Origin of the sequence: Streptomyces sp. WMMB303, assembly GCF_029351045.1 — a bacterium.
Taxonomy (GTDB): domain Bacteria; phylum Actinomycetota; class Actinomycetes; order Streptomycetales; family Streptomycetaceae; genus Streptomyces.
Genome location: NZ_JARKIN010000001.1, coordinates 2,725,344 through 2,783,014 on the forward strand (window position 1 = coordinate 2,725,344; position 57,671 = coordinate 2,783,014).

The window sequence follows — 57,671 nt, forward strand, 5'->3', positions numbered from 1 at the left end:
GGTCGAGTGCGCCGCGCGCCTCGGCGACGGGGTCGGTGTTCAGCAGTTCGCGGAGTCCGGCCAGATGCTCACCGGCGCGCACCAGAGCCGGGCCGTGTCCTTCCGGGGCGCTCTCCAGCCGGCGGCGCACCTGCTCCCGCAGCGGGGCTTCGGCGAGTTTGCCGTGGTCGCGGAGCCAGCTCTCGACGTCGGCGAGGGAGAAGGCCGGGCTGGTCTCGGTGCCGCCGACGGGGCGGGGGAAGTCGGTGTAGCGCCGCCGCCAGTTGCTGACCGCGGCTCTGCCGACGCCGGCGAGCCGGGCGATGGCCGCTGCTGTCACTTCCGCGCCGTCCGACACCGGATTCCTCCCGTTCACTGTTCGGCCGCCCCGTTCACATGCCGCCGTGGGCCGTGGCGGTCCGCACGAGCATACCCACCGAACCGGCAACCCTTTCTGTTCACGACGTGAATTTTCACGAGCCACGGTATTCATGTTGACTCGGTTCACAAGCAATGCTGTGATTACTCCATCGGTTCACAGCACGGCGAACCGGTCCCGCTCACACTTCACTACCGGAGGTCGCGTCATGCCCGCACGCGCACTGCCCCGCAAGCACCCGCTGTTCACCGCCGCCGTCTCCGCCACGACGGTGCTCGCGCTCGGCGCACTCGGCGCCTGCTCCCTGGAGGAACCCACCACCGGCAAGTCCCGGGCTGCCAAGACCACCGGGAAGAGCAAGCACGGGAAAGGGACGGACAAGCAGGCGGGCACCTCGGGCGGCTCCGGCGGCGAGTCCGGTCCGCGCGCCGCCGGCGAGTCCGCCGTCTACCGCGACAAGGGCCTCGAAGTGACCGTCGCGGCACCCGCACGGTTCACACCCTCCGCGTACGCGGCGGGCCACAAGTCCGGAAAGCAGGCGTACAAGGTGCGCGTGACGCTGGAGAACACCGGCGACACCAAGATCGACACCGCGCTGGTCACGGTCGGCGCCCGCGAGGGCGAGGACGGCGAGACGACCGCGGGGATCTTCGACGGCGAGACCGTCGGCAACGGCTTCACCGGACAACTGCTGCCCGGCAAGCGCGCCACCGCCACCTACGGCTTCGACGCGGCACCCGCCGCCAAGACGCTCGACATCGAGGTCAGTGTGAACGACTTCGAGACCGAGCCCGCGCAGTGGAGCCTCTCGCTCTGACCGCGCACCGGCACCCGCCGCGCCTCACCCCACCAACCCATCCGACACCACCGCTCCCTGGGGGGACACCCATGTCGCACGCACACCACGCCTCCGGCCACCCCGCCCCGCCCGCCGCCGCGCCCCGCAACGGACTCGGCCTCACCGCACTCGTCCTCGGCCTGGTCGGAGCACTCTCCGGACTGGTGCCCATCCTCTTCTGGCTCTCGGGCACCCTCGGGCTGATCGGCCTCATCCTGGGCCTGGTCGGCCGCTCCCGCGCCAAGAAGGGGCTGGCGAGCAACGGGAAGACGGCGCTGGCCGGAGTGCTGCTCTCACTCGCGGCGTTCGCGCTCGGCATCTGGGGGCTGATCACCGTCGTCACCGCGTTCGGCGACGCCGCCGACGAGATCGACAAGGAACTCGACCAGGGCGCCCCGCCCGCCGTGGTGTCGGTCCACTGACACCGGCCCCGTGGGGCCACGGCCCGCGACCGCCGCACAGGGCGGACGCCGAGGCCCCCCGGGGGCGCCGGAGTCCGGCCCGGGGCCGGGAGGCCCCGAGCCCCCCGAGCCGTCAGGAAGCCGGCACGGTGGTGAGGAACTCGCCCGCCCAGGCCAGGAGATCACGGCCCGCGAGGGGCTTGGCACCGATGGTGCCGGGCTTGGGGCGCGGCACCAGCACCTGCTTGGTGGCCGGCTTGATGACCGAGCCCGGGTAGACCCGCTTGAGCCGCAGCTCCTGCGACTCCCGCAGCTCGATGGGTCCGAACCGCACCTTGTCGCCCTGGAGGGTGATGTCGGTGACGCCCGCCGCCCGGGCCAGCATCCGCAGCCCGGCGACGAGCAGCAGGTTCTCCACCGGCTCGGGCAGCGGCCCGTAGCGGTCGGTCAGCTCCTCGCGGACGGCGGCGATGTCCTCCTCGGTGTTCGCCGACGCGATCGAACGGTACGCCTGCAGCCGCAGCCGCTCCCCCGGCGCGTAGTCGTGCGGGACGTGCGCGTCGACCGGCAGCTCGATCTTGACCTCCAGCGGCGCCTCCTCGACCGGGCCCGCCTCCCCGGCCTCCAGCGCCGCGCGGTAGTCGGCCACCGCCTCGCCGACCATCCGCACGTACAGGTCGAAGCCGACGCCCGCGATGTGCCCGGACTGCTCCCCGCCGAGCAGGTTGCCCGCGCCGCGGATCTCCAGGTCCTTCATCGCCACGTACATGCCCGCGCCCATCTCGGTGTGCTGGGCGATGGTGGCCAGCCGCTCGTGCGCCGTCTCCGTCATCGGCTTCTCCGGCGGATAGAGGAAGTAGGCGTAGCCGCGGTCGCGCCCGCGGCCCACCCGGCCACGCAGCTGGTGGAGCTGGCTGAGCCCGAAGGTGTCGCCGCGTTCGACGATGAGGGTGTTGGCGTTGGAGATGTCGATGCCGTTCTCCACGATGGTGGTGGAGACGAGCACGTCGAACTTCTTCTCCCAGAAGTCGACGACCACCTGCTCCAGCGCCTGTTCGGTCATCTGACCGTGCGCGGTGGCGATCCGGGCCTCCGGGACGATCTGCCGCAGCCGCGCCGCGGCGCGGTCGATGGACTCGACCCGGTTGTGGATGTAGAAGACCTGCCCCTCGCGCAGCAGCTCCCGGCGGATCGCCGCACCGATCTGCTTCTCCTCGAACGGGCCGACGAAGGTGAGCACCGGGTGCCGCTCCTCGGGCGGCGTGGTGATGGTGGACATCTCGCGGATGCCGGTGACCGCCATCTCCAGGGTGCGCGGGATCGGCGTCGCGGACATCGTCAGCACGTCCACGTTGGCCCGCAGCTTCTTCAACTGCTCCTTGTGCTCCACACCGAACCGCTGCTCCTCGTCGACGATGACCAGGCCCAGCTCCTTGAACTTCGTCTCCGAGGAGAAGAGCCGGTGGGTGCCGATGACCACGTCGATGGTGCCGTCCCGCAGCCCGTCCAGCGTGGCCCGCGCCTCGGTGTCGGTCTGGAACCGGGAGAGCGCGCGCACGTTGACCGGGAACTGGCCGTAGCGCTCGGAGAACGTGGAGAAGTGCTGCTGCACCAGCAGCGTCGTCGGCACCAGGACCGCCACCTGCTTGCCGTCCTGCACCGCCTTGAACGCGGCCCGCACCGCGATCTCCGTCTTGCCGTACCCGACGTCGCCGCAGATCAGCCGGTCCATCGGGACCGACTTCTCCATGTCCTCCTTGACCTCGCCGATGGTGGTGAGCTGGTCCGGCGTCTCCGCGTACGGGAACGCGTCCTCCAGCTCCCGCTGCCACGGCGAGTCCGTGCCGAACGCGTGCCCCGGCGCCGCCATCCGCGCGCTGTAGAGCTTGATCAGATCGGCGGCGATCTCCTTGACCGCCTTCTTGGCCCGCGCCTTGGTCTTCGTCCAGTCGGCGCCGCCCAGCCGGTGCAGGGTGGGCTGCTCGCCGCCCACGTACTTGGTGATCTGCTCCAGCTGGTCGGTCGGCACGAACAGCCGGTCGCCGGGCTGGCCGCGCTTGGCCGGCGCGTACTCCACCAGCAGATACTCACGAGTGGCGCCCTGCACCGTGCGCTGCACCATCTCGATGTAGCGGCCCACCCCGTGCTGCTCGTGCACGATGAAGTCGCCCGGCTGCAGCGTCAGCGGGTCGATCTGCTTGCGGCGGCGGGCCGGCATCCGGGTGCCGTCCTTGCCCGCGGCCTTCTGTCCGGACAGGTCGGTCTCGGTCAGCACCGCCAGCTTGAGCTCCGGGGCGACGAAACCGTTGTCGAGGGACCCGCACGCCACGGTCACCACCGACGGGGCGGGCGCCGGCTCGGCTCCCGCCTGCCGCGCCGGAACGCCCTCGGCGCCCAGCACCTCGACGGTGCGGGCCGCCGGGCCGTGCGCCTCGGTGACGTACACGCACTGCCAGCCCCGCGAGAGCCAGTCCTTGGTGTCGGCGAGCGCCCGTGCGGTGTCCCCCCGGTAGGTCTCCGGAGCATGCATGCCGAGCTGGAGCACGTCCCCGTCGTCCGCGTCCGCGCCGGTCAGCTCGGTGTCCGCAGCGAACTGGCTGACCGTCCACCACATCATGCCCAGCTCGCGGGCGTGCTCCCGCACCTCGGCGATCCCGCGCAGCGAGGCGGCCCCGACGTCGATGGGGGCCCGCGCGCCGTCGCCGTCCCCCGCACCGGCGGTGGCCGCCCAGGACGCCTGCAGGAACTCCTGACTGGTCGCCACCAGGTCGGCGGCCCGGGTGCGCACCCGCTCCGGGTCGCACACCACCGTCATGCTGCCCGCGGGCAGCACGTCCAGCAGCAGCTCCATCTCGTCCACCAGGACCGGCGCCAGGGACTCCATGCCGTCCACCGCGATCCCCTCGGCGATCTTGCCGAGGAGTTCGTGCAGCTCCGGATGGTCCTCGGCCAGCTCGGCCGCGCGACGCCGCACCTCGGGGGTCAGCAGCAGCTCGCGGCACGGCGGGGCCCACAGCCCGTGCTCCGCGATCTCCAGCGAGCGCTGGTCGGCGACCTTGAAGTAGCGGACCTCCTCCACCTCGTCGCCCCAGAACTCCACCCGGAGCGGGTGCTCCTCGGTGGGCGGGAAGACGTCCAGGATGCCGCCGCGGACCGCGAAGTCGCCGCGCTTCTCCACCAGCTCCACGCGCGCGTACGCGGCGGCCGACAGCGCGTCCACGACCTCGTCCAGATCGGCGCTCTCCCCCTGCCTGAGCGCCACGGGCACCAACTCGCCCAACCCCTTGACCTGGGGTTGCAGCACCGAGCGGATCGGCGCGACGACGACCGAGACCGGCCCGGTGGCCGGATCGCCCGGATCCGGGTGCGCCAGCCGGCGCAGCACCGCGAGGCGCCGCCCCACGGTGTCCGACCGGGGGCTGAGCCGCTCGTGCGGCAGCGTCTCCCAGGAGGGGTACTCGACCACGCCCTCCTCCGGGAGGAGGGAGCGCAGCGCGGCCCCCAGGTCCTCCGCCTCCCGGCCGGTCGCCGTGACCGCGAGCACCGGCCGCCCGGCGGACCGGGCCAGCGCCGCCACGGCGAAGGGGCGGGCCGCCGCCGGGCCGACGAGGTCGACGTGGTGCCGGTTGCCGTCGGCGGCGGCAGCGACAGCCTCCTCCAGCGCGGGGTCCTTGGTGACGGCGTCGAGCAGACCGTGCAGGCTCATGAGGGCTTCGCTTTCGGCTTTCCGTCCGGGGGCGCGGGGTCCTCGTACGCGGCCCCTCCGCGGGGCGCGCACGACGAAGTGCCCGGCTCGCAAGCGAACCGGGACTCCCAGCGTACGCCGCACCGGTGACACCCCCGCGCTGTCGCGCTGCCGCACACCGCCGCCCCGGGGCACGCGCCGGTGCGGCAGGAGGCCGGAACGCCCGGCTCCCCGCCGCCCCGGAACGCGGCTCAGTCGGCGGCAGGGGCCGACTGCTGCGCCGGAAGCGCCGGGTCGTCCGGGGCCCGGCCGGTCAGCGTCGCGAGCGAGGAGCGGACGTGCGCCATGTGCTCCCGCAGCTCCTCGGACCGCTCGGCGTGCTCCCGCAGCACCCGCTCGGTCTCCCGCTCGATCCCCTCCGCCCGCACCCGCGCCTCCGCGACCAGCTCGGCGCCGCGCGCCTCCGCGTCCTCCTGCCGGTGCCGCGCCGCCTCCTCCGCCTCAGCGTGCTCCCGCCGGGCGTCGGCGAGCGCCCGCTCCCCACGTTCCTCCAGGTCCGCCGCCCACGCCTGGAACTCGGCCTCCCGCTCGGCCAGCTCCCGGTCGAAGGCGTCCGCCCGGGCCGCGTGCTCCTTCTCCTGCTCCGTGAGGAGCGCCGCGCACCTGCGGGACATCTCCTGCAGTGCCTCGGACGCGTCCTGGCCGATCTTCTCGGCCTGCGTCCGGGCCTCGGAGCGCAGCTCGTCGGCACGGTCCTGGGCGGCGTCCAGCGTTCTGGCGGCGGCGGCCTCGGCGTCCGCGCGGCGGCGCGCTGCCGCCTCGCGGGCGGTGTCCCGCACCGAGCGGGCCTCCTCCTCGGCGCGTTCGGTCAGCTGCTGCGCCGCGCTGTCGGCCGCCGCCCTGAGGTCGGCCGCCTCCGATTCGGTGGTGGCGAGGATGCCCTGGGCGCGGGCGCCCAGCGCCTCGAAGGTCTGCGGTGGCAGCGCGGCGGCGACACCGCGGAGCCGCTCCGCCTCCTCGGCCAGCTCCTGGGCGAGCTGGGTGAGCTGCGCGGTGCGGTGCCAGGCGGCCTCGCGTTCCGCGTTCAGCTCGGTCACGCGGCCGTCGACCTGTTCGGACCGGTACCCGCGGCCCCGGACAACAGTGAAGCCGTGCGGCGACGACGCACTCATATCGAGCCCCTTATCTCGGCTGTCCCGTCACTCTCTGGCGATCCGACGATCCCGACAGTCACGTACGAGACCGGCCCGGCCCAGGATGCGCTACTTCACCGCGGTTGCCGTAATCGGCACATCCTGCCGCAACTGATGAAAAAGAGAACGTGACCCGGATGGCTCCCACACGACCACGCTTCCGGTACCAGGCACGCTGAGCCCGGGGTTCGCCACCGGCACCGTCGTCGTCCCCCCGTCGCCCTCCGTCAGCCGTCTGATCCTCCAGCCCATTCGTGTGAGTGACAGGACGGAGCTGCCCTCGTCGACGGTGACCGCCTCCAGCGCCGAACCGAGGAACGGATAGAACCGGAACGGGTTCCCCACCGTGGCCGGCCCCGTCCCCTCCCGGACGAACGCGCTCAGCAGCCGGCGCTGCCGCTTGACCCGCCCCAGATCCCCCTCCGGATCGCTGTAGCGCGCCCGTACGTAGGCCAGCGCCTGCCTGCCGTCGAGGTTCCGGCAGCCGGCGGGCAGCCGGGCGCCCGCCTTCTCGTCGCGCAGCGGCTTCCTCAGACACACCCGCACCCCGTCGAGCGCGTCGACGACGCGGGTGAAGCCGAGGAAGTCGATCTCGGCGTAGTGGTCCAGACGCAGCCCCGTCGCCTGCTCGACGGTGCGGGTGAGCAGCCGGGGACCACCCCGCGCGTACGCCGAGTTGATCTTGTCGCGGCCGTGGCCGGGAACCTTCACATACGAGTCGCGCGGAATACTCACCAGATACGGGCCCGCCGCGCCGTAGTGCAGCACCATCACCGTATCCGTGTTGCGCTGGCCGCCACCGCCCACATGCAGCTCCGCGCGCTGCTCGCGGGTGAGATCGGCCCGGGTGTCGGTGCCGATGATCAGCCAGTTGGTGCCCCGGCCCGGCGGCGGGCGGCCCGGATAGTCGGCCAGCGCCGCAGTCTGCCGCACCCGGCCGTCCGCCCACACCCAGGTCCCGGCGAGCCCCGCCGCGCAGGCCAGCACCAGCACCAGCAGCACCAGCAGGACAACCCGCCACCAGCGGCGCGGGCCGCCGCCGCGGCCCCCGCCGTGCGGGTCACCCGCGCGGTAGAGGGTGCTGCTCTCCCCGTACATGAGCCGAGCGTCCCGCACTCCGCGGGGCGGCGCCCGCCGCGCTGGGCCGACGGAGCGAGCGCCTCCCCGCGGGGCGCGCCAGTCGTTCGGGCTGCGCGATTGCGGCTGCCGCCGGTGGGGTGGTGGGTTCCCGCGTGGTGGGGGCACGCCCCCTCTGCGTTTCGGCTGCCGCCGGTGGGCCCCCCTTGGTGGGGGCACGCCCCCTCTGCTCTCGGCTGCCGCCGGTGGGGGGGTTCCCGGGTGGTGGGGGCACGCCCCCTGGCGTTCTCGGCCGCCGCCGACAGGCCGTGTCGGGGGGCTCCGCCCCCCAACGCCCCCCGCCAGGTGGCTTCGCCCCCTAGAACCCCCGGCCGCGAAACGGAGCCGTCCTCAACTCCCGTCCGCGGCGTGCGGCACCGGGCCCTTGGTACCCCAGGTGACAACCCCGCGGGCCGCTCCCACAAAAGACGAGTTCGCTTTCCTTCTGACGCGACCCGCAGGGTTGTCACCGGCCGCAACCCGAGGCGGAGGCACCTCGCCCGGTGCCCGGAGCCGGACGGTGCCGCAGATGCGGACGGGGGTCCTAGGGGGCGGAGCCCACTAGCGGGGGGCCGGAAAACAAAGGGGGCGTGCCCCCACCACACGGCAACCCCCCCACCGGCGGCAGCCGAAACGCGAGGGCACCCCGCAGGGGTCAGCTCAGAAGAGGCCGTCCCACATCTGTTCGAGCAGCACGGACCACCAGTTCTCCGGGGAGGCGAGTGCCGCGGCGTCCAGGGCGGCGAGCTGGGCCTGGAAGTCGACCGTCCAGCGACCGGCCTGGTCCGGCGTCAGGCCGAACCGCAGCCGCCACATCCGCCCCAGCATGGCCATGCACCGGACGAACTCCGGCAGGCCCGTGTTCACGAACTGCGGGGGCGCGGGCTGCCCACCGGGGCCTGCCTCCAGCGGCACGGCCACGATGTTCGCCGAGCCGTACTGCACGCACAGCTGCCGTCCGAAGTCGGTCCCCATCACCAGGTACGAGCCCGCGTCGGGGGCCGGCTGCACCCCGCGCTCCTGGGCCAGCTCGGCCAGCGTCGGCACCGGGCGGCCGGGCTGGGCCTGGCCCCAGAAGAACGGGCCCATGTCGATGGGCACGCCCGCCCACACCAGGGTCTGCGCCACGATGTCGGGCACGCCCTGGCGGGAGACGGCCCGCTGGTCGAAGCGGAAGACGCCCTGGGGTCCGAACGCCTGCATGAGTTCCTGCCCGATGGCGTCGGGCGGGATGGGCGGCGCGGGCGGGATCTGGCCGGGCGGCGGGAGCGGTACCCGCTGCGGGGCGGGCCGCGCGGGCCCGTCGGCGACCTGGTGCAGCTCGCCCTGGTGCTCGACGAGGTGCCGCATGCCCTGTTGCCGCGAGGCGTGGTCGGTGCCGTAGGAGGCGGTGTGGCTGATCCGCACCTGCGGCCAGGTCTCGCGGACCATGCGGGCGCAGTAGCCGCCGGGCAGGTCGCAGGACTCCAGTTCGGTATGGAGCTCGACGACCTGCTGCGGTGGCACGTTCATGGCCCGCAGCTCGTGCAGCAGTTGCCATTCCGGGTGCGGGGTCCCCGGCGCGGAGTGGCGGATGAGCTGCTGCTCGGAGCCGTCGGGAGCGCGGTAGCGGAGCACGGCCATGTAGCCGGGGCCGACCGTGGGGGTGCCCGGCTGGGGCTGCGGGGCACCGGGCTGCGGTCCGCCGGGGCCGGGCCCCATGGCGGGGCCGCCGGGAGGCGCACCGGGGGCCGGTGCTCCGGGAGGGCCGGGCGGTGTGGGGCCGCCGGGGGCGGGGCCGGCCAGCATCGTCGCCGCCTGGTGCACCCCGCCGCCCGGGCCGCCGCCGGGCGGCGGCGTCGGCTCATCGGGCGTGTCGGCCGTCGGCTGCTGCCCGCTCTGGTTGATCTGCTCGGCCAGCGCGTCGGACGAGACCATCTGGGTGGGCACATAGCCGCCGCCGGAGCCGCCCGGAGGACCGGGCGGGGAGGGCGGCGGCGGAGTCGCGGGGCCGCCGGAGCGGCCGCCGGGTGCGCCCGGAGCGCCCGGCGGCGGGGGCACCGACGGTCCCGTGTGGCGTGAGTGCTTGCCGGGGACGGCGCCCTGCGGGGCGCGGCTCGTGGCGGCGTCCGCGATGTCGCCCGCTCCGGACGCGTCCGGAGCGCCTGGCATCGCGAGGCCGCCCTGGGAGGGGTCGGCCAGCATGGTCGCGGCGTGGTGCGCACCGCCGCCGCTGTCGGCGCCCGCGTCGTTCCCGGCGCCGTCGGGCGCACCGCCCTGCTGAGCCTGGTCCGGATAGGGGCCCGCCGGAGCCTGCGGCGGCTCCGGCCGGGGCCCGCCCGGAGCGGAGTGCTGGTCGGCGGGCCCGTGACCGGGCTGCGGGGCGTACGGGTCCTCCAGCGCGGGGGACACCGTGGTCCTGGGCAGCGCGCTGCCCTCCGGCAGCAGCGCGGTTCGCGCCTCCGAGCCGGACGGCGGCGGCGGGGTGTCCTCCTCGTCGCTGCCCATCAGCGGCGGCGCGAACACGGTCGCCGGCGGCGCCTGCGCCTCGCCGCTGCCCGCACCGCCGGTGTCGGCACCGTCCCAGGGGCTGGGCCCGGAGGGGGCGCCGCCCGAGGTGTCGCCGAAGGGGGCCGCGGGTGCTGCGGGCGGTGGTGTGTGCGGCACGGAGGTTCCCGGCGTCCCCGGTGCGGGGGCGGGCTCCGCGTGCGCGGGGGTGCCGTCGGCGCGCCGGTCGGGGATGCCCATCTTGTCGGCCGCCTGCTGGAGCCACTCGGGAGGCGTCAGCAGGAACGAGGTCGCCTCGAGGTCGAGCCGCTGCTGCGGCGGCGCGGCCGGGGCGGCGGGTTCCTCGCCGTACTCCTCCTCGTAGCGGCGGATGACCTCGCCCACCGGCAGCGCGGGCCACAGCGTGGTCTCTCCGCTGTCGCGGGCGATGACCAGCCGGACGTTGCCGCTGTCCGAGGCCGGTGCCCCCGGGCGGTCCTCGGCCCAGGCGACGAAGCCCAGGTCGAACTCGCGGACCCGCACCTCGCGCTGCTCGTAGGCGGGTACCTCACCGTTGACCCAGCGCTCGGCGCGCTCCTGGGCTTGCGCCAAGGTCACCATCGCGCTCTCACCTCTCCACCGGGACGGCGCGGGCGAAGCCGCCGTCCACCATCAGGTTGGCCACCGTCTCCAACTCCGGCGGGTTGCCCGCCAGCCGCAGCAGGAACTCGTCGAAGTCCGCGCCGCACGGCCGCAGCAGCCGCTCCACCCGCTCGTGGACCTGCAAGCCGTCGGTGTCCCGGGCGTCGTCGTAGGCGCAGAACCACACCGAACCGGGTGCCTCGCCCTTGACCTTCACCGCGACCAGACCGCCCTGCACGAACCCCACCCCCAGGTAGTCCTTGGTGAGGTGGTCGCGCAGGCACTTGTTGACGTAGACGAGGTCGTTGACGGCGGCGTCGTCGCGCACCGTGAAGAACGGCTGGTCCACCAGCAGACCCAGTTCCGCGTCGAGCGCGACGCCCTGCGGGGCGCAGCCGCCCGCGACCTTCAGGAACGTCCGGTAGGCGCCGGGCAGCCGGTAGCCCAGCCGCTCCTCGACGTCCGCGACCTGCCGCTCGCTCACCGCCGGTTCCGCGCCGTGCGGAACGGCGAAGTGCGCGGGCCGGGTCTCCTGCAGGGGGCGGGTACCGGTCTTGGCGTGGTCGACGGCGGCCGTCGCCAGCCCGCCGTGGTGCCGCAGCAGCGCCTTGACCTCGACGGGGACGAGTTCCATCCGGCGGCTGTGGGGCACGTGGTGCCACGTCCAGCCGTGCGGGGTCGCGACGGACGGCAGGTCCGCCCAGAGTTCGTGCTGCTCGCCGTGGAGCGCGGCGTTGGCCGACACGTAGTCCGTCAGCCGCAGTTCGTCGCCGCCGAAGCCCTCCGGGGGCTCCGCGATCTCCGCCGCGGCACGCGCGTACGGGGAGAAGTCCGGAAATCCGCCGTGGTCGACGCGCACCCCCTGGGGGTAGCGGGCCGCTCTGACCGGATCCGGGAAGTACACGACCTGCCCGGCGTACGCCCGGTTCGGCGGTGCGGCGGCGTTCCCCTGGCCCTCGGGGCCGGTAGGCGCCCCCGCCCCGAGCCGACCTGTCGTCATCGCGTTGGCTCCCTGCTGCTTCCGACTGGTACCGAACAGCCTATGCGGTACGCCGCCGGGCAGACACCGCCCCCTGCGGGCCCCGGCGGACGGCGGCGGACCGGCCCTCGGCGGCGGCTCGTTCGCCGGACCCGCTCCCCCGCCGTGCCCCGCACACCGCCCGGGTACCGCTCGGCCCCGCCCGCCCCTTCTTCACGCTGTCGCCACCACCGCCACAATTCCATGACATCGCCGCGGAATGATCGACTCGTACGCCACACTGCATACTTGGGCGAGCCCCGGCACAGAGGGGACACTCTGGGAGGAAGCTCCATTGCACACGGCACCACAGGCGCACACACCGCAGCAGCCGGAAGCGCCGCAGGCGCAGCACGGCTCGTACAGCGGCGGCGACCCGCGCATCGGCTGGATAGCCGCTGTCGACTCCCTCAGCGCCACCGCACCGGTCCTGCTCCAGCGCCGTGACGGCATCCTGCCCGCCGTCGCCGCCGCACTGTCGATCCGGGGCGAGACCCTCACCTGCACCGGCAGCAAGGCAGAACGCGCGCCCGCCCACCACCCGCTCGTGCAGGACTTCCTCGACACCCTCACCACGGAACGGCGCTCCCGCCAGACCGGCCGCTGTCCTGAAGCGGTCCTGCTGTCGCGCTATCTGACCGCCACCGAGGCGGCCCGCGCGGACAAGCGCCGCCGCCCCGCCAAGAGCAGCCGGACCGGCAGGGGCACCGCGGGCAAGGGCTCCCGCATGTCCAAGGCACCCAAGCCGCTCACGCTCGGCGAGGCCAAGCGCGCGCTCAAGCAGGCCAAACTCACCGCGCGCCGCATCCGCGAGGACGGCGACCCGCTGCACGGCAGCTATGCGCCCCCCTGCCGGTCCTGCGGGGCGCTGCTGGCCCACTTCGGAGTGCGGGCCGTCGACCCGGCGCGGGAGAGCCCGCAGTGACCACGCGTTTCCCCGTCGCCGTCGACGATCCGCTGCGCAACGCCGGGTGGCAGCCGGGCCGGTGGGACATCCGGCAGGCCGAGCTGTGGGCCGACGCGCTGCGCGGCCACGTCTCACCCGGCGGCCACCGGCACGCGGTCTTCCCCGCGGCCGTCGAGGTGTGGGCCGAGTTCGGCACGCTCCGCATCGACCCCACCGGGCCCGGCCGCCATCTCGCGCCGTCGCCGGTGCACATCGACCCGCTCCCCGGGCTGCACGCGGCACGCACCTTCAACGACCTGGGCCGGGCGCTGGGCACCCAGGTCTGCCCGATCGGCACCGAGGGGGAGGACGAGGCGCTGCTGGCCATCGACGCCGAGCGCCGCGTCTACAGCATCGACGCGACCGGCGACTGGTATCTGGGTGCCGACTTCGACGCCGCGCTCTCGGCGCTGCTGATGGGGCTGGTGCCGGCCAAGCTGAGCGCGGGCCCGCCGCCCGCCGTCCCCCCGCCGGAGAGCGCCGGACCGGACGGGCTCGCGGACATCCGTACGGGATGACAGCGCGGGGCCGGGTCGCGGGCGGCCGCTCAGGGGCCCGCGTACGGGATGATCGCCGAGACCCGGAAGCCGCCCGCGTCCGTCGGCCCGGAGACGAAACCGCCGCCGAGCGCCGTCACCCGCTCCCGCATCCCCACCAGGCCGTTGCCGCCGCTGGGCAGCCCCGCGTCGGCCGCGCCGTCGGCGGCCGGGTCGTTCTCGACCTGCAGCGCGACCTCCGCTACGCGGTGCGCGACCCGAACCCGGGTCGCGGCTCCTGCCGCATGCTTGTGCACGTTGGTCAGCGCCTCCTGCACCACCCGGTACGCGGTCTGCTGGACCGGCGGCGGGCAGGCTCCGTCGAGGCTGCCCTCGACGCTGAGTTCCACGGCCATCCCGGCCGCGCGCGACTGGCCGACCAGCGAGTCGAGATGGGCGAGCGAGGGCGGGCCGGAGTGCGCGGTCCCGTGGTCCGGACGCGGCGCACCGGCCTGCCCCGCCCCCTGCACCGCCGCGCTCCGGGTCTCCGTGCCGCGCTCCGCGCTTCCGGCTGTCGACCGTCCCGCCGCCTGTCCCGCGACGGCGGACGCGAACTCGGCCAGCCGGGAGGGCGCCTCGGCCGTTGCGGCTCCGGAGGACCCGGCCTCCGGAGCCGCCGAGCCGGGTCCGGGAGCGGCGGAGGCACCCGGCGAAGCGGCCGGGCCGGGAGAGGCTCCGGAGAGGGCAGGAGAGTCGGACGGAGCGGGGCCGGCGGCCTCGGCGGGGTCGGGCCGCCCGGACCTCTCCGGCCTCTCCGACTCGCCGGAGCGCAGCACGCCCAGCATGGTGCGCAGCTCGTCGAGAGCCTGCCGCCCCATGTCTCCCACCAGTGCGGCGTTCTTCGCCGCCTTCTCCGGGTCCTTGAGCGCCACCGCCTGCAGCGCCGCCGCGTGCACCACCATCAGGCTCACCCGGTGGGCGACCACGTCGTGCATTTCGCGGGCGATCCGGGTGCGCTCCTCGTTCCGTGCCCACTCGGCACGCTCCTCCGCCCGGTCCGCCAGCAGCGAGAGCTCGCGCTCCAGGCCGTCCGCGCGCTCGCGCAGCGACTCGACGAGCCGCCGCCGCGCACCGACGTACAGTCCGAGCAGCACGGGCGGCGCCGTCACCCCGATCGACATGAGGATCGAGACCAGCGGGACGAACCAGCCCTGCGGGTTGAAGTCGGGGTCCTGCCCGATGTTCTGGTCCAGCCGGAAGGCGGTCATCACCAGCATCCCGGCGGCGGCCATCCCGGCCAGCAGTCCGGTGATCCGGCGCGGTACATCGGTGGCGGCGAGCGTGTAGAGCCCGACGACCCCGAGGAAGGTGCCCATCTCCGCCGGTATGACGGCGATGGCGACCAGCACGACCGCTATCGGCCAGCGGCGGCGCAGCACCAGCGTGGCCCCCGCGACGGCGCCCAGGAGCACCGCGAGAGCCCCCGGGATTCCCGTCTCCTCGGCGAAGCCCCGCCCCTGCAGGGCGCACTCCGCGGCGGAGGCCGCGGCCAGGGCGATGTCGAGCACCGCACTCCGTGGTTTCTCCCACCACCACGGCCCGCCCCGCGTACGGTTTTCCCCCGTCTCGGTCATACCGACCACCCTACGACCGCCCCTCGCCGCCTTGCCCCGCCGATCCCCGGAACATCCCATTCCGGTCATCTGTCCGTGCCCGGACGGTTTCGCGAACGGCTCCGCCGCGGCCCGGCCACGGAACTGCCGCGGATCACGACCGCCACGGCTCCGCGGATCAGCGCCGTCGCACCCCCGCGGACCGTGAACCCGGCGGACGAACGGGCGGCAACCCACCGGACGAACGAGGCCGCGTCAGGTACGCTCTGAGCCACCTTCCCCCGTGGTGTAACGGGCAGCACCCTGGATTTTGGATCCAGTAGTCAAGGTTCAAATCCTTGCGGGGGAGCCCACAGCTCCCCGCAGGGGAGCCCCCAGCGCGCACGGCGCGGTCGTCACGGGACGCACGATCCGGTCGTCACGGCGCGCGTCATCCGGGCCGGCCTTCTCCGCCGCCCGAGGGCCCGCCCTCCCGGCACACGGCGAACCCCCCGGTATCCTGCGGGATACACCCACCCCCGAAGCCGAAGGGCACACCCGTGAGCGTCACTCGCCCGGCAGCCGTCGTCGTTCTCGCAGCGGGTGAGGGCACCCGCATGAAGTCGGCGACCCCCAAGGTCCTGCACGAGATCTGCGGCCGCTCCCTGGTCGGCCATGTGGTGAGCGCCGCGCGGGCGCTGGATCCGGAGCAGCTGGTCGTGGTCGTCGGGCACGCGCGCGAACAGGTCACCGCGCACCTGTCGCAGCTGGACGCCGAGGCCCGCACCGCCGTGCAGCACGAGCAGAACGGCACCGGGCACGCCGTCCGGATGGCGCTGGCCGAGCTGGGCGACGGCGAGCCCGCCGGAACGGTCCTGGTGACCTGCGGCGACACCCCGCTGCTGACCGGCGGGACGCTGCAGCAACTGGCGGACACCCACGTCGCCGACGGCAACGCCGTCACCGTGCTGACCGCAGAGGTCCCGGACGCCACCGGCTACGGCCGCATCGTGCGCGAGAGCGGCGGCGGGCCGGTCACCGCGATCGTCGAGCACAAGGACGCGACCGAGGAGCAGCGCACCGTCCGGGAGATCAACTCGGGGGTGTTCGCGTTCGACGGCCGACTGCTGGCACAGGCGCTGGCGCAGGTCAGTACGGACAACAGCCAGGGCGAGGAGTACCTGACGGACGTGCTCGGCATCCTGCGGGAAGCCGGTCACCGGGTGGGCGCCGCGGTGGCGGGCGACCACCGGGAGATCGCGGGCATCAACAACCGCGTGCAGCTCTCCGAGGCCCGCCGGATGCTCAACGGCCGGCTGCTGGAGGACGCCATGCTGGCGGGGGTCACGGTCATGGACCCGGCCACCACGTGGATGGACGTGGACGTGACCTACGAGCCGGACGCCACGGTCCACCCGGGCACCCAGTTGCTCGGCGGCACACACCTGGGCCCCGCCAGCGAGGTGGGGCCGAACACCCGCCTGACCGACACCCGGGTGGGCGCGGGGGCCACGGTCAGCAACACCGTCGCGCAGAGCGCGGAGATCGGGGAGCGGTGCGCGGTCGGCCCCTACACCTATCTGCGGCCCGGCACCCGGCTGGGCCCGAAGGTGAAGGCGGGCAGCTACGTCGAGATGAAGAACGCCGAGATCGGCGAGGGCAGCAAGGTGCCGCACCTGTCCTACGTGGGCGACGCGGTGATCGGGGAGCACAGCAACATCGGCGCGGCGAGCGTCTTCGTGAACTACGACGGTGAGAGCAAACACACCACGACGGTCGGCTCGCACTGCAGGATGGGTGCGGACAACATGTATGTGGCTCCCGTCACGATCGGGGACGGCGCCTACAGCGCCGCCGGCTCCGTGATCACCAAGGATGTGCCGCCCGGCTCGCTGGCCGTGGCACGCGGCCAGCAGCGCAACATCGAGGGCTGGGTGGCCCGCAAACGGCCGGGCAGCGCCTCGGCGCAGGCGGCGCAGGAGGTGGCGCAGGAGCCCACGGGTCCGGCCTCGCGAGCCTCGGGGACGGCCGGGAAGACCCGTTCCGCGAACGGTGCGAGCGGGCAGGTTCCCGCAGAAGAGGGTTAAGACCGGGTATCCGGTTGTATGACGGGGGGCGTACGGTTATGGAGGCCTGATGGGCCACGCGGCTGAAAACCGACGCCGCCCCCGCCAACCGACGCCGCCCCCCACCGAGCCGCCGTGCGGCGCACACACAGGGAGACAACAGCAGTGACCGGGATCAAGACGACCGGCGAGAAGAAGCTCATGCTCTTCTCCGGCCGCGCCCACCCCGAACTCGCCGAGGAAGTCGCCAAGCAGCTCGGTATCGGCGTGGTCCCGACCAAGGCTTTCGACTTCGCGAACGGCGAGATCTACGTTCGCTTCCAGGAGTCGGCGCGCGGCGCCGACTGCTTCCTGGTCCAGAGCCACACCACGCCGATCAACAAGTGGATCATGGAACAGCTCATCATGATCGACGCGTTGAAGCGGGCGTCGGCGCGGAGCATCACCGTGATCGTCCCGTTCTACGGGTACGCCCGGCAGGACAAGAAGCACCGCGGGCGCGAGCCGATCTCGGCCCGGCTGATGGCGGACATGTTCCGCACCGCGGGCGCCGACCGCATCCTCACCGTCGACCTGCACACCGACCAGATCCAGGGCTTCTTCGACGGACCGGTCGACCACCTGTTCGCGCTGCCGCTGCTGGCGGACTACGTGGCGGCCAGGACCGACCGCGACAAGCTCACGGTCGTCTCGCCCGACGCGGGCCGCGTCCGGGTCGCCGACCGCTGGGCCGACCGGCTCGGCGCCCCGCTGGCCATCGTCCACAAGCGCCGCGACCCGGACGTGGCGAACCAGGTGACCGTGCACGAGGTCGTCGGCGACGTGAAGGACCGGGTCTGCGTCCTCGTCGACGACATGATCGACACCGGTGGCACCATCTGCGCGGCCGCCGACGCGCTGTTCGCCAACGGCGCCGAGGACGTCATCGTCACGGCCACGCACGGGGTGCTCTCCGGACCGGCCGCCGACCGGCTCAAGAACTCCAAGGTCAGCGAGTTCATCTTCACCAACACGCTGCCCACCCCGAGCGAGCTCGAACTCGACAAGATCACCGTGCTGTCGATGGCGCCGACGATCGCCCGCGCCGTGCGTGAGGTGTTCGAGGACGGCTCGGTGACCAGCCTCTTCGACGAGCAGGCGTAGCCCTCCGGCCCTCCCGGGCCCGCTCCGCTGATCGATTTCCGACCGGCCTCCCGCACCGCGTAGACTCCACGAGTCGCTCGGCGAGGGAGGCCGGTCCGCTTCATGGGGATCGGATACTCCGTTATCGACGCGCGCTCTTCGTAGCAGGTCCGTCGGGACCGAGTGGCACCGCAGGCATCCGTACCACCGCTTACGAGGAGCGCAGCATGGCTGACGTCAGCATCAACGCGACCGTCCGCGACGAGTTCGGCAAGGGCTCCGCCCGCCGGCTCCGCCGCGAGGAGAGGGTCCCGGCCGTGATCTACGGCCACGGCGCCGAGCCCGTCCACGTGGCCCTGCCGAGCTACGACATGATGATGGCGCTCAAGACCCCGAACGTCCTGATCAACCTGGACATCGAGGGCAAGAAGCAGCTCGTCATCCCCAAGGCCGTCCAGCGCGAGGCCATCCGCCAGTTCCTCGTCCACGTCGACCTGCTGGTCGTCAAGAAGGGCGAGAAGGTCCAGGTCGAGGTCCCCATCCACATCGAGGGCGAGCTGGCACCGGGCCAGAACCTGATCGAGCACGTGTACAACACGCTGCCGGTCGAGGCCGAGGCCACCCACATCCCGGAGTCGGTCACCGTCTCCGTCGAGGGCATGGACGTCGGCGACCAGGTCCTGGCCAAGGACATCGCGCTGCCCGGCAACACCACGCTGGCCATCGAGGGCGACGAGACCGTCATCTCCGTCCTCGCCGCCCAGGCCGAGGAGCCCTCCGCCGAGGGCGAGGAAGGCGAGGGCGAGGAAGGCGCGGCGAGCGCCGAGTAAGCTCCCGCATCCCACGCCCCCGCGACCCGCGGGGACGCGCATCCAGCGGATCGGTGCGGGTGGGACGCGGCCCGGCGGCCACGTCCCACCCGCACCCCCGGGCTCCCGGACCCCACCGGTGCCCGGCGGACATCCCACGACCGGAGGACCACGTATGCCGGCCACCACCCCGTGGCTCATCGCCGGACTCGGCAACCCGGGCCCCGACTACTCGGGCAACCGCCACAACGTGGGCTTCATCGTCGCCGACCTCCTCGCCGGACGGACCGGCGGCAGGTTCAAGTCCCACAAGGCGGGCCGCGCCCAGGTACTCGAGGGCCGCATCGGCATCCCCGGCACCACCAGCACCCGCGTCGTACTCGCCAAACCGATGTCGTACATGAACGTCTCCGGCGGCCCCGTCAAAGCGCTGCTGGACTTCTACGGCATCGGGACCGACCGGCTGCTCGTCATCCACGACGAGCTCGACATCGACTACGGCGCCCTCCGCCTCAAGTTCGGCGGCGGCGACAACGGCCACAACGGCCTCAAGTCCCTCACCAAACTGCTGGGCAGCGACTACTACCGCGTCCGCTTCGGCGTCGGCCGCCCCCCGGGCCGGATGCAGGTCGCCGACTACGTCCTGAAGGACTTCTCCAGCACGGAACGCAAAGAGCTCGACTACTTCGTCGACCGCGCCGCGGACGCCTGCGAAAGCCTGATCACCGACGGCCTGGACCGCGCCCAGAGCACGTACAACACCTGACGCCGCGGGCCGGCGCTCCGCTGCGGGCCAACCCTTTCGGCGGGCCTCGGCTTTGTCCCGCCCCCGCCCCTCCGCCCCCGCTGCCGGACGGGTCGCTCGCACTCGGCGAATCCGCAGCGGACTTCCCACCGCGCTTCGCCCCCTCGATATCCGCCTTCCAGGACCCGCCATCGGCGCCTCCGCAGGCGCTCAACAGCACGAGACCGGACACCGTCAACGTCGATATAGTCCCACCCCTGAATAAGCTCACCGGCGCCCCTCCCCTTCCGTTATGACAACCGGCCCCTCCGGCAGTTCCTCGGCGCCCTTGCATTTGTAGACCTTCTGAGCGAGGGTACGAGCAGCGTAGCCGGTCAGTTCGGCAAGTTTCGAAACATCTTCTCTCGATCCTCCGCGCGCCGACGTTGCTCCCACGTGCAAGTACATTCTGGCATTCGGTTCCTCACTGGATGGGCAGGGAACACGGAGACTGATAGACCCTTTCTCCGCACCGTATTCCCCGTACCCTGCACCAAACTCGGCAACATATTTGCTATTTCTCTCCACTTCACTTCTCGACTTCCCCCATTGCGTGTATTGCACACGGAAATTGACGCTCATATTTCCAGCACTCGTCTCACAAACGACTCCAAGTCCACGCGCCTTCTCCAGCACCCCCGGAAACCCCCGGACGGTATCCTCCTCAAATTCACCGTGCACTCGACCATATGAAGGTTTAACTTGAGCGCTGGAAAAAGTGTCATTACACAGGCGTGCAGGGATCGCAGAATCATCCTGCGCTTTCGACCGAAGCCACCAGAAGACGGAGGCAAAGACGGTCACGACGAGCAGCCCAGTCAGTAAAATAACCTGTTTTTTGAATCGTGGATTCCACTGCCTCGACCCCACTCCGCCTCCCTTCTAGCGGTTAGAGAATCCATCCTCTACATCTTTGTGGACCCTACTGGCCGTCCAAGCGAGTGAGCCTCCTGTCACTCCCGCATGCCTTCCAGCGGTCTTTGTGATCTCTTTCATAACATCCGCTTCACGCTTCTTCTCGCCGGCGAGAAAATCCCTACGACTCTCCGCCACCTCTTCTGCGATCTTTTCGGGGTCTTTTCGGTAGTGATCGAAGACCTGCTCCTGGACAACACCTGCCACCTGCCCTGCCACCTCACTTCCATAGGTCAGGTGGCCGAGCCCCATATCCACGATCGAACCGACCAATTCCTGTTTCTTGTCAAGAGATTCGTTGTAGCGCTCCGCAGTCCCCACTCTGTCCGCAGCCTTCTCGATCCCGTCAGCGCGTCCCTCAGCCGCCTGAGCCGCCACCGCGGCTCCGGGCTCTGCCCCGATGGAAGCAGCATCCCCCAAGTCGTGCCCCTTCGGAGGATCGTGCAGCGCATTTCGCAGCGCTTCTGCCGAGACAGCATGAGAGGCATGGTTGATAGACGCATAACCGTCGGGATCCTGCGAGGCTGTGCGGAGGAAACGGCCAAGCTCATCGCCGTCGAAATCCAGGTCGGCCGCCGCACCTTGCGGAGGGATGATCCCGCTTGGCGTATCCGTGACACCTCGCTGCACGTCACGCATATAGTCGGCAGCCATCGCCCCCATATGCGATTGAAGTGCCTCGAGGTCTCCGCCATGCTCGACCAGGGAAGCGTTCTTCTTATTGCCCAGTCGCTCCACAGCTCGGCTGAAAAGTTCGGCTTGCGGTTCACTGTGCTTCTCCGGCGGACCCTCGTCGCCCGCGGGGCGGCCCGTCGTGGCCGCTTCGAGGGCGCCGCCGAGGGCGTCCTTGCCGAAGGTGGCCTCGTCGTCGTCGCCGTCGTGGGGCCAGTGGCGGGGTTCCTGCGGGTCCTGGCCGGCCTTGTCGCCGAAGAAGTAGTCGAAGTTGTCCAGTCTCTTCGGATGACCGTCCTCGTCGCCGGTGTAGGCGTTGAAGAACTCGGTGGCCGCTCCCGGGGTGTGGCTCAGGCCGGTCATCAGGCCCGCCATGGGGTCGAATCCGGTGCCGCCCTCGGGGTCGAGGTTCAGGACGGCGTCACGGCGGGCGTTGTGGGGGTTGGGCCAGCCTCTGGGGCCGAACTCGTTCTTGCGCTCGGTCTCGACCATGTCGCTGCCGACCGAGGTGAGGAAGTCCTTGCCGTAGTCGCCGTGCCGGAGCATGTTGCCCAGGACCTGGTAGCCGAGGACCTTCTGCTGGGGCATGGAATTCTTGCCCCATTCGTTGCTCTGCGGATCGTGGAGGAGGATGGGCTCCTTGCCGGCTTTCTTCAGCTCCGTCACCCATGCGCTGTCCAGGTGCGGGCCGTCGCCGCCTTTACGGGTGGCCAGGGCGAGGCCGCCGTCCATCGAGTTCTGGATGGTGCGGGAGAGTGCGCGGCGGGTGTCGCCGCCGTCCGTGGAGGCGTCGATGCCCAACTGGCCGTGCAGTTGGAGGGCCTTCTTGGGTCCCAGTTCACGGTAGAAGCCGGTGGCGAACTCCGCGTCCTTGGCGTTGTACTTGGTCAGGTCGCGCAGCCGCTGCAGGTCGGAGGTGCTCAGTTCCTTGCCGTGCGCGGCCAGCTCCAGTTCCTTCTCACCGAGCCGGGCCGCCTCCTTCGCCTGTGCGTCGTCCAGGGAGGTGTATGTGGCGTGGCCGGCGTCGTGCTTGTCCTTGCCGTGGCTCTTGCCGATGTACCGCGCGGCTGAGGTGTCGATTTCGCGCGCCTTGCCGATGAGGAAGTTGAGCCGCGACTCGATGGCGTCGCGGGCTTCGCGCTCCTTCGTGGTGCGCTTCTCGTCGGTGCCGCCCACGTAGTAGCCGCTGGCGGTGACGGCGTCGTCCGTTCCGTACCGGAAGCGGCAGCTGACCGTGCCGTCGCCGTTGTCCGCGATGTGCACATCCAGTTTGTGCGCCTTTTCCCGCTCGCCTTCCACATCTTTCTGGATGTCCGCCAGTTCGCGGTGCGCGTCGTCCATGAGGTTCCAGATGCTCGCGGCTTCGCGCCGCAGGTCCTCGACCTCTTCCGCGATCTTCCGCACGAAGGGGCGTACCGCGTCCGCGTTCAGCCCCGCCCATCGGGCGTTCCGCGCCTTGGCGTTCATGTCGTTCTCGGCCTCGGTGGCGCGTGTCTTCAGTTCGCGCTGGATCTGCTTCCAGTCCGCGACCGCCGTTCCGAAGCTGGAGAAGTTCACCGCGACCAGGTCGCTGTAGGTGAGCTGAGACTCCTTCATCCCCCGCCCTCTCGTCTCGGCCCGGTCGGCTCAGTGCAGCAGTCGGGAGATCTGCGAGGGCGGCAGTTCCTTTCCGTCCTTGCCGAGAATCTGCGCGCCGATCTTCCGGTCCTCCTCGCCCTGGTACTCCTTGGAGAAGTCCAGGTGGTTGGAGATGTGGGCGCACCCTTGCAGCACTGTGTTCACCTGGGATGTCCAGAACTTCGCCGTGCGGCCCAGTTCCGCCCCCAGCAGGAACGAGTGGGCCTTGAGTTGCGAAGCGGCGCGTTCGGTCGCGCCGGCGCCTTTGCCGTCCGCACCACCGGAGAGGTCGGCTGACGTACGGAGCTTGCGCCAAAGTGTGTAGGCGGCATGCCCCACACGTCCGAGGTCGTCCCGTTCGAGGAGCAGCCATCCGGATCCGTCCATCCGACTACCGCCCCCTGGGCCGGTGTCCGGTGAAGTGGCCTGGTTGAGCTGCATCGCGGTCGAGTCCGTGCTGTCCGCACCGCTCTTGAGGGCGCTCCACTCCTGCTCGAAGGACATCCCGTCCATGACTCCGTCCGGTTCCAGGGCAAACAGGTACTACTGCGTGTCGTTCTACCGTTACGCAGCAGGATGTGCGGCGAGGGTAGTGGAACCTTCACTCCATGGGGAGAGGAGTCGGGTACTCCGGGTGACGACCGTCGCGGCATCCATCGGGGCTCGCGGCTCCGTGTGTGCTCCCGGTCCCCCTGGAATCAATCGGGCTTGGAACACAGGGAGCGAAGACCAGTGCAAACACGCGAACACTCAGCGACGCGACGATGTCTCACCAGAGGCCGTACGAGTGACGCGTAGGCTCTGCCAAGGTGGAAGCGGCCCCGCCAAGATCAGCGAGGCGGACGGAAAGCGTGGCCTGCGCCAGTCTCTCCGGCAGGGCGACTCCGAACTTGAGGCCCCGCACGGCACGTCCGTCCACCGCTGGGAGACTGAGACCGCTGAGGGCGTCGCTCTTGGCCGCTTCCCACTCCTCCCTGGTGATGTCTTCGCGGAGCCGGACGTATGCGTCTGTAGGTCGCTGCAACGGGTCAGCCACTTGGCCCAATGACGCCGCAAGCGTCGCGTTTGCCCGTTGACCTGCCCAGGTCCACCATCGGACGTTGGTGTCACGACCACCGCGTCGGATGACGCTACCTGTCGGATCAACGTGATCAACATGCCTCTGACGGGCCTGATGGAGCGCATCAACAGCTCGCCGTGTCAATGGGATCGGCAGATCAGCCCCATTCAAGACGTCTCGCGCCGCCCGCGTGAGTTCGAACGAAAGCCCCCGGCAAAACCCTCCACCTGACCAGCGTGCCTTGCCACCCCCGTCAACGGGTTCGACGAAGCAGCGGCGTCGGGCCCAGTCGATGTGGGTGACCTGCCAGCTTCTCCCCGCAAGGAGTAGCCGCCGTGGTCCGGCCACCCGTTCGGTGAGAAGGGCTGGATCGGTCGTACCGATCTCCTTGCGCCCGAAGAGCACAGTGAATTCCGGCGCGGCCGTGAAGACGGCGGTCAGATCCATGAAATGCCGATATCCGAATCGCTGTTCTGCTTCAGGGCCGATGAACAGCATCCCGCCGTCCCGTTCCAGGTATCCCTGTTCGACGAGATGGCGCACGATCGGCTTGGCTGGGCGGCCGAAGGGGCCGACCCCACTCCACCAGCGCTGCCAGAGGTGCTCCCCCACTTGCTGTTCTTGGAGGCACAGAGCCAGAACTTGTTGCGCAACGATGTGGCGTGGCTCCGGCGGTGGTACGACTGGTTCGACCCACCCGCGCGACCACTGCAGCAGCAGCGCGCAAGCGGCGAGGAAGCCCTCGTCGTCCAGGGTGAGGAAGAGACTGTTGCGTCGTGTACCGGCGCGTCTGCCGGTTCTGCCGAGTCTCTGCAAGAAGGCGGCCACAGTAGCCGGCGCGTCGATCTGAATGACCCGGTCGAGATCGCCCACGTCGATCCCGAGTTCGAGTGTGCTCGTCGCGATGATGACGCAGTCGCGTGACTGAGCGAACGCGGTTTCGGCACGCCTGCGTTCATCGGTCGAGAGCGAGGCATGCGAGAGGTACGCGGTCACGCCCTTGGCCCGGAGCAATTCGCCGAGCTGCTCGACCTGTCGCCGTGACTCGCAGAAGACCAGACGCTTCTCACCATTGTGCAGAGCCCCGATGACTGTGGCGGCGTTGTCGAGCGATCCCACGTAGTCGAGCTGGATATCCGGAGCAGGCGCCGGGGACGAGTCCGGTTGCGTGAGATGGGGGGCAACGACCTCCGCGGGCCGGACACCGGTGCCCGATCCCTGGAGCCATTGCAAAAGGTCCTGTGGGTTTCCGACCGTTGCCGACAGGCCGACGCGTTGCAGCGGGCGGCCGATGGCGCACTGCAGGCGTTCGAGCACCGCCAGCAGGTGCCACCCCCTGTCGTCGCCCGCGAAAGCGTGTACCTCGTCGACAACGACCGCCTGCAGACCGCCGAAAAAGCCGCGATGGTCCACGTGGGTGCTGACGAGCATCGCTTCCAGCGATTCGGGAGTGGTCAGCAGGATGTCCGGACGCTCCCGGAGGATTCTACGGCGCGTGGTGTGGGATACGTCGCCGTGCCAGAGCGCGACGGAACGGCCGAGCCACCCCGCATACGTCTCCAGCCGCGGCAGGAGATTGTTGAGGAGCGCCTTGAGCGGACAGACGTAGAGCAGCGATGTACCGCGCCACTCCTTGCTTGCCATCGTGGACAGCAAGGGAAACGCCGCCGCTTCGGTCTTCCCTCCCGCCGTCGGCGCGAGAAGCAACGCGTCGCTTCCCTCGGTGAGTGGGGTGACAGCGGCCTGTTGGAAGTCTCGCAGCCGCCGCCAGCCGAGGGTGTTGACGATGTGATGCAGAACCACGGGGTGCAGCCGGTCGATGGCGTGCACGTCGGCGTCACTCACAGTTCAAGAGCGATGTCGTCGGCGTCCCGCGAGGCGGCGGTCACAGCGTTGCGCTCCACCTCCGTCATCTCGCCCGATGCGAGGGTGAGGTCATAATGCGTGCGGGGATCGAAGTCGGCGAACTGGTCGACCCGGTCGAGGACATCTGCCACGAGCTTCTTGAGGTAGAGCCGCGGCGCGATACCCACCTTGCCGCCCAGACTGCCCGCAAGAGCAGCGGCGAGATCCCGCACGTAGGTGTCATCCACGACGGCACGGATCCGGTCCTCCGCAGGGCTGTCGGCGGCGTAGACGTTCCGTACTCTGCTGCCGAGTTCTGTGAGACTTTCCAGCGAGAAGCCCGGAAGACGGAGTTGCACTGCCCTTGGGTTGTCGAACCGGGCGTCGGTGGTGAAGTCGGTCGCCAGGCGCTGCGTCAGAGGCGCGAGACGTTGGACGCCCTGCGGCCCTTCGAAGAAGGCCGGGGTACCGGTGATGAGGAGGTACAGGCCGGGGAAGCGCCCGGAGTGGACTTCGTCGATCAGTTGTCGCAGGGCGTTGAGTGCCTTGTCCCGCGCGTCCGAGCGCATCCGTTGGAGTGTCTCGACCTCGTCGAGAACCAGCAGCAGGCCGGGGTGGCCGGAGTCCCGGAGGACCGTCAGCAGCCCCTGCAGGAACCCCAGGGCTCCGAAGTGGTCCAGATTTCCGCGGACGCCGGCCCCGCGCCGCGTTGTCGCGGCGACGTGCGGCTGCCCGCCCAGCCAGGCGAGGATGCCTTCCGCTGTCGAATCGTCGTTCCCCTCCCTGGCCGCGCGGTAGCCACGCAGCGCGGTCGCGAACATGGGGGCGGTTCGAGAGACGTCAGCCAGTCGGTCGGCAAGCAGCGCGTCTGTTGCTTGCGCCAGCTCCGACTCCTCAGAACCGGCGGCCAGGGCGTCTTCCTCCAGGGCGTAGAACCATGCATCGATCAGTGACCTGAAGGCACTCGGTGGGAAGCTGGCGGTGGCAAGCCGCTCGGTCAGTCGGCGGTAGACCGTTTCCAACCGGTGCAGCGGGGTCTCGTTCTCGGAGATCTGTACCTCGGCCACGGCGAAGTCCCGCTGCTTGGCGCGTTCGGCGAGCCAGCGGGTGAAGAAGGTCTTGCCGGAGCCGTATTCGCCACGCACCGCTTTGAAGACCGCGGCTCCTGCCATACAGGTTTCGAGTTCGGCGTCGAGAGCCGTCTCGAAGCGGCCGAGTCCGACGGCGAGGTGACCGAGGCCGGTCTCGGGCACGGCGCCGCGGCGTAGTGCGTCGATCAGGCGGCGGCGTCGGTCGGGGCTGAGGGCATGCGGTTTCACGACCGGGTTCCTCCCGCCTTGTCCAATCCGAACTGCCGCCTCAGCAGCGGCAGGTCGAGACGCAGGGACCGGCCGTTGTCGGTCAAGGTGAGTACCTCGGCCTGGTCGTAGTTGAGGGCACGCTGAAGTGTGGCAGCGAAGCCGGAGGCACGGGAGGTGCGCTTTCCGGCCTGTTCGGCGACGGTGGTGACCGGGAGAATGCCGTGTGCCTCGACGAGGGCGCGGAGGGCGGCCGCGATGGTGTCGAACGTCTCCTTGCGCGGCAGGGAATCGATCTGGGCCTGCATGATGGGTGAGGCGCGCAGTTCCCCGACAAGCGCCTGTGCCGGCGAGTTGTCCGGGGAAGGCGGCGTCGGTTCGGGTGTCGGTGGCTGTTCGCCGGTTCCGTCGACCACTACATCATCGAGGGACACGAGCGCGCCTTGACCATGCTCCTCCTTCCGGGGCGCGCGCCGCGCCTCCGGTCGCCTCGATGGGAGCGAGGCCGGGGCTTCGCCACCAACAGCGCCACGACGTCCGCTGCGCGGCTGGGGCGCGGGCGAGCTGCCGGGAACGCTCGCCTCCTGCAGCGACCACCAATCAGGTTGCTGAGGCCCGAGTTCCCGCCAGCCTTTGGGAAGAGTCGCACCGTACGGGGCGAACGCCAGCACCGGAATGGCAACTTCCGCCAGCGAGGCTCCGCCGTGATAGCCGGCCTGCCGGTTTCCGTAGCGGGCCGTGGTGTCCCACAGGGCGGTCACCCTGTTGCCTGCCGCGACCACACGCCGGCCCGACAGGACGATTTCGCCTTCGCCGGCCGGCTTGGTTCCGGAGCGATGCCGCGCGGAGAGCGCGTCGGGCATCTCGGTCTTGTGCGTGTCGTGGTCGAGCACATGGCCATGGTCGGACGTGAGGACCAGCGCCCTGCCTCCGGCACGGGCAAGCGAGAGGAGTTCTTCCATGCCGAGTAGTTCATCGAGCCACCAGTGCGACATGGCACGGTCCTCGCCGAGCCGGTCGTCGATGGTGTTGATCACGACTCCGACGTGCGCGTCCGGGTCTGCCAGTGCCTCCGTCAGCTCACTGCCGAGTGCGTGCCCGTCCTCGCCGCGCAGATCGGCCTTATGAAAGAGCTGGACGGTGGCGCCGCCCCAGAAGCGGTGTGAGGTGAAGCGCCGGCGTTCTTCCTGCTGATCGATCTCCGTCAGTTCACCGGCGAAGAGCGAGCCCCGCGAAACCTTGGTGAGAGTGGGCAGCGCCGCGAGCATGCCACGCCGGTGTTCCGGCTCATCAGTGTCGGTGACCGGGTCGTACTCCGCCCAGGAGCGGGCTCGCAGCTGCTCCGCCAGCCCCGCGGCGACGGCAGCACTGGCTCCGTCGAGAAGGAGGAAAAGGAGCGGCGGCCCCGCGGGCCGGGAGGGACGAGAGCGCTTGATCACCGGAGCCAGGACCCGACGGGCGAAGTCCTCGACGGCGAGCGCGTCGCGCGGCGTTCCTCCTGCTCGTGTCTCCTCGGCCAGGACCTGAGCGAACTGTTCGTCGATGGTGTGCCGGCGCCTGCGGACGGCGGCACTCACCGAGGCCAGCGCCGCGGGCAGCTCCGGGTGGGCGTGGTCGCCGTCGCTGACCCAGCCGAGGGCGAGATCGACCCAGGCGGAGTCACGGATGTGCCGCTGGATGGCCTCGGCCGTCGTGGTGGGCTCGTCCGGCAACGGTCGGGTGAGCCAGGTGACCAGCCGTTGCGCCATCCGCAGCCGGATGAGCGAGTCACGATGGCTGGCGAGGCGGAAGAACTCGTGGCGTTCCAGCCGCTCCGTGGCCTCCGCCAGGTCCGTCAGCCGATCACTGTTCGAGGTGGATTTGGCGTCCCGGGGGACACACCGGGTCAGCGCACGCGCTACGGCGCGGTAGCGCACGTTCTGGCCCGCTTCCAGCAGATCGCTGGCCGCTGCGGCCTCCTCGGCTCCGACTTCCCTGGTCAGCATGTCGGCCCGAGCCATCAGGGCGCGCGGATCAGGGCCGTCGGTTGCCGAGACGTCTTCGGCTGTGCGTACCGAGCGGGCTGTCATGAGGGTGCGCATGAACGCCTCGGCCTCAGCGCCGAAAGCGGCGAGGGAGTCGTCGTCGATCCGCTGGCTGCCGAACTTCAATTCCGCGCGCCCGCGTGCCCGGTCCGCACCCGCGGGGGCGGCGGGACTCCACAGCGCGGCGCAGAGCAGTCCCACGGGAACCGCATCGGTGCCGTTCCCTGCCGCGAAGAGCGCGAAGAGAGCGGTGAGCGCCTGGTGTCCGCGCATGCCCACACGGTCGGGGTCGGCCAACCACGTGGTTACGCCCTGGCTTTCCTGGTCGTGGAGTGCGGTCAGGCGCGCCCCGGCGCCGGGTGTCAGCGACCAGGCCAGCAGCGCGTGCACATCGAGGTTGTCGGGGTCCAGGCGATGGTGGGCGACCGACAGCCGGGCCGCCGCCAGCCGGGAGAGTGCGGTGTCCCGGGAGAGCACGGTGCCGGTGATCTTCGGCCAGTCCTCCTGCCCCGCGGCGTCGATCAGCGCCTCGGCAGCCCAGCTCTCCGCCGTCAGCCGCGGGTCGAGGTCGCGGGCGCCGAAGAGGCGGCGGACAACGGCCCACGGCTCTATGGGGTGGACGCAGTTACGGTAGACGCGGGCCAGCACGCCGGGACCGAGAACAGCTTCTTCGACATCAGTGAGGACGGCCAGTACCTCGGTGTCGGCAACATCGCTGTCCTGCCAGGCATCCAGTGCGTCCAGGACAGCCAGCGGTGAGACTGCGGTCACCACACGAGCCGTCCTGCCCCGGCTGAGTACGAGGTACTCGGGGCCGTTCCAGTGCGGCTCGGCTCTCACCAGCACGATCCGGGGCTCGCCCGCTGCGAAGGAGCGGGCGTCCAGGACCTGTCGCACCGCCGCCGGGTGAGCGGCACGGGGGCTGGCCTGCCCGGCGCCGAGAGCGGCGGGGGCCGGGGCGGTACTGCTGTTCACGGCTGTTCAACCACCTGCCACACGACGCGGATACGGGTCCGGGGGGCGACATCTGCCGTCTGGCTCAGCTCCGCGCCCAGCCGTCCAGCCGCATCGACGGAGTCGACCTCGAACTGACCGGCAGGCACCGGGGCGGCGCCGGAGGGGGCATCCTGTGTCTGCGCTGCCGGTGCCGGCGGAAAGCGGTTGGGTGCGGGGACGACAGCGGTACGGGAGTCCTCGGCGGACGTGCCGGAGTGGGCGGTGCCCGTTGAGGTGGGGGTCGGAGCCGGGGCTGCCGCGTTGGCCTTCCGGACGATTCTGGTGAGTTCCCTGGTCGCTTTCGCAAGCGCGGGCTTCAACTGGGCGGTGAGTTCCTCGGCGCGGGCGACACCGTGCAGGGAGTCGAGTTCCACGCGGATCTCGGTGGCGTACGGTTCCCGGGCCTCCTGGGCGAACGTGTACACCGTGTCCCACGGGGTGCCGGTCAATGCTTCGACCACATCCTTGGCGCTGGCCAGCGAGGTGCCGATGCGCTGCTGCCCGGCCCGGTCGCCGACGTCCGCGCCGACCAGGACGTTGATCACCGCAAGTGGGTTGTGCGGGTCCGCCTCGGTCAGGTCCTTGGCGAGGGCGGCCGCTCGCCGCGCGGTCGCCAGGCGTCCCTCGTCGGAGTCGGGATCGAGACCGAGGTCCGAGGCGTGCTGTTCCAGGGCGTCGACGAGCGGCCCGGCGTGCCGGTACAGCACTCCCGCCTGCTGCCTGACGCGGTCGCTGAACTCGGCGATGATGCGGGCGCGGCGCATCTGTGAGATCGGGGCGACCGCGCACAGGTCACCGGCGCGTGCGAGGGCTTCGTGCCAGGTCTCCTCATCGGGGCGTTCCGGAGCCCGCAACTGGTAGGCCGGCTTGAGACCCGCCGGATCGATGGCGCCGACCGGCCCACCGTGATGGGTCCACACCCGGTCGGTGCGCTCAGCGTAGGCACACAGCACCAGGTTGGCCAGCATCGGGTCGAGACCGTGGGGAACGGGCTCGTCGATCCAGTCGAGCAGGTCGCGTACGGGGATGGGCTTGTCCTCGTACCGGGTGCCCGCCTTCTGGCCGAAGTGCTCCTCCCAGTGCCGACCCACCTGGAACCGGGCCTCGTGCATGGTCCCCAGCTTCAATCCCGCCTCTCCCGCCAACCGGGTCATCAGGGGGCGGTCCTTCGGCTTGACCTCGATGGTGTCGACGCCTTCGTCCGAGGCGGCGCGCAGGTATCCGAAGACGGTCCTGACGTCGGCGGAGCGCACCGAGAAGCCCTCGCGCTGCGGATCGAGGTCGGGGTGGGCGGGGTACTGGTGGGCGAGCACGCAGGAGGCGATGTGCCGGGCCGCGTCGTAGAGGGGTGCGTTGTACTCCAGCGTGATGGGCGTCATGTCGGGGACGGTCAGCACATGGTCTTCGCCTGCCCCCACCTTCTCCGGGTTCTTGGGGGCGACTCCGTACGCCTGCCGCAGTGCCTCGCGCACGGTGCTGGTCAGCGAGCGGTGGTGGTTGCGCAGGGCGTCTTTGGCCCGTTCCCGGTCGTTGGGGCTCAGGTGCCCGGCGTACGACTCGAAGCGCTGGCCGTTGAGGATGAAGTCGACGATGACGAGCCGCTGGAACTTGTCGTACATGTCCCGGGTGAAGTGCGCGGGCACCCAGGCGACGGTGCGGATCTCGTCGTGGTCGGGCTTGTTCTTGCACCGCATGATGCGATCCCGGCTCTCCGCGTCGCCGTAGACGTCGTCGAACGGCACGTCGACGATCAGGCGCCAGATGCCGGGCTGGCGGGGCGTTACCTGGTCGTCGGTGAGGGTGTTGGGGTCGGCGAGGTTCCCGAAATGGACTTCGAGGGAGCGCCGGGAGCCGCGCCACACCAGGTTGAGCTGATCATCCAACTGCCCCTCGGTGACGCCGAGTTCCTCCCACAGCAGGCGTTTGACCAGAGCGCGGCGGTTGTTCGGGTTGTTGTTGGTCTGGGCGCGGGTGATGACGGACTCGTAGTCGACGCCGATCAGCTCGAGCGTGACTCCCGCGTCGGGGCCCTCGGTGTACTTGATCTCCGGGAAGGCGTTGGCCCACTCCTTGACCTTCTTGGCGACTTCCTTCGCCTCGAATCCCCGCACCCGGGAAGTGATCACACCGTGGTTGAGCGCCGTGAGTCGCTTGACGGTGAGATTCTGGAACGCCGGCACCGACGGCACCAGGGCCGACAGCAACAGTGTGCCGATCAGCCTGTTGTCCGTGATGCAGGCTTCCACCCGCTCCCGCAGCTCGGACTCCATGGCCTCGGCGTCACGCCGGTAGGCCTCCAGATCGTTGTCCCGGATGTCGTGCTGACTCAGCAGATACGGCAGGATCTGGTTCTTGTACAGATCCTGCGCGGTCCGGAACTGTTCGCGGAGCGTCTGGGTGAAGGGGTCACTGCCGCCCCGGTAGAGCACCTCATACAGGTCACCGAGCGGCACGAGCTGCCCCAGCGGCAGGGTGTCCCGCTGGTCGTAGAGCATCTGCCCCATGAGCTTGAGCCCGGTGCGGGAGCGGGAGAGGGCTTCGGCGACCCGGACCAGGGTGTCCATGAAGGCCGGCGAGAAGGGGAAGGCGCGGCGGAACGCGGCCTCGTCGGCCGCGGTGATGTCGGTGCTGGAGCCCAGCAGTTCGTCCCAGACATCGGGCTTGACCCGCTTGATGTTGGCGAACGCCGTATCGACCCGCGCCTGCGCGTCGGGGACGTCCGTACGGGCCTTCAGCAGGCGCTCGTGGGCGATGGCGGGAAGGTCGCTGTCCGGCAGCCGGATCGTACGGAACCGGTCGTCGGCGAGCGAGAGGGTGTCCTGGATCGACACCTCGGCGGAGCCCATGACCGCTTCGTCGCCCACCAGGTCGCGCAGGTCCCGCTGGCGGGCGATGAAGGAGATGACCGGGATGGCACGGCGGGCGTCGCTGCCCTCCACGAAATTCGTGATCTTCGCGGCCTGCTCGGAGACGAACTGCTGGTCCCTGATGTGGTTGGCCAGCCACAGGATCAGCTCGTCGAGGAAGAGGACCAGCGCGTCGTATCCCAGCGACTTGGCGTGCGCGGCGATGATGCCGAGGCCGCGGTCGAGGGAGACGAACGCCTGCCGGTCCTCTGCCGTGTCCTGGAAGAGCCCCTTGAACCAGGTGCCGAGCGCGTCGGAGATCAGCTTCGCCCGCATCCCGCCGGGGGTGACCGGCTCACGGTGCCATTGCGGATCCTCCTCGTTGAGCACCTCCGGATCGGTCTGCTCGGCCGCCAGCGCCGCGTCCAGCTTCTGAGTCGTCCAGAACGACGCGTCCCCCCACTTGTCCTGGACGTCCCCTCCGGGGAGCCCGTCGATGAACGCCTCGTCCCCCATTCGCTGCCGGTGGTCGCGGATGCTCTCCAGGAGCGCGTCCGCACGGTAGACCTGCGGGATCGGGGCCTCGGGGTGCTGCCGGCGCACATGCTCGACGTACCCGCCGAGCACCTTCTGCTCCAGGGACTTGCCGTCGAGCATGTGGAAAGGCAGCAGCAAGCACCGTGTCTCCCGCACCCAGCCGTGCTCCCGCATGGCCCCGGCGAAGCCCTCCAGTCCGCGCACCCGCAGAGCGGCCTGCTCCTGGATACCGAGCAGTGCCGCCAACACCGCCATGAAATGGGACTTACCGGACCCGAAGGAGCCGTGCAGAAAGGCCGCCTTCGAGCTGCCGCTGCTCAGCGCGGACTCGATCACGGCCAGCGCCTCGCCGAACCGGTCCACCAGCTTGTCCGTCAGGACGTACGCCTCGAGCGCCTTGTCCAGCTCGGCACCGCTGCCCAGCGCCTCCGTGAGCTTCAGGACGTAACTCTCGTGAGTCATCGTCCTGGGGATGTTGATGACCTCACGCAGCAGGGGCTGGGAGGGCTGAGCCATCACGTACTCCTCGTCTGTCCCGTATCCGGTGGTCCCATGTGCCTGCGCGGGCACCCGCCCGGACCCACGGCATGCGCACCCCGCGCGCCCACCCGTCGTCCGGTTCGGGCGAACGGGCACCAATACCCCCGTGTCACCCGAACACCCCAGCGTAACGCGTGGAGGGCAAGGGGTTGCTGAAAGTTCCCCGACTCCCGGCGCAGGGCCGTAGCTACTGACCGGCGCCGCCGGTCTCGACGTGAGCAACGTCGGCCTCGGCAGTCCGGGCGGCCTCCGGCTCCGCCGCCACGCCGGTGGGCGCCTCGGCGGCCTCCCTTACCTGTTTCGCCCGCTTCGCCCGCTTTGGAGCGACCCGCTTCGCCGCCTTCCGCACCGGCTTCGCGGGGCGCCAGGCACGCAGCTCGTCCGTGGTGACCGCGAACGCGTGCTCCTGCTGCCACTCCGCCAGCGCCTCCTCGTACACACCCTCCTCGCCCGGGTGCCACTTCTTCACCCAGGGCAGCAGCTCCAGCAGCCCGGCCAGGTACGGGATGAAGTCCTCCCGCTCCCAGTTCCCGGAGTACTCGCGGGCCGCGATGGTCTCGGTCAGGGCGACAGCCTGCTCCTCATGATTCCAGCCGCCCCACCCCAGCACCTCGATCGCGGGGCTCAGAGTGCGGCTGTAGGAGATGAAACGCTCCTTCGGTACGTCCAGGCCACCCCGCTGCGCCCCGTAGGAGTCCCTGCGGAAATCCTTCGTCGTGTACTTCGGCGGAACGGGAGTCTCCTTGCGGATGCGCAGAGCCTCCTCGTGGTCACCCGCCGCCGTTGCGGCGTCCTCGGCCCGCTGCTTCCCCCACACCTTCTCCCACACATACCGCTTCTTCTCCAGCGCCGCCTCCTGATAGCGCAGCGCGGCGAGGAAAGGCACATGCTGGTCCTCGACCAGCTCCGGAACGACATCCGAGAGCTCCTTGCCCGGCGCGTAGAGAGCCGCGACGCCCGTGAACTCGGAGTCCGCACCCAGCTCGTCGACCAACTCCGGAATCGAGCGGGTACGCGGGCGCTCGACGCCGTCCGACGCCGTCTCGAACCACAGCTCCCGCCGCTCCATCCGCGACAGCAGCCACTCGCGGAGCGCCGCCTGCTGCTGGCTGCCCCACCCGTCGGTGAGCCACCGCCGCTTGTACTCGGGCCGCTCGATGAGCCCGATCACCGCCGAGTTCCCCATCGCCTTGAGCCGGCGCCGCACCACTTCCTTGTACAGCTCCGGCCAGCCCTCGGGGATGTCGATGATCCTGGTGGAGTTGTGCCGCCGGAACCACTCCGTCTTGGCCTCGCCCGACTCCACCTTGCGGCCCAAGTCGATCTCGAACGCCCGCTCCCCGAGCGCCAGCCCCTCGGGCGGGAGGGCGTCCACGGGCGCGGTGAGGTCCTCATGGAGCCCGTAGATCCCGTAGACCTCCCAGTCCAGCTCCTCCTGCACCGCGATCATCCGCGCACGGATCTGGTGCCATTCCGCTTTCGCTGAGGCGAGGGCTTCCGCCGTCGGCGGCTTCTCGGTATCACCCGCGACGGCCGCCAGGCTCACTTTTTGGAGCTGCTGCGCGAGGGAGTCGAGCTCCGTCGCGCGGGCGAGGGGGTAGGTGGCGGGGAGGGGGAATTCTTGGACGTTGGTGGCGTTGAATTGGTACCGAACCGTCCATTTCTCGGATTCCAGCCCCCGCTTGACACCGTTGCTGGGCTTGTCCTGGCACATCTGCTTGAGCCAGAAACAGGCGGTGGAGGAGTTGAGGAGACCAAGGAGTTGGAGGTGGTCTTCTTCGGTCGCCCCTTCGGGAAGCTTGATGACGGGGGCGGTGCGATTGAATACATTTCCGCCTCGATCCAGAATGAAATGATTATGGGTGGCAACCTCCGCAAAGGCGATCGTGAGTGGCGTACTCAGCTTCGACTTATAGAGTTCTTGCCATTCATACCAGGAAAGCCCCCGATTCGCCATCAAAGTACCGAATCTCTTTCGATTCCTGATGACACTCTTTCCCACACTCAAGAGTTTCTCGGCGCCGGGATCGTCGGAAATAGAAGCGACCTCGAACTCGTCACTATAAGTCCAGACGGCATCGAACACCGAAGCAGCACAGTGATCACGGACCGAATCACCAACAATCACCTGCTGGAGGCGACCAATACCTAGCCTTCGCCCAGCTCCATTTTTTGGCAGGAGATAAAGATCATCTTCACCCGTGACCGCAGTGATCCCAACCTTACCCCTGACACCTTTTTTCAACGAGATCTTGGCATTCCTTCTTATCTCGCTGATCGTCTCCAGACCGCCGTCCGCTAGAACCCATGGATGCTGCCCAAAACAATCTTCCCGATTCAAGTTGTCCACAGAAATCCACGTACCCGCGGACTTTCCTGCTCCGTCGATACACTCCACGATCTCCCGCCATACGTAACCATTGGCGGGATCATCAGGAATCTTCGGTTCACCCTGCACGCTCCGCACTGCCCGCACCGTCTTGGCGCCAAGCTTGGCTGACCTATTGCGCCCCACTACGATGACGGTGGGAGTACCGTGCCCCGGGATATACGCCCCAGAGGAGTCAATGACCTCGACCAAGTCAACGGAGCTCTTCAGATATCCCGCCACCAACTTCTCGCCGAACTCGCGCTTCATGAACGAGTTCGAAGTGATCTGACCAACGTAGCCCGACTGAACCCTGCCGTCTCCGGTCTCGTCACGCACCGCCAGTTCGAAAAATCGCTGCATGAAGGGAACAGACAGCACATATTTGCCGTGACAGACATTCCTGTACAAACGCCGATAGGTGTCTCGGAGACCCGCGTCTGCCACTCCGATGTACGGAGGGTTTCCCACGACTACGTGGTAGCGGCCAGGCTTGAGGATGTCCAGATGGTCGGCCACGTCTTCGGTGCCGAACCAGAACTCGTAGCCGGCCTCAGCGTCGCCTCCCTCCTCGAAGAGCCGCCCCTGCTGAGACTTCAACAGGGCATCCCCAGTGGCCACATGAAGCGGCCATGTGAAGTTGCCGGCCTTCTCCAGGTTCGAGATGCCCGCCGCTTTCAACGCTGCGATGATCAGTCGAAAACGGGCAATAGCCACCGCGTACGGGTTGATGTCCACACCATGCACGGCATTCAGCGCACCGGCAACCCGCTTGTGCACATCGTCGCTGGGCGCCTTCCTCTCCCACTCCGCCAAGATGCGGTGAAACGCACCCAGCAAGAAGTGGCCGGACCCGCACGTAGGATCGATCATCTTGACAACGTCGTACCCAATGTGACCCAGTGCCTTCTTCAGCGTACGGTCGAGAATGAACTCTTCGACGAATTCGGGCGTCTGGAGCAGCGCGTACTTGTCCTTGGCTTCCTCCGACAAATCCTGGTAGAGATCTCCAAGGAAACGCGTGTCCCACTCCTGGTCGCGAAAGTCATGGACGACATGAGTGCCGCCGTCCTCGCCTTCCTCATGCAAGCGCCAGAAGTCGATCAGCCGCTTCGCGCCCTCGTGTGAGAGGGGGATCTGCCACAGAGGGTTATGGCGGTCGAAGAGCATCCGGCCCGCTGGAGACTCGCCGATCTTCTCGAAGGCGGCGAGCAACCAGTCACGGTGCGTCCGCGCGGCGTCCTCGGCCATGAACTGGTCATGGCTCTCCTGCGCGTGAGTCTGGCGCATCGCGTCGGGACCCGTCAGGTACGGGGCCCGCAGCAGGAAGTTGTCCTCGCAGAACCGGACGAACACCGTGCCCAGCACCCAGGCCACAGCAGACTGAGTGACGCGCTCTCCGAGCCACTGCGGGGCAGCTGCCGAGGTCCTGCCCACCCTGAAGGCGGTTTCGTACTCAGTGAGCAAACGCTCTTTGGCCTCCGGCAGCCTCTCAAGCTGCTCCTTGAGGTCCTGCTCGACCTCGGCCACCCGCTTCTGCAAGTCCCTGAGCAGCCGCTCACGATTGATCACTGAGCCCACCAACAGTTGAGTTGTTCGGTCACTATGCGCGCCCCCGCACGCGAGCATCCATTGGAACATGAGACAGCCCCGTCTCTCTGCGGAGTGACGGGGCTGATACGCCGGGTAGGGGCCCGGTCAGACGCTGGTGCTCGCGTCTGTCTTCACCGCGCTCACGAACGCCGACCAGCCATCAAGCGGGAAGATCACCGCAGGACCATCAGGACGCTTACTGTCGCGCACCGGCATCACTCCGGGGTAGCCCTCAGCGATCTCGACGCAGTTGCCTCCCTCGGCGTTCGTGTACGACGACTTGCGCCATACAGCGCTGCTCAGATCGATTGCGGCACTCATGAATTCGCCCAGTCCTCCGCCACCGACTCGATCAAGGTGAGGGACGCCTCCGGCGGCAACGCGGCGGCCCTGGCCAGATCGTATGTCGCCTGGTAGCGCTCCACCACCGCTGGTTCTTCGACAAGCTGTCCGCTGTGCGGCCCCTCGGAGTAGACGAGCGGCGGAGCGTCCGCAAACGTCATGAATGAGAAGACGCCCAACATCAACATATGGGGACCCGCCGAGTATGGATGCACTTGCACCACAGCTCGTGGTGATCGGCCGACCTCCACCAGCCAGGAGAGTTGGTTCCGCATCACGTCTGGTCCGCCCACCGGCACACGCAAGGCCGCTTCGTGGACGATCTCCCACAACATAGGACCTGTTGAGTTTTTGAGGATCTCCTGGCGGTCCATCCTTACGCGGACGTTCTGCTCGATCTCATCCATAGATGCGTACGGCGACACTGTCTTCATCAACGCCCTCGCATACGCCTCCGTCTGCAACAGCCCCGGCACCAGCATCGGGGCGTACTCGCTGATCGTCTTGGCCCGCTGCTCCAGCTCCGCCGCGTCGGCGAAGTAGTCCGCGTGCTTCGACTTGCGGGCCAGCCGACACAGGCGCTGGAAGTACGTCCCGGTCCCGAACGCCTTGTCCAGCAGCTCGGACAGGTCCGGTTGGGGGCGGCGCGTGGCGGCCTCAAGCTGGCCGATGTAGGTGCCGGAGCAGAAGACCCGTTTGCCCAGGCTGTCCTGGGACCAGCCGCGTTCTTCTCGTTCTCGGCGCACCTCGGCGCCGTAGAACGCTTTCGGTGAGGTGTAGGGGTCCAGTTCCCGCTGTTCTGTCATGCCGCTCTCCTCGCGGTACCCGCCCCGCGCCCATGCCGGTGACCGATGATCAACGGTTGCCCGCAAACACGATGCTGCCAGGCAACCCCTACAGAGCGTAGCTCGTTCCCGCCACGCTGTGAGCATGAACCACAACATCCAACAACGCCCTTCCCCGGGCCCGTTCCCCGAGGACGAGCATCCGCTGGCTGCTGCGCTCGCGGTCTCGGACGAGCTGGCCGAGGCGTTCAGCCTGCACGGGATCGTGCTGCCCTCGCTCGGCCCGGATCTGGCCTCGTGCACGGCGACCGTCACGCCCACGGCTCCGCCCCGCCAGCTCATCGAGCTCGGCCGGGTGAACATGACGACAGCGCAGCAGATCATCGACGCCCTGCGTCGGTCCGCCCGCACCGAGCCGCCCCACGCGCACCCCGCACCACCCCGTGACAGCGACTGATCCTCCGGAGCCGGCCACTCCCGGAGTGCTCGCCTCCGGGACGAGGGTCCCCGGGACGCTCGTCGTCGACGGAGGCTCCGGCCGGTTCGGTGTCGTCATAGGAGCTGTGGGGCCGTACACGCAGCTTCGGCCCTACGGCGGCGGCCGGGAGTGGGACGCAGACCCGGCTCGCCTCCGGGTCGCGACGCCGAGGGAGCGGCTGCATGTCGCCGTGGCCGCCGCCAACGCCTGGAGTCGGAACGTACCGAGGGCCCCGGGCTGGCCCGGCTGGCCGAGGTAGGTGCCGGAACCGACGGTTGCCCGCCCCCGGACGGGGAGTTGTTCCTGATCCCGACAGGCCCCCGGGAGGACAGAGAGCACCGGGCCACCGGGCCCACCGATCACGCGGCCCGGTCGGCTCCCGCACTGGGATCGTTGGTCACCCACGCGTGGTTGAGGCGGATCCACTCCTCGCGGTCCTCCAGCGGGACGGTCACCCCGTCCAGCCGGGGGGCCGCGGTGGCGTCGTTGAGCGGGCTGAGCAGCCACAACGCGCGGCCGGAGGCCCCGGCATCCGGCAGGTCTGCCCGTCGGGCACGCTCCGCCAGGCGCTGGAGAACGCCCATACCGCCGTACCGGGCCAACACCGAGGCGTCGTGCAGCAGCAGAGGAAGGCGCGCCTCCCCCTCGACGCCGGAGACGTCCTCTCGCGACGGTGCCGCGGCAAGCGCGGCCAGCAGCTCCTTCTCCACGTCGCCCCAGGCCGCTGCGGTGTACTCGGTGAACTTCAGCCCGTCCCGTGAACCGGCCGGGGCGTTGTCCGCCTCCAGGATCGTCTCCCAGGTGGGTCTGGGCCGTGCCGCGACCATCCGGCGCAAGGAACTGAGGAACAGGGCGCTGACGTTCACCGGCTCGGCCCGGCCGGGGCGGCCTGGTGCGGTGAGCGTCGCGAGGGCGAGGCGTTGGTCGTCGTAGCGGACTGTCAGCAGTCGGAAGCCGGGCTGCTCGACGGCCTCCTGGAGCTGCGCCCGGGCGCGCAGCCGGGCACGCTGCTCGGGGTCGCGTACCGACCAGTGGTCGGTACGGGTGATGAGGCTGGCGCGCCGCTGGGTGGCGGCGGAGGTCGGGTCGTTGAACGCCTTGTCCGGCAGCGGGAGGAAGCAGCCGTGGCGGTTCTTCTTGGTCGTTCCCCACTTCAGGGCGAAACCAGCCTGGCGCAGCAGCTTGCCGAGTTCCGCGTGGTCCTCGGGCAGCCGGGAGGACAGGTGGGGGAACCTGGCACGCACCCGGTCGTGGATCTGGGAGACCGTCAGCCCTTCTTGTTCGTTCTCCGGCTTTCCTGCCAGTGGCAGAACGAGCCCGGCCTGGGTGAGGCGCAGGGCTCGCACGGGCGGGAGCGAGCGGGCGTAGATCTCAAGCCGGGCATTGGCCGCGGCGGTTTGGGAGGCGGCGGCGGCCAGGGTGACCATGCGTGCCTCGTCCATGGTGATGTGGCAGTCCGGATTGCGTTCCCGGAAGCCGGCGTCCGCAGCGATGACCTGTTCGAGCACGGTGCTCGGGCTGGCGAGCGTGTCGCGTGCGGCCAGCATGTCGGCTGCCTTCCCGAGCCGGGCGGCGTAGTCGAGGAGGGCGGGGGCGGACGGGGTGTCCGGCGGATCGGAGCCCTCGTCGACCTCCAGGGCGAGCAGCATCAGATTGTCGCCTGTGTCACCCCGTCGGCGTCCCCGCAGACCACGTGGGGTAAGCGTCCAGTCGATCTCGTATGCGGCACGGACCGCGGCCATCCCCAAGGCCTGCCGGACGTGAGGATCTTCCTGGTGGATGCCGCGGCGGCCGATCAGCACCTCCGCGAGCTCGGCCGCGGAGGCGACCCGGCCCATCGTGGCGAGGATCTCCAGGGTCTCGTCGCGCAGAGCGACCAGGGCCTTGTCCTTGGCCCAGCGCTTGCGCTGGGCGCCGAGGATCTGGGCGATGCGCCCCTCGGTGACCTGCTCGGTGGTGAGCGGGGCCACGGACTTGTTGAGGGGCCAGCTCGGCAGCGCGTCGGGGACGATCAGCTTGTCGTCGGGCAGGCGGAGCAGCAGCCGGACGGCTTCGACCTCCGTGGCGTTCCGCCCGCGCGGTGCGGGCTTGGGCACCAGCAGGGAGACCAGGGCGTCCAGCGTGAGACGCCGAAGCGGGCGGTCGTCTCCCGCGTCCTTCTGCTCCGCCCTGGCCTCGGCGATCTCTTCGGCCGAGTCACCTCGCTCGGACGGCGAGAGCGGAGACGGCTGACGCACATCGAGGGCGAGGCGCCACTGCTTGAGCCGGCGATTGATCTCATCGCGGGTGCGGGCGCCGAGTCCCGGCCTGTTGATGAGTCGCCTCGTGGAGTAGTCGAGCAGCTCCCCGACCGTGTTCAGTTCCAGCCCGTTGAGGAAGGAGACGGCACGCAGGGACAGCCCGGAGACCAAAAGCCGGGTCTCGCGGGTCGCATGGGCCGCGTTCGTCTCCCGCTGGTCGGCTTCGTCCGTGGAGTCGGAGGCGGGCGGCAGTTCGCCGGGGGCACGCGGGCCGGTCGGCTCCCCGGCCTCTTCCGGATGTCCGCTGGAGCGCGCTTGGGCGGGCAGATCGGCAAGCGCGAAAATGCGCTGCCAGGCGCGCTGCATCTCCTTCAGATCAGGGTAGCGCTCGCGGTGGTCGCGGTGGAGGGCTCGCTGGAAGAACTCCTTCAGACCGTCGCGCAACGCGGAGTCGAACGCCTCGGCGGCGATCTTCGGATAGGGCCAGTCCTTCGGATCCGTCTGGCGCGGGAGCACACTGCCGTCTCCCCACTGGGGCAGCTCGCCCGAGGCCATTTCGTGCAGGGTGACGGCCAGGGCGTAGTACTCGGCCTGGGCGTCGTAGCGGCCGCGCGTGATCGTCTCGACGAACGGGTCGAGGTAGCCCACCGTGCCGGCCCGGACGTTGCTCACGTCGAGACCGGCGAGGGAGAAGTCGAAGAGAACGAGCTGACGGGTGTGGTTGGGACGGACCCTGATGGCGATGTTGTCCGGCTTCAGGTCGCGGTGCCACACGCCTTCGCCGTCCAGGAAATCCACCGCGGCGAAGAGATAGGTGGAATAGGTCTCCAGCTCGTCCGCGAGCATCGCTCCACGGTCCCTGAGCTGACGGGCCACCGTGCGATCGCCTGCGTGCTCCAAGACGAGGACGGTGCGCGGGCCGATCCGCAACGGCTCCGCGTGGGCCAGGTGGATGACCTTGGAGTCGTTGCGGAGCTTGGAGAGGACATCGGCTTCCCGGCGCAGTGTCTCCGCGTGCTTGTCCATGCGGGCGATTTTGAGAACGACAGGCGCACCGTCCCGTCGTACGTCCTCCGCGAGCAGTGCTCGGGAGGTGGACCCCTGTCCCAGGCTACGCTTGATCAGGTAACGGTTGCCGACCACGTCGCCGGGGAGGGCTTCGAGCGGATCGCCCTCGGTCTCCTCCGCGATCTCGTGCGAGGACTCCTGCTGCTCCCCCCTCAGGCCCTGCTCGACCACGTCGAGCAGCTCGAGGAACTCGGCGGCCGTACTGATGCGCTCAACAGGGTTGAAGGCTGTCGCGTCCTGGACGATCTGGTCGACGTCCGCCGTCAGTCCGTCGGCCACGGCGGACGGCACCAGGCCACCGCCTTTCTCCAGCCGTGCCCCAAGCTCCGCCTGGCTGGCGGCAGGGGGTTCCCCGGTGAAGAGGAGATACCCGAGCACGCCCAGGCCGAAAATGTCGAGCGCGGTCGAGTCCGGTGACTTCGCGGTGATCTCCGGCGCCAGGTACGGGTCGGCGGCATCGGAAACATAGGTCGCGAGATTGTTCGAGGGGACGACGTCGTGGCCAGTGGTGAGGGCGCTCGCTGCTCCCCCGCCTGCCTCACCGTCCTCAGCAGCGCCCTTGATCCCGGGGCGGGCCCGCCGCAGCGCCGTCTGCCATTCGGAGACCTGCAAGACAGGGTGCAGCCAGCGCTCGTCCTCATTGTCTCCGGCTGTGTGCGGGCCGGGCAGGACATGGACCGCTCGGGCGTGCAGCGCCCGGTGATAGAGGCGGTGCCGGTGCGCGAAATGCACTGTCTCCGCGAGCTGACGCAGGAGTGCGGCACGCGCTTGTGCGTTCAGCCGGTGACCGTGCTGGAGAAGGTAGTCGTCCAGCCGCAGGGTCCGCGGCTCGTACTCGTACAGCAGGGCAGGACCGGCGCTGTGCCCGTTCTCGTCGAAGTTCTCCAGCTTGACGAGCCCGGGATGTTCCAGCCCCGCCAGAGCCCTGGCCTCACGCTCGGCGGTGTGGCTGATGGACTCACGACTGCGCTGGTCAGCGCCCCGTTCGCGGAGATAGATCCGGACGCGACGCGTCCTTCGCAGCGAGTCGTGCCGTCCGACATAGTCCGCCCAGTTGGGGCCGGAGTCGAACGGAGTCCGGTCCAGGCGATACGTCCCCACGTGGTATTCGGCATCCGAACGCCCGATACCGACCTTCTGCAGTAGCTTTCCGAGCTGGCGGGAGAGCTTGTGGTCGACGCCGCCCTGGATGTCGCGGGCCGGGCGCTGGAGCTCAGCGAGGATGTCAGGCAGACCGTGGTGCGCGGTCCCGACGACGCCCGCCAGATCGTTGGCGGCCAAGCCGACCCGGAGTCCGGGATTGGTGAAAAAGACCAGCTCCTGCACATAGGGGGCGGCGCGGCGCACGCCCTCCTCGCCCATGGCGTCCTTCAGTAGTCCCTTGAGCTCCTTGGCCTTCTGGTTGGCGAGGTGCCGCGGATTACGGTGCACCCGGGAGCGCCCCTCACCGTAGGTCTGCACCCAGCCGGCTCCGGAGGAGGAAACACTTCCCTGCCAGTTCTTGAGTTCGATCAGGAAGAGTCCGCCGGGCGCCGCCACCAACAGATCGACCTCGCGGACATGTCCGGTGAGCGCGGTAAACGTGAAATTCGACCAGGCACGGTACGGCTCGGCGTCCGGAAGACGCTCCTTGACGTACAGGAGCCCGCTTCGCTCGTGCTGGAACCGGGACTCGGTGACCGTTGTCCACCTGCCGTCTCGCATGGCCTCTCCTTTCCGTCTCCCGCATGCCGGGGCAAGCCGCTCCCTGGCCCGCCTCTTCCGCCATCCATCCGACCGATCAGCCTAGCGGGCGGCGCCGACACCCCCGCCGCCAGCAGGCCGCGCGACGCCGAACAGCCTGTTTGCTGCACGCTCGACCAGATCTTCCGAGGTCCTGGAAGGGCAGTCCTGGCCTAGGCTGGGGCCATGCCCTACACCCTCTCCGAGCTAGGAATCGAAGGCTACGCCTCCGTCCGCTCCAGCACTCTGGAGCTCGGCGAGGGCGTAACGGTGCTCGTGGGCGCCAACGGCGCCGGCAAGAGCAACATCGTCGGCGCGATGGAGCTGCTCGGCCGGATGGCGGACGGAGAGCTGGGCCTCCAGGTGGGGCTGAGCGGGGGTGCGCAGGCCCTTCAGTTCGCCGGTCCTCGGGCAGAGGAGGGTCTGCGGCTGCGCGTGAAGGCTTACCCGTACCGCTACGAGGCGCACCTGATGCCGGCCGCCAACGACACGTTCGTGTTCGCCGAGGAAAAAGGGCAGTTCCACGAGCACGGCCCGGGCAGACCACTGGAAGAAAGCTTCGGGCAGGGCCACCGGGAATCCCTGCTGCGCGAGAAGGAGGAGGAACGCCTCTCCCGGCTCGCAGGGCCTGTGAGGGAGATCCTCGCCGGGTGCCGTGTCTACCACTTCCAGGACACGAGCCCGGATGCCCCGGTCAAACAGCTCGGCTTCACATCCGACAATGAGAAGCTTCGGCCGGACGCCAAGAATCTCGCCGCCTTTCTGCTGCGGCTTCGGGATGGCGAACCCACCGCCTACCGGCAAATCGTGCGGGCGGTCCAGCTTGTCGCTCCCTTCTTCCGGGATTTTTTCCTGGCAGAGGAACGAGGGGGAAAGATCCGGCTGCGCTGGCTGCAAGAAGGTGTGGATGAGATCTTCCCGGCCGAAGCCCTCTCGGACGGCAGCCTGCGCTACATCTGTCTCTGCGTGCTCCTGCTCCAGCCGCGTCCACCCGCTCTCCTGACACTCGACGAACCCGAACTCGGGCTCCACCCCTACGCGGTGGTGCAACTGGCGTCCATGCTCCGCTCCGCGGCAGCACGCAGCCAGGTGGTCATCGCCACGCAATCTGTCACCCTGCTCAACCAGTTCCCGCTCACAGACCTCGTTGTCGTCGAGCGGGAGGAGGGCGCCACCGTGATGAGCCGTCCGGACCCGGAGGCTCTGGAGGAATGGCTGGAGGAATATTCGCTCGGGGAACTGTGGGAGAAGAACATCCTCGGAGGCAGACCTACACGGGAAGTGCCGACCCGAGACCCCCGCCGATGAGACAGGTTGCCGTGCTCTGCGAAGGGCAGACCGAGGAGATCATGGTGCGGGAATTTCTCGCCCCGGAACTCTTCGAGAGAGACCTCTGGCTCGAACCGGTCATCCTCAAGACCAAGACCGCTGCCGGGGGGACGGGACGGGGCGGCGTCAGCAGATGGGCCAAAATCGAGAAGGATCTCCGCCTCCAGCTCAAGTCGACGCACTGGGCCGCTGTCACCACACTTCTCGACTATTACGGACTGCCCCAGGACAGCCCAGGCATGAACGCCGACATTCCGAACAAGCCGGCCAGGGAGCGCGTCGAACTGATCGAGCTGCGCATTGCCGAACGCCTCGAAAACCACCGGTTCATCCCCCACCTGGTGCTGCACGAGACCGAGGCATGGACCTTCGCCGCAGCCGAGCAGCTCGGCGACCTGCTGGGAGAGCCCAAACTCGCACGGGACCTCACACGTGTGGCCGATACCGAGGGTGGCCCCGAGGAAGTCAACAACGGGCCGGAGACAGCTCCCTCGAAACGGTTGCTCAAGATGTACCCCCCGTACAACAAGACCTTCCATGGGCCGAGCTCGGTGCTGGATCTGGGGCTGCCTGCCCTCCGGGACGCATGCCCGCACTTCGATGCCTGGGTGGGCAAGCTGATCTCCCTTGCCGAATAGCAGGCTCGTAGCCGAGCGCAGGGCTGCCTTCACGTGCGCTGGTTGCACTTTCGAGGGAGGGCGGGCTGCCGCGAGGGCTGACTGACAGCGTTCCGAAAGGGCCACAAGGGTGGGCAAGCCGACCGGCACCGGTTGACCGGCCACCGACACGTGGCCAAAGATCTCGGCCATGTCTTCCAGACCCGCCCGGGCACCCGCCCGGACCTCTGCCCGGACGTCCCCCCGGAGTTCCACCCGCGGCTCCGCACGGACCAGGAGCAGGCGCGGCCGGATGCGGCGGCTCGGCGAGAGCGCCTTCGGCATGCTTCTGCTGGTACGCGCCGGGTTGCTGGCGCTCGTCGCACTGGTGCTGGTGGTCGCCGGGGTGTGGACGTCGTGGGACACGGCGTCCACTGCCATGACGGGGGACGAACGCGGCACCGTCACCGTGCGGTCGTGCGAGGACGACGAGTGCACCGGGACGTTCCGGAACGAGAAGAAGTCGCGAGCCGAGCAGGTGACCGTCTCCGAGTTCGTCTCCGGAGGCGAGGGCCAAACACTGGAGGTGGCGGTACAGCCCGGCACCGACCATGTCATCCGGACCGGCCCCGCCGGGGTGCTGTACGCGTGGGTGCCGCTGGGCGGCGCGCTGCTGCTGGCCTCGCTGGTGATCGCCGGAGGTCTGCGGATGCGCAGGACCGCGGTGACGACCGGAGCGTGCGGGGCCCTGATCATGGCCGGGGCCTGGGCGCTGCTCACCTTCTGAGGGAGCGGCACCCAGGCCCCGGCTGGTCGTGCGCGGGCGGTCAGCCCGTGTTGCGCAGGCCCGCGGCGACGCCGTTGACGGTGAGCAGCAGTGCGCGGCTCAGGTTCTCGTCCGGCTCCTTGCCCTCGGCCGTGGCCTGCCGCTGGCGGTGCAGCAGGGCGACCTGGAGGTAGGAGATCGGGTCGAGGTAGGCGTCGCGGATCTTCAGCGTCTGCTGGAGCACCGGGTTGGCCTCCAGCAGCTCGCTCTCGCCTGTTATGCGCAGCACTTCCTCCACCGTGCGGGCGTGTTCGGCCTCGATGGTGGCGAACACGTGCCGCAGCTCCTGCGGGACCAGCGTCTCGATGTAGTGGCGGGCGATCCGCAGATCGGTCTTGGCCAGCGTCATCTCGACGTTGGCCAGGAAGTTGCGGAAGAAGTGCCAGTGCGTGTGGGCTTCTTCCAGCACGCTGTCGAGTCCGGCCTCGCGGGCTGCCTTCAGTCCCGTACCGACGCCGAACCAGCCGGGCGCGATCTGCCGCGACTGGGTCCAGCCGAACACCCACGGGATGGCGCGCAGCCCGTCCAGCCCCGCGCCGGTGTCGGGGCGGCGGGAGGGGCGGGAGCCCAGATGGAGTTCGGCGAGCTGGTCGACGGGGGTGGAGGCGAAGAAGTACGCGGGCAGGTCCGGGTCCTCCACCAGGTCGCGGTAGGCCCGGTGCGCCGCGTCGGAGACGGTGTCCATCGCCGCGTCCCAGCGGGCGAGGGCCTCGTCGGACTGGCGGGGCGCGGTGTGCAGGGCCGACGCCTGGAGGGTGGCGGAGACGGTCAGCTCCAGGTTCTCCCGCGCGAGGGAGGGCACCAGGTACTTGTCGGAGATGACCTCGCCCTGCTCGGTGACCTTGATCTCGCCCTCCAGGGTGCCCCAGGGCTGGGCGAGGATCGCGTCGTGGGTGGGGCCGCCGCCGCGGCCGACGGTACCGCCGCGGCCGTGGAAGAGCCGCAGCCGTACACCGTGCCGGTGTGCCACGTCGCGCAGCCGGCGCTGGGCGCGGTGGATCTCCCACTGGCTGGTGGTGATGCCGCCGAACTTGGAGGAGTCGCTGTAGCCCAGCATGACCTCCTGGAGGTCGCCGCGCAGCGAGACCAGCTTGCGGTAGGAGGGGTCCGAGAGCATCGCGTCGAGCAGTTCGTCGGCGATCTTCAGCTCGTCGGTGGTCTCCAGCAGCGGCACGATGCCGATCTCGGCCCAGCCGGCGTGCAGGTCGATCAGTCCGGCCTCGCGGGCGAGGACGGCCGCGGCGAACACGTCGTCGGCGCCCTGGCACATGGAGATGATGTACGACTCGACGACCTCGGGGCCGAAGGTCTCCAGCGCCCTGCGCACGGTCTCGAAGACGCCGAGGGTCTTGGCGCCGGCCGCGTCCAGCGGCGCGGGGCTGGGGGAGAGCGGGCGGCGCGAGCGCAGCTCCTTGGCCAGCAGCCGCTGCCGGTAGTCGCGTGGCATGTCCGCGTAGCGCCAGGACTCCTCGCCGAGCCGGTCGAAGAGCTGGCCGAGCGCGTGGTGGTGTGCCTCGGCGTGCTCGCGTACGTCCATCGTGGCCAGTTGCAGGCCGAAGGCGGCCATGGTGCGCATGGCGCGCTCCAGCCGGCCGTCGGCGACCAGGCCGCCGCGGTGCTCGCGCAGCGAGTCCTGGAGGAGGACGAGGTCGTCCAGCAGCTCTCCGGTGCCCAGGTAGTCCCAGCCCTCGGTGTGCGGGAGCTTCTCGGCCAGCCGGGTGCGGGTGTTGAGCAGCTTCTGCCGGATGCAGGTGGCCTTGAGCCGGTAGGGCTCCTCCGCGTTGAGCCGCTTGTAGCGGGGGCTGATCTCCGGGAGCCGGGCGAGGTCTCTTTCGAGTGAGTCCAGCAGCGGCTGGGTGGCACCGCAGTTGCGGATGGAGTTGGAGAGGGCGCCGCGCAGCTCGTCCACGTGTGCGAGCGCGTCGCTGATGCCGTGCTCGTGCTGGAGCAGCAGCACGTCCCAGGTGACCTGCGGGGTCACGTTGGGGTTGCCGTCGCGGTCGCCCCCGATCCAGGTGCCGAAGGTCAGCGGGCGGGTGCCGGGCGGCAGCGGTGCGCCGGCGCGCTCCAGCTCGGCCGCCAGGTCCTCCAGCACGTCGCCGACGGCACCGCGGTGCAGCTCGTCCAGGTAATAGATGGCGTTGCGCGCCTCGTCCGCCGGCTCGGGGCGGGCGACGCGCAGCTCGTCGGTCTGCCAGACCAGGTCGACGTTCTCGGCCAGCCGCAGGTCGGTGCGGCGCCGCTCGGCTCCGCCCAGCTCCCCGTCCGACTCCTCCAGCAGCTCGGCGATCTTGCGGAGCTTGGTCAGCACCGAGCGGCGGGCCGCCTCGGTGGGGTGCGCGGTGAAGACGGGGCGTACGGAGAGGTGACGCGCGGTGTTCGCCAGGTGCGCGGGGTCGGCGTCCTTGAGCATGTCGGCGGTGCGGGCGAGCATCCCGCCGTCCCCGGCCCGGCGCTGGCGCAGCTCGCGGCCGCGGTGCACCTGCTCGGTGACGTTGGCGAGGTGGAAGTAGGTGGAGAAGGCGCGCACCAGCTTGGTGGCGGTCTCCAGGTCGGTCTGCCCCAGCAGCTCGGCGGCTTCCTCGCCGTTGCTGCGGGTGAGGGCGCGTACCCGCTCGACGAGGTCGAGCAGTTCCGCGCCCTCCTGCCGGACGAGGGTCTCGCCCAGCAGATCGCCCAGCCTGCGGATGTCGGCCCGCAGTGCGGAGGTGGACTCGGCCGCCTCCACGCTCTCGGCGCTGTCCAGGCCCACCGCGTCGGGTGGGGTGTGGGCGCCGGCTGGGCTGTCGGCGCTGCGGCCGCCCGGGGTCTCCGCGCCGGAGGGCTCCCTCGCGGAGCCGTTCCCCGCCGTCCCGGGGTCACCCGATCCGGGCGCGTTCCGGGGCGGCTGGGGGGTTCGCTGGTTGCTGTCGGCGCTGCTCACAGGTGCGGCTCCCTTGCAGGGTTGCTTCCCTTGCGGGGTTGCTTCGGGCAGGTGGCGGACCGCGCTGTCCGACGGAACCAGGATAGGTCGGCCGCCGAGCGGCACAGCACTGCCGTCCGAGGGATGGGCGCAGCGGCGCGTCGCGCCCCGGCGTGCACCCCCCTTGTCCCGTGACTTACGGCTGCCATACTTACGACGCCGTAGGTTACGGAACCGTAGCCAAGCCGAGGTCCAATGAGGGACATCTATGACGACAAGCCCGGACGTGCTCGACAGTTCGCCACAGCCCGCCCCCGCCGACTCGCCGGAGGCCGCAGCGGCCTCCCCCGCCACCGGACCGCAAGCAGGCGGCGCCGCTTCCGCGCCGCTGTCCGCAACGCTGGGCGGCGAGAAGCGGCGCTCAGCCGAACAGATCGCACTGCTGCTGTTCATCACCGTTCCGTTCATCGGCCTGGTGGCCGCGGTGCCGCTGGCCTGGGGATGGGGGGTGAGCTGGCTGGATCTGGGGCTGCTGGTCGCGATGTACTTCATCGGCTGCCACGGCATCACCATCGGCTTCCACCGCTACTTCACGCACGGTTCGTTCAAGGCGAAGCGGCCGCTGCGGATCGCGCTCGCCGTGATGGGCTCGCTCGCCGTCGAGGGCCCGCTGGTGCGCTGGGTCGCCGACCACCGCAAGCACCACAAGTTCTCCGACGCCGAGGGTGACCCGCACTCGCCGTGGCGGTACGGGGAGACGATCCCCGCGCTGATGAAGGGCCTGTGGTGGGCGCACGTCGCATGGATGTTCGACGAAGAGCAGACGTCTCAGCAGAAGTACGCGCCCGACCTGGTCAAGGACCCCGCGCTGCGCGCCGTCTCCCGGCAGTTCGTGCTGTGGACGGCCGTCTCGCTGCTGATCCCGCCGCTGGTCGGCGGAGTGGCCACCTGGTCGTGGCAGGGCGCGGTGACCGCGTTCTTCTGGGGCTCGCTGGTGCGCGTCGCACTGCTGCACCACGTCACGTGGTCGATCAACTCCATCTGCCACGCCGTGGGCAAGCGCCCCTTCAAGTCCCGGGACCGGTCCGGCAACGTGTGGTGGCTCGCCGTGCTCTCCTGCGGCGAGTCCTGGCACAATCTGCACCACGCCGATCCCACCTGCGCCCGGCACGGCGTCGAGCGCGGACAGATCGACTCCAGCGCCCGCATCATCCGCTGGTTCGAGAAGGCCGGCTGGGCCTACGACGTGCGCTGGCCGAAGCGCGACCGGCTGGACGCCAAGCGCGGCGACGACGGACCGCGCCGCCGGAAGCCGGAGCAGAGCGTTCCGCAGGGCCCGGAGCAGGACACGGCGCCGGAGGGCACCCCCGGCTCGGACTCCCGCCGTCCGGAGCAGCCGGCCAGGGCGGCATGATGCTGTGCTGACCCAGGGGCCACGCCAGGCCCATGGGGCCGCAGCCAGCCAGCCGACAGGGAAGGCCCCTCCCGTGCCGACCGACGAGACGCCGCCGCCGTCCAGCGGCAGCCCCAAGAAGCGCGCCCGCCGCCGGATGACCGGCAAGGAGCGTCGCGAGCAGTTGCTGGACATCGGCCGCACCCTCTTCGCCGAGCGCGGCTTCGAGGGCACGTCCGTCGAGGAGATCGCACACAAGGCCGGGGTGTCCAAGCCGGTGGTCTACGAGCACTTCGGCGGCAAGGAGGGCCTGTACGCGGTCGTCGTCGACCGGGAGATGCGGCGCCTGCTGGACATGGTGACCGGAGCGCTCACCGGGGGCCACCCCCGCGAGCTGCTGGAGCAGGCCGCCTTCGCGCTGCTGGACTACATCGAGCAGTACACCGACGGCTTCCGCATCCTGGTGCGGGACTCGCCACTTCCCCAGTCCACCGGCACCTTCGCCTCGCTGATCTCCGACATCGCCACCCAGGTCGAGGACATCCTCGGCCGCGAGTTCAAGAACCGCGGCTTCGACGCCAAGCTCTCCCCGCTCTACGCCCAGGCCCTCGTCGGCATGGTGGCCCTGACGGGACAGTGGTGGCTCAACGTCCGCAAACCGAAGAAGGCCGACGTGGCGGCGCACCTGGTCAATCTCGCCTGGCACGGCCTCGACGGTCTGGAGCAGAAGCCCCGCCTGATAGGCCACCGCCGGTCCTGACCCCGGCAGCGCGGGCGGCCGGTGCCGAGGGGCGCCGGCCGCCGCGCCGGTGGGCACCGCCCACGGGCATCCCCCGAGACCGCCTCCGGGCCGCGGACGCACGAGGACCCGCCCGGAAATCCGTTCGGGCCGGGGCTGAGGTATGCAAAGCTCCCTTCGCGGTGTGCCCAAAGGGGCGCACACGGGAACGTGGAGGACGGCGATGTTCGGAATACCGCTGGGGGACGACGGAACCGAGCTGCGCCCGCTCGAACCGTGGCAGGCCGAGGAGTTCCTGGCCCACATCGAGCGCGGGCGGGAGTTCATCGGCCGGCACGTCGGACTGGCGGACGCCAACCGGGATCTGGAGTCGGCCCGCGCCTTTCTCACGGCGTACGCGCAGAAGACCGCCACCGACACCGGGCGGATCCTCGGCATCCGGACCGCGGAGGGCACGCTGGTCGGCGGGGTGCTCCTGCGCACGATGGACGTGGCCCAGGGCACCGCGGAGGCCGGCTGCTGGCTGGAGCCGGCCGCGGTGGGCCGGGGTCTGGTGACCCGCGCTGTGCGGGTCCTGATCGACTGGGCGGTCGAGGAGCGCGGGCTGCACCGCGTGGAGTGGCAGGTGCCCTCGGCGAACGAGCCCAGCATCGCGGTCGCCCGGCGTCTGGGCATGACGAAGGAGGGCGTGCTGCGGGAGATGTTCCTCTACCGGGGCGAGCGGACCGACATCGAGGTCTGGTCGGTCCTGGCCCCGGAGTGGCGGGCCGCCAAGGCCGCCGAACGGGCGGCGGGTTCCGATCACCGCGGTGCCGGCCGAGAACCGGTGGACGCGGATCCCATCAGCGCTTGACGGCGACCACGAAGACGCGACGGAAGGGGAACGCCGTGACCCCGTCGGCGCCGCGCGGATAGGCCTGGCGGAGCGCCGCCGCGTACTCGGCGAGGAAGTCGTCCCGTGCGGCGGGGTCGTCGGACAGCGCGGCCAGCACGGGGCGGAGGGCGGTGCCCTTGGTCCATTCGAGCACCGGGTCGGTGCCGGTCAGCCGGTGGAGGTAGGTGGTCTCCCAGGCGTCGACGGCGCAGCCTCGGGGGCCGAGCGGGGCGAGGAGGTCCGCGTACCGGGCCGGGGTGAGCACCGTGCCGGAGCGGGTCCGTGCACCGATCCGGTCGCGCCAGCGCGCGGAGTCGCACAGTGCGCTCAGCAGGGTGTGGCTGGGGGCTTCGACGTTGCCGGGCACCTGGAAGGCCAGAGTGCCGCCGGGCGGCAGGGCCGCGAGCCAGTCGGGGAAGGCGTGCCGGTGTCCGGGTACCCACTGGAGCGCCGCGTTGGAGAAGAGCAGTCCGAAGTGCTCGGCGGCGTCGGGACGCCAGTGGGCGAGGTCGGCGGGGGCGAAGTCGAGGCGGCCGGGGCGGGTGTGCTTCTCGGCCTCCCGTAGCATCTCGGGGGCGTTGTCGTACCCGGTGATGTGCGCCTCGGGCCAGCGTTCGGCCAGCGGGAGGCTGGGGCCGCCGGGGCCGCAGCCGAGATCGGCGATCCTGACGCGCGGCTGCCCCGGCAACCGCTCGGGTACCTGTGCCAGTAGATCGTGGACGGGGCGCAGCCGCGGCCCGGCGTGCCGGAGATACTGCTCGGGGTCCCACATGGCAGCAGGGTGCCCCGGGCATCTCTTGACGTCAAGAGACTTCACGTCGACACAACCTCTACACTGATCCCATGGAGGACGAGGTCGACCGTTTGGTGGCAGCTTGGCGCCGGGAGCGCCCTGACCTCGACGTTGAGCCGCTCGAGGTACTCAGCCGGGTCAGCAGACTGGCCCGGCACCTGGATCGCGCCCGGCGCATCGCCTTCTCCGAGCACGGCCTGGAGCCGTGGGAGTTCGACGTGCTGACCGCGCTGCGCCGGGCGGGCACCCCCTACCAGCTCTCCCCCGGTCAACTGCTCACCCAGACCCTGGTCACTTCGGGCACGATGACCAATCGCATCGACCGGCTCGCCAAGAAGGGGCTCGTCGAACGACTGCCCGACCCCAGCGACCGGCGGGGCGTCCTGGTCCGGCTCACCGTCGAGGGGCAGGACCGGGCCGACAGCGCACTGGCCGGACTGCTCGACCAGGAGCGCGCCATCCTCGTCGAGCTCTCCCCCCTGCAGCGTGGCGAACTCGCATCGCTGCTGCGGCAGCTGACGGCTCCGTTCGACAACATCCCCGGCTGAGCACACTCCCGGGCGCACTACCCCGGCGGGTACCCGGCCCGTACGATCACGCGCATGGCCATGGGCGCGCGGTTCGAGGGACGTACGGTCGTCATCTCCGGAGGCGGCCGCGGCATCGGTGCCGCGACGGCACACCGGCTGTCCGACGAAGGAGCGGCGGTGGTCCTCCTCGACAAGGAGGAGGCCGGGGCGCACCGCACCGCACGGGAGATCACGGCCTCCGGCGGGCGGGCCGCGTTCGTCCTCGGAGACGTCACGGACGAACCGGCCTGGCAACGCGCCGTGGAGACAGCGCACGCGGGCTTCGGCCCGGTGGACGGACTCGTCTGCAACGCGTCGCTGCTGCACGAGGGCGCCGCCGACCGGATCTCCGTCCCCGTGTGGGAGGCCCAGCTCGGGGTGAACCTGACCGGAGCCTTCCTCGGAGTGCGCGCCTGCCTCCCGGATCTGCGCGATCAGGCCGGTGCGGTGGTGCTGACCTCTTCCGCGCAGGCCCTCGCCGGGCTGCCCGGACGCCCCGCGTACGCCGCGGCCAAGGCGGGGATGACCGGACTCGGCCGCCAGCTCGCCGCCGAGTTCGGCCCCCGGGTACGGGTCAACTCCGTGCTGCCCGGCCCGATCATGACGCCCGCCTGGGACGCAGTTCAGGAGGAGGACCGGCGGCAGGCCGCCGGGGAGACGGTGATCGGCCGGCACGGGCGCCCCGACGAGGTGGCCGCCGCCATCGCCTTCCTGCTCTCGGCGGACGCGTCCTTCGTGACCGGCGCCGAACTGGTGGTGGACGGGGGGTGGAGCGCCGCCGGGAACGCGGGGTGAGCGACGGCCGCAGCTCTCCCGCTCATCGAGCCCGGCACCGCGACCCGCGGCACCGCGATCCGCGGTGCGCACGGGCTCGCGGCCCCGCCGTCCGCCACTCGGCCCACGGCCCCTCAGTCGGCGATGCCCGCGAAGGCGACGGCCCGCTCGACGCGGGCCCGCACCAGGTACTCGCCCGGGACGGCGTTGCGCCTGCCGTACTCGTCCCCGCGGTCGGGGCCCATGTAGCGGCCGCCGAGCCGGGTGGCCCAGGAGCGCATCAGGTCGAGGTCGTCGAGGAACTCGGCCGCCTCGCATTCCAGCATCACGAAGCTGTACGGGGGCTCCTGGTCGTCCACGCAGAGGGAGAAGCGGGGATCCCGGCGCAGGGAGCGGTACTTGAGCGAGGCGCTGTCCACCGTGAACAGCAGCCGGCCCGCGTCGTCCAGCAGGAACCACACCGGGGTGACGTGCGGGCGGCCGTCCTTGCGGGTGGTCGCCAGTTTGCCGGTGCGGGTGCCCGTCAGGACGAAGTCCCGCCACTGGTCCTCGGTCATCCGTCGCATTCTCGTCCTCCGCAGCCGTCCGTCGATCTCGGGTGAGCGGACGTCAGCCTAGGACGGCGCACCGACAGCGGCCCGCCACTCGCACCCCGGCGGGGCGGCGCGTGGCCGGGTCAGCGCGCCCCCACCGGCTCCAGTTCGGCCGGGCCCACCCCGGCGCGCCGGGCCAGGGCCACCGCCTGCAGCGTGGAGTGGACGCCCAGCTTGCCCAGGACGTTCTGCATATGGGTGCGGACCGTGTGCGGCGACAGATACAGCCGCTCGGCGACGGCCTTCCGGCCCAGGCCCGCCACCATGCACCGCAGCACTTCCCGCTCGCGCGGGGTCAGCGACTCCACGAGGCGTTCGCTCTCGGTGCGGTGCTTTCGGCTGGCCGTCAGCTCCCGGAGGACGCCGGTGAGGAGGGCGGGCGGCAGGTGGGTCTCGTCCTTGAGGACACCGCGGATCACCTGCAGGAGCCGGGAGAGGGAACAGTCCTTGGCGACCCAGCCGCCCGCGCCTGCCTGGAGCGCCGCGGCGGCGTGCCGGGGATCGTCACGCTCGGCCAGGACGACGGTGCGCACCGCCGGGTAGTCGGCCCGGACGCGCGCCACCAGGGGTAACCCGCCCACGGTGGCGGACGGGGACGGCGGGTCCGCGGCGCCGCCGGAGCTGCCGGGGGCGCCACCCGGGGCCGGCGGAGCTTCGTCCTGGGCACCGCGCGGGGTGCCGGAGGCGGGCTTCTCGCCGTTGCTCCGCGCCGCGCCCGGGCCGAGCGGGGGGCCCGCCTGGGCCGGGATCGGGACGGGAGCGGGCAGTGCGCCGTTCCCGGGCTGCGCTGTCCCGTTCAGCGGTGCGCCCAGATCGGCGTCCACGAGCAGGATGTCGAACCGGCGGCCCTCGGCGGCGCCGCGCTCCAGATGGCGCAGCGCGGCCGGTCCACTGCCCGCCGCGCCGACTTCGACATCTTGTTCGGCCGCGAGCGCGGCGGCCAAGGACTCGGCGAAAATGCGGTGGTCGTCGACCACCAGCACGCGAATACGTTGCATGGAACCCCCTGGCAGTGCGGGCACGGCGCCCATGCGCGGGGAAACGCGCCATCGACACGGCCGCCGCCGTGTTCGCTGTCTACCCCGCCCCCGGACGTCGTACCCGGCTGACTCGCCCCCTGATCAGCACCGGCCCCCACCGGTGCTGTGCACAAGGTTCAGAGTACGGGCGAGCTGTGACAACGGAAGGCAATTGACAAAAGTCGTTGTACCCGTGCCCCCTGGGGGCGCGCCAGGGCGCGTGGGGAGCGCACCCGTGCGGCCGCGCCGCACCCGCGAATCGCGGGCGGGGCTCAGCCGGGCGCGAGGATCTCCGGACGGGCGCGGCCGTCTCACATCCGGCGCGCGCCCGCGCTCGGCACCGCTTCGAACAGGTGCGGCACCGCATGGCCCGCCGCCTCGAACGCGGCGGTCACGGCCTCCCCGACGGCGCCGCTGCGGGAGTCCTCGGCCAGGACGATCGCCGAGCCGCCGAAGCCGCCGCCGGTCATCCGGGCGCCGAGCGCCCCCGCGGCGAGCGCCGTGTCCACCACCAGGTCCAGTTCCTCGCAGGAGACCCGGAAGTCGTCCCGCAGGGAGGCGTGTCCGGCGGTCAGCACCGGTCCCACCGCACGCGGGTCGCCCTGTTCCAGCAGCGCGACCACCTCCTCGACCCGCCGGTTCTCGGTGACGACGTGCCGGACGCAGGCACGCACCCCGGGGTCGGGCAGCCGGGCGAGAGCGGCGCCGAGTTCCCCGTGCGGGATGTCGCGCAGTGCCCGTACGCCGAGGGCCGTCGCGCCCGCCTCGCACGCCCGACGGCGTTCCGCGTAGGCCCCGTCGGCCAG

The 57,671-nt window shown here is 70.3% G+C and carries 41 protein-coding genes and 1 tRNA gene (2 of these 42 cut by a window edge); 19 read left to right on the forward strand and 23 right to left on the reverse strand.

Annotated elements, in window-relative coordinates; genetic code table 11:
• A protein-coding gene (locus tag P2424_RS12145; RefSeq protein WP_276475768.1) for an N-6 DNA methylase crosses the window boundary here: on the reverse strand, nt 1-337 show its beginning. It extends 1,553 nt beyond the left edge of the window; the window shows 337 of its 1,890 coding nt (coding positions 1-337); its start codon is at nt 335-337; its stop codon lies beyond the left edge, outside the window.
• A gap of 229 nt (nt 338-566) precedes the next feature.
• On the opposite strand from P2424_RS12145, the gene P2424_RS12150 reads away from it, so the two are divergent.
• Together P2424_RS12150 and P2424_RS12155 are read left to right on the forward strand one after the other, a co-directional pair.
• Nucleotides 567-1,175, forward strand: a complete 609-nt coding sequence (locus P2424_RS12150) for a hypothetical protein (protein ID WP_276475769.1) — start codon at nt 567-569, stop codon at nt 1,173-1,175.
• A 71-nt stretch (nt 1,176-1,246) separates the two neighbouring features.
• The gene (locus P2424_RS12155; protein ID WP_276475770.1) at nt 1,247-1,618 is read left to right on the forward strand and encodes a hypothetical protein; all 372 of its coding nucleotides are present in this window, start codon (nt 1,247-1,249) and stop codon (nt 1,616-1,618) included.
• Between the two features lie 112 nt (nt 1,619-1,730).
• On the opposite strand, the gene mfd is transcribed toward P2424_RS12155, so the two are convergent.
• The 5 genes from mfd to P2424_RS12180 form a co-directional block, all read right to left on the reverse strand.
• Nucleotides 1,731-5,303, reverse strand: a complete 3,573-nt coding sequence (gene mfd, locus P2424_RS12160; RefSeq protein ID WP_276475771.1) for a transcription-repair coupling factor — start codon at nt 5,301-5,303, stop codon at nt 1,731-1,733.
• Nucleotides 5,304-5,533: 230 nt separating this feature from the next.
• Nucleotides 5,534-6,454 carry a cellulose-binding protein gene (locus P2424_RS12165; protein ID WP_276475772.1) on the reverse strand — a complete coding sequence of 307 codons (921 nt, stop codon included), beginning with the start codon at nt 6,452-6,454 and terminating at the stop codon, nt 5,534-5,536.
• Between the two features lie 90 nt (nt 6,455-6,544).
• On the reverse strand, nt 6,545-7,573 hold the full coding sequence (locus tag P2424_RS12170) for an LCP family protein (RefSeq protein WP_276475773.1): 1,029 nt from the start codon (nt 7,571-7,573) through the stop codon (nt 6,545-6,547).
• A 678-nt stretch (nt 7,574-8,251) separates the two neighbouring features.
• Nucleotides 8,252-10,678, reverse strand: coding sequence for an SUKH-4 family immunity protein (locus P2424_RS12175; RefSeq protein ID WP_276475774.1), 2,427 nt, complete (start codon nt 10,676-10,678; stop codon nt 8,252-8,254).
• 7 nt (nt 10,679-10,685) lie between these two features.
• Nucleotides 10,686-11,699 carry an SMI1/KNR4 family protein gene (locus P2424_RS12180; protein ID WP_276475775.1) on the reverse strand — a complete coding sequence of 338 codons (1,014 nt, stop codon included), beginning with the start codon at nt 11,697-11,699 and terminating at the stop codon, nt 10,686-10,688.
• Between the two features lie 400 nt (nt 11,700-12,099).
• Between P2424_RS12180 and P2424_RS12185 the strand changes: the two genes are divergently transcribed.
• Complete coding sequence (locus tag P2424_RS12185) at nt 12,100-12,642, forward strand: YwqJ-related putative deaminase (RefSeq protein WP_276478942.1); 543 nt, start codon at nt 12,100-12,102, stop codon at nt 12,640-12,642.
• Nucleotides 12,639-13,181, forward strand: a complete 543-nt coding sequence (locus P2424_RS12190; protein WP_276475776.1) for an SUKH-3 domain-containing protein — start codon at nt 12,639-12,641, stop codon at nt 13,179-13,181. Before P2424_RS12185 ends, P2424_RS12190 begins: the two co-directional genes overlap by 4 nt.
• Nucleotides 13,182-13,210: 29 nt before the next feature.
• Here the strand turns inward: P2424_RS12190 and P2424_RS12195 are convergent, their stop codons facing one another.
• Nucleotides 13,211-14,773, reverse strand: coding sequence for a histidine kinase (locus P2424_RS12195; RefSeq protein ID WP_276475777.1), 1,563 nt, complete (start codon nt 14,771-14,773; stop codon nt 13,211-13,213).
• A 256-nt stretch (nt 14,774-15,029) separates the two neighbouring features.
• On the opposite strand from P2424_RS12195, the gene P2424_RS12200 reads away from it, so the two are divergent.
• From P2424_RS12200 to pth, 5 genes are all read left to right on the forward strand, one after another.
• Nucleotides 15,030-15,101, forward strand: a tRNA-Gln gene (locus tag P2424_RS12200).
• 190 nt (nt 15,102-15,291) lie between these two features.
• Complete coding sequence (gene glmU / locus P2424_RS12205) at nt 15,292-16,818, forward strand: bifunctional UDP-N-acetylglucosamine diphosphorylase/glucosamine-1-phosphate N-acetyltransferase GlmU (protein WP_276475778.1); 1,527 nt, start codon at nt 15,292-15,294, stop codon at nt 16,816-16,818.
• 144 nt (nt 16,819-16,962) lie between these two features.
• Nucleotides 16,963-17,940 (forward strand): ribose-phosphate diphosphokinase, encoded by a 978-nt coding sequence (locus P2424_RS12210; protein ID WP_019356982.1) that lies wholly within the window; start codon nt 16,963-16,965, stop codon nt 17,938-17,940.
• A gap of 206 nt (nt 17,941-18,146) precedes the next feature.
• On the forward strand, nt 18,147-18,749 hold the full coding sequence (locus tag P2424_RS12215) for a 50S ribosomal protein L25/general stress protein Ctc (protein WP_276475779.1): 603 nt from the start codon (nt 18,147-18,149) through the stop codon (nt 18,747-18,749).
• Between the two features lie 154 nt (nt 18,750-18,903).
• Nucleotides 18,904-19,494, forward strand: a complete 591-nt coding sequence (pth, locus tag P2424_RS12220; RefSeq protein WP_276475780.1) for an aminoacyl-tRNA hydrolase — start codon at nt 18,904-18,906, stop codon at nt 19,492-19,494.
• Between the two features lie 246 nt (nt 19,495-19,740).
• Here the strand turns inward: pth and P2424_RS12225 are convergent, their stop codons facing one another.
• The 10 genes from P2424_RS12225 to P2424_RS12270 form a co-directional block, all read right to left on the reverse strand.
• Entirely contained in the window at nt 19,741-20,382 is a 642-nt protein-coding gene (locus P2424_RS12225) for a hypothetical protein (RefSeq protein WP_276475781.1), read from the reverse strand.
• A gap of 12 nt (nt 20,383-20,394) precedes the next feature.
• On the reverse strand, nt 20,395-22,695 hold the full coding sequence (locus P2424_RS12230) for a hypothetical protein (protein ID WP_276475782.1): 2,301 nt from the start codon (nt 22,693-22,695) through the stop codon (nt 20,395-20,397).
• Nucleotides 22,696-22,725: 30 nt separating this feature from the next.
• Nucleotides 22,726-23,229, reverse strand: coding sequence for a hypothetical protein (locus P2424_RS12235; protein ID WP_276475783.1), 504 nt, complete (start codon nt 23,227-23,229; stop codon nt 22,726-22,728).
• 256 nt (nt 23,230-23,485) lie between these two features.
• Nucleotides 23,486-25,606, reverse strand: a complete 2,121-nt coding sequence (locus tag P2424_RS12240; protein WP_276478943.1) for a DEAD/DEAH box helicase — start codon at nt 25,604-25,606, stop codon at nt 23,486-23,488.
• Nucleotides 25,607-25,617: 11 nt separating this feature from the next.
• Nucleotides 25,618-26,940 (reverse strand): BREX system ATP-binding protein BrxD, encoded by a 1,323-nt coding sequence (gene brxD, locus P2424_RS12245; protein WP_276475784.1) that lies wholly within the window; start codon nt 26,938-26,940, stop codon nt 25,618-25,620.
• On the reverse strand, nt 26,937-29,918 hold the full coding sequence (gene pglZ / locus P2424_RS12250; protein WP_276475785.1) for a BREX-2 system phosphatase PglZ: 2,982 nt from the start codon (nt 29,916-29,918) through the stop codon (nt 26,937-26,939). The genes brxD and pglZ overlap by 4 nt, the downstream gene beginning before the upstream one ends.
• A complete protein-coding gene (locus P2424_RS12255) occupies nt 29,915-33,838 on the reverse strand; it encodes a phage resistance protein (protein ID WP_276475786.1) in 3,924 nt (1,307 codons plus the stop codon). Before P2424_RS12255 ends, pglZ begins: the two co-directional genes overlap by 4 nt.
• A 211-nt stretch (nt 33,839-34,049) precedes the next feature.
• Nucleotides 34,050-37,802: a BREX-2 system adenine-specific DNA-methyltransferase PglX gene (gene pglX / locus P2424_RS12260; RefSeq protein ID WP_276475787.1), complete on the reverse strand. Its 3,753-nt coding sequence runs from the start codon at nt 37,800-37,802 to the stop codon at nt 34,050-34,052.
• A 126-nt stretch (nt 37,803-37,928) separates the two neighbouring features.
• A complete protein-coding gene (locus tag P2424_RS12265) occupies nt 37,929-38,144 on the reverse strand; it encodes a DUF397 domain-containing protein (protein ID WP_276475788.1) in 216 nt (71 codons plus the stop codon).
• Complete coding sequence (locus P2424_RS12270) at nt 38,141-38,971, reverse strand: helix-turn-helix transcriptional regulator (protein ID WP_276475789.1); 831 nt, start codon at nt 38,969-38,971, stop codon at nt 38,141-38,143. Before P2424_RS12270 ends, P2424_RS12265 begins: the two co-directional genes overlap by 4 nt.
• A 124-nt stretch (nt 38,972-39,095) precedes the next feature.
• Between P2424_RS12270 and P2424_RS12275 the strand changes: the two genes are divergently transcribed.
• Nucleotides 39,096-39,407: a hypothetical protein gene (locus P2424_RS12275; protein WP_276475790.1), complete on the forward strand. Its 312-nt coding sequence runs from the start codon at nt 39,096-39,098 to the stop codon at nt 39,405-39,407.
• A 25-nt stretch (nt 39,408-39,432) separates the two neighbouring features.
• The gene (locus P2424_RS12280) at nt 39,433-39,687 is read left to right on the forward strand and encodes a hypothetical protein (protein WP_276478944.1); all 255 of its coding nucleotides are present in this window, start codon (nt 39,433-39,435) and stop codon (nt 39,685-39,687) included.
• Nucleotides 39,688-39,787: 100 nt separating this feature from the next.
• On the opposite strand, the gene pglW is transcribed toward P2424_RS12280, so the two are convergent.
• The gene (gene pglW / locus P2424_RS12285; protein WP_276475791.1) at nt 39,788-44,440 is read right to left on the reverse strand and encodes a BREX system serine/threonine kinase PglW; all 4,653 of its coding nucleotides are present in this window, start codon (nt 44,438-44,440) and stop codon (nt 39,788-39,790) included.
• A 204-nt stretch (nt 44,441-44,644) separates the two neighbouring features.
• Here pglW and P2424_RS12290 point away from each other — a divergent pair, with 204 nt between their 5' ends.
• The 3 genes from P2424_RS12290 to P2424_RS12300 all read left to right on the forward strand — a co-directional run bounded on the left by P2424_RS12290 (nt 44,645) and on the right by P2424_RS12300 (nt 47,170).
• A complete protein-coding gene (locus tag P2424_RS12290; RefSeq protein WP_276475792.1) occupies nt 44,645-45,766 on the forward strand; it encodes an AAA family ATPase in 1,122 nt (373 codons plus the stop codon).
• Nucleotides 45,763-46,425 (forward strand): DUF4276 family protein, encoded by a 663-nt coding sequence (locus tag P2424_RS12295; RefSeq protein WP_276475793.1) that lies wholly within the window; start codon nt 45,763-45,765, stop codon nt 46,423-46,425. The genes P2424_RS12290 and P2424_RS12295 overlap by 4 nt, the downstream gene beginning before the upstream one ends.
• A gap of 271 nt (nt 46,426-46,696) precedes the next feature.
• On the forward strand, nt 46,697-47,170 hold the full coding sequence (locus P2424_RS12300) for a hypothetical protein (protein WP_276475794.1): 474 nt from the start codon (nt 46,697-46,699) through the stop codon (nt 47,168-47,170).
• Between the two features lie 40 nt (nt 47,171-47,210).
• Here the strand turns inward: P2424_RS12300 and ppc are convergent, their stop codons facing one another.
• Nucleotides 47,211-49,961: a phosphoenolpyruvate carboxylase gene (ppc, locus tag P2424_RS12305; protein WP_276478945.1), complete on the reverse strand. Its 2,751-nt coding sequence runs from the start codon at nt 49,959-49,961 to the stop codon at nt 47,211-47,213.
• Between the two features lie 418 nt (nt 49,962-50,379).
• On the opposite strand from ppc, the gene P2424_RS12310 reads away from it, so the two are divergent.
• The 3 genes from P2424_RS12310 to P2424_RS12320 all read left to right on the forward strand — a co-directional run bounded on the left by P2424_RS12310 (nt 50,380) and on the right by P2424_RS12320 (nt 53,096).
• Complete coding sequence (locus tag P2424_RS12310; protein ID WP_276475795.1) at nt 50,380-51,525, forward strand: fatty acid desaturase; 1,146 nt, start codon at nt 50,380-50,382, stop codon at nt 51,523-51,525.
• Nucleotides 51,526-51,598: 73 nt separating this feature from the next.
• Complete coding sequence (locus tag P2424_RS12315; RefSeq protein ID WP_276475796.1) at nt 51,599-52,264, forward strand: TetR/AcrR family transcriptional regulator; 666 nt, start codon at nt 51,599-51,601, stop codon at nt 52,262-52,264.
• 202 nt (nt 52,265-52,466) lie between these two features.
• On the forward strand, nt 52,467-53,096 hold the full coding sequence (locus P2424_RS12320) for a GNAT family protein (RefSeq protein ID WP_276475797.1): 630 nt from the start codon (nt 52,467-52,469) through the stop codon (nt 53,094-53,096).
• Here the strand turns inward: P2424_RS12320 and P2424_RS12325 are convergent.
• On the reverse strand, nt 53,086-53,889 hold the full coding sequence (locus tag P2424_RS12325; protein ID WP_276475798.1) for a trans-aconitate 2-methyltransferase: 804 nt from the start codon (nt 53,887-53,889) through the stop codon (nt 53,086-53,088). The two genes, P2424_RS12320 and P2424_RS12325, sit on opposite strands and share 11 nt — an antisense overlap.
• Before the next feature lie 71 nt (nt 53,890-53,960).
• Between P2424_RS12325 and P2424_RS12330 the strand changes: the two genes are divergently transcribed.
• Together P2424_RS12330 and P2424_RS12335 are read left to right on the forward strand one after the other, a co-directional pair.
• Nucleotides 53,961-54,458 (forward strand): MarR family transcriptional regulator, encoded by a 498-nt coding sequence (locus P2424_RS12330; protein ID WP_276475799.1) that lies wholly within the window; start codon nt 53,961-53,963, stop codon nt 54,456-54,458.
• Between the two features lie 54 nt (nt 54,459-54,512).
• Nucleotides 54,513-55,274, forward strand: coding sequence for an SDR family NAD(P)-dependent oxidoreductase (locus tag P2424_RS12335; RefSeq protein ID WP_276475800.1), 762 nt, complete (start codon nt 54,513-54,515; stop codon nt 55,272-55,274).
• Nucleotides 55,275-55,387: 113 nt separating this feature from the next.
• Here the strand turns inward: P2424_RS12335 and P2424_RS12340 are convergent, their stop codons facing one another.
• The 3 genes from P2424_RS12340 to galK all read right to left on the reverse strand — a co-directional run.
• The gene (locus P2424_RS12340; RefSeq protein WP_276475801.1) at nt 55,388-55,810 is read right to left on the reverse strand and encodes a PPOX class F420-dependent oxidoreductase; all 423 of its coding nucleotides are present in this window, start codon (nt 55,808-55,810) and stop codon (nt 55,388-55,390) included.
• A gap of 119 nt (nt 55,811-55,929) precedes the next feature.
• Complete coding sequence (locus P2424_RS12345) at nt 55,930-56,844, reverse strand: LuxR C-terminal-related transcriptional regulator (RefSeq protein WP_276475802.1); 915 nt, start codon at nt 56,842-56,844, stop codon at nt 55,930-55,932.
• 332 nt (nt 56,845-57,176) lie between these two features.
• Nucleotides 57,177-57,671: the 3' portion of a galactokinase gene (gene galK / locus P2424_RS12350; protein ID WP_276475803.1), read on the reverse strand. Its footprint extends 672 nt past the window's final position; 495 of the gene's 1,167 nt are visible here — the last part of the coding sequence; the start codon falls outside the window, past its right edge; it ends in the stop codon at nt 57,177-57,179.

Excerpts from the sequence above, each read along its gene's own strand:
- P2424_RS12150 (WP_276475769.1), top strand. The coding sequence starts at position 567 with ATGCCCGCACGCGCACTGCCCCGCAAGCACCCGCTGTTCACCGCCGCC.
- P2424_RS12155 (WP_276475770.1), top strand. The coding sequence starts at position 1,247 with ATGTCGCACGCACACCACGCCTCCGGCCACCCCGCCCCGCCCGCCGCC.
- mfd (WP_276475771.1), bottom strand. The coding sequence starts at position 5,303 with ATGAGCCTGCACGGTCTGCTCGACGCCGTCACCAAGGACCCCGCGCTG.
- P2424_RS12165 (WP_276475772.1), bottom strand. The coding sequence starts at position 6,454 with ATGAGTGCGTCGTCGCCGCACGGCTTCACTGTTGTCCGGGGCCGCGGG.
- P2424_RS12170 (WP_276475773.1), bottom strand. The coding sequence starts at position 7,573 with ATGTACGGGGAGAGCAGCACCCTCTACCGCGCGGGTGACCCGCACGGC.
- P2424_RS12175 (WP_276475774.1), bottom strand. The coding sequence starts at position 10,678 with ATGGTGACCTTGGCGCAAGCCCAGGAGCGCGCCGAGCGCTGGGTCAAC.
- P2424_RS12180 (WP_276475775.1), bottom strand. The coding sequence starts at position 11,699 with ATGACGACAGGTCGGCTCGGGGCGGGGGCGCCTACCGGCCCCGAGGGC.
- P2424_RS12195 (WP_276475777.1), bottom strand. The coding sequence starts at position 14,773 with ATGACCGAGACGGGGGAAAACCGTACGCGGGGCGGGCCGTGGTGGTGG.
- P2424_RS12215 (WP_276475779.1), top strand. The coding sequence starts at position 18,147 with ATGGCTGACGTCAGCATCAACGCGACCGTCCGCGACGAGTTCGGCAAG.
- pth (WP_276475780.1), top strand. The coding sequence starts at position 18,904 with ATGCCGGCCACCACCCCGTGGCTCATCGCCGGACTCGGCAACCCGGGC.
- P2424_RS12230 (WP_276475782.1), bottom strand. The coding sequence starts at position 22,695 with ATGAAGGAGTCTCAGCTCACCTACAGCGACCTGGTCGCGGTGAACTTC.
- P2424_RS12235 (WP_276475783.1), bottom strand. The coding sequence starts at position 23,229 with ATGGACGGGATGTCCTTCGAGCAGGAGTGGAGCGCCCTCAAGAGCGGT.
- P2424_RS12255 (WP_276475786.1), bottom strand. The coding sequence starts at position 33,838 with ATGGCTCAGCCCTCCCAGCCCCTGCTGCGTGAGGTCATCAACATCCCC.
- P2424_RS12265 (WP_276475788.1), bottom strand. The coding sequence starts at position 38,144 with ATGAGTGCCGCAATCGATCTGAGCAGCGCTGTATGGCGCAAGTCGTCG.
- P2424_RS12270 (WP_276475789.1), bottom strand. The coding sequence starts at position 38,971 with ATGACAGAACAGCGGGAACTGGACCCCTACACCTCACCGAAAGCGTTC.
- P2424_RS12275 (WP_276475790.1), top strand. The coding sequence starts at position 39,096 with ATGAACCACAACATCCAACAACGCCCTTCCCCGGGCCCGTTCCCCGAG.
- pglW (WP_276475791.1), bottom strand. The coding sequence starts at position 44,440 with ATGCGAGACGGCAGGTGGACAACGGTCACCGAGTCCCGGTTCCAGCAC.
- P2424_RS12290 (WP_276475792.1), top strand. The coding sequence starts at position 44,645 with ATGCCCTACACCCTCTCCGAGCTAGGAATCGAAGGCTACGCCTCCGTC.
- P2424_RS12295 (WP_276475793.1), top strand. The coding sequence starts at position 45,763 with ATGAGACAGGTTGCCGTGCTCTGCGAAGGGCAGACCGAGGAGATCATG.
- P2424_RS12300 (WP_276475794.1), top strand. The coding sequence starts at position 46,697 with ATGCGGCGGCTCGGCGAGAGCGCCTTCGGCATGCTTCTGCTGGTACGC.
- P2424_RS12310 (WP_276475795.1), top strand. The coding sequence starts at position 50,380 with ATGACGACAAGCCCGGACGTGCTCGACAGTTCGCCACAGCCCGCCCCC.
- P2424_RS12320 (WP_276475797.1), top strand. The coding sequence starts at position 52,467 with ATGTTCGGAATACCGCTGGGGGACGACGGAACCGAGCTGCGCCCGCTC.
- P2424_RS12325 (WP_276475798.1), bottom strand. The coding sequence starts at position 53,889 with ATGTGGGACCCCGAGCAGTATCTCCGGCACGCCGGGCCGCGGCTGCGC.
- P2424_RS12330 (WP_276475799.1), top strand. The coding sequence starts at position 53,961 with ATGGAGGACGAGGTCGACCGTTTGGTGGCAGCTTGGCGCCGGGAGCGC.
- P2424_RS12335 (WP_276475800.1), top strand. The coding sequence starts at position 54,513 with ATGGCCATGGGCGCGCGGTTCGAGGGACGTACGGTCGTCATCTCCGGA.
- P2424_RS12340 (WP_276475801.1), bottom strand. The coding sequence starts at position 55,810 with ATGACCGAGGACCAGTGGCGGGACTTCGTCCTGACGGGCACCCGCACC.
- P2424_RS12345 (WP_276475802.1), bottom strand. The coding sequence starts at position 56,844 with ATGCAACGTATTCGCGTGCTGGTGGTCGACGACCACCGCATTTTCGCC.